Raw genomic sequence first — 55,539 nt, 5'->3', positions numbered from 1 at the left:
ACCGCCTCGCTGACGAGGTGGTCGGCCGCGCCCGAGAGTTGGATTTGCCGCTCCGCCGCGTAGGCGAGCCAGGCGCCCAGGTGGCCGCGGCTCGGGAGCAGGAAGGCCGTGTGGAAGAGGCCCGCCCGCTGCGGGCTCCAGGGCTGGGCAGCGGGATCGTGCCGGAGTTCCAGCAGGACGGTGGCCCCGACCCCGAGGCGCACCGTATCGGATTTCCGCGAGATGGTCGCAAGGCCGAGCGTATCGCGATAGAACCGGGCGAGGCCATCGAGGTCTCGCACGACCAGGGCGACGCTACCGACGCGGTAGGGGGCGGTGTCCAGCAGTGAAACCGGGACGTTCGGCGAGGTCCCACCCTCTTGCTCAGTCCCGGGCGCACTTCCTGCCAAGCGTTCGCTTTCGTGGGTCATGCTAGTGCTCCGGAGCTATGGAATCGGTCAGCCGCGGTTAGCGGGCGCGGGCTGGATCGTGGCCGCGAGGTCGATGTCGACCCCGACGTCGAGACCGACCCACTGGCCCGATGCCCACGGGCCCTGGCCGACACCGAAATCGGTTCGGACGAGGCCGACATGGCCGGTGGCCCGCGCCTGATCCTTGTCGAGCGTGAGATGGAAGGGCAGCGTGAGCGGCCGGCTGGTGCCCCGGATCGTCAGGTTCCCGACCGCCTCGTAGTCGCCGTGCCCCTTATCGATGAAGCGGGTCGCCTCGAAGCGTGCTTGGTTTGCGCCCTTCACGTCGAACCAGTCCTTCTGCGGAAGGGCCTCGTCACGCTGGACGTCGCCCGTCCTGGCGCTGGCGAGGTCGATCAACACGACGGCGTGCCCGGCCTCGGGCTTGGCCGGGTCGAAGTCGATCTTGGCCTGGAAGCGCTCGAAGCGCCCGGTGAACGGCGCCCCGACCTGAACGCCCGAGAACTTGATGGTGCTCTTGGCCGGGTCGACCGCCCATTCGGCGGCGGTCGCGGGAACCGCGGCGGCCGACAGGGCGAGCGCGAGGCAGAGGAGTCGCGTGTTCATGAGTTCGATTCCAGGAATCCGGACCGCGCCGAAGGTGCATGGGCTGGCAGCATGCGGCGCAGGACGTCGTCGTGGATGATGAAGTGGTGGCGCAGAGCGGCTGCCACGTGGAGGATGAGCAGCGCCGTCAGCAGCCACACCCCGTAGGCATGCATCAGCTTGAGGACGCCCTCCGCCGCCGCCGGGTTCGGGACGAACGCGGCAAGGGGAAGGTGCGGCCAGGGCACGAGGCCGTAGAGCACCGTCGGGATGTTGAACGGCGACAGCGACACCACCGCCCAGCCGGTCAGAGGCAGCCCGACGAGGAGCAGGTACAGCAGGCCGTGCGCCGTCGAGGCCGCGACGCGCTCCCGCGCCGGCATCCTGGCCGGGTGAGGCGGCGGCCGGTGGGTCAGGCGCCAGAGGACCCGCAAGACCGTCAGGCCCAGCACCGTGATGCCGACCGACTTGTGCCACTGGTAGAGCTGGAACTGGCGCATCGGCGCCAGTCCCGCATGCGCTATGATCAGGCCCATGCCGATCAGGGCGAGCACGCCGAGCGCGCTCGCCCAATGCAGCAGGATGGCCACGGCGGAGTACCGCCGCGCGGACACACCGGTTGCCATGGCCGTCCTCCAAGCCGTCGGTCAGTCCTGACGCTCGAAGGCGCCCGCGATGGTGAGGTGCAGTTCGTCGCCGATCAGCGGCACGTAGGTCTTCACACCGAACTCTGAGCGCTTGAGCGTGCCGGTGGCCTCGAAGCCGACCGTGTACTTCTTGTTGAGGGGATTGGCGCCGGCGCCGACCAGGGTGACGTCGAGGATCACCGGCTTGGTCACCCCGTGGAGCGTCAGGTCACCCGTGACCTTCGCGTGGTCCTTGCCGACCGGCGCGACCTTGGTCGAGACGAAGGTCATGGTCGGGTACTTGCCGGCGTCGAGCCACTGGTCGCCCTTGAGCTCGTCGGTGAGCTTGGCGCTGGTGGTCGTCACCGAGGCGACCGGGATCTTCACCGACAGCTTCGAGGCGGCGGGGTTCTTCGAGTCGAGGGCGAGGCTGCCCGACACGTCCGAGAAGCCGCCGGCATAGTTCGAGAAGCCCATGTGCGACACGCGCCAGCCGACCTGGGTATGGCCGGGGTCGACCGCGTAGGTGCCGGCCTGGATCTGGGCCGGGTCGCGGGTGACCGGCGACTGGGCCAGGACCGGGGTGGCGACGAGGGCCAGGACGAGGCCTGGGATGAGGATGGACTTCACGGGTGTCTCCGGGACTGAAACGGGCGACCCGACCCACCTGGGGAAGGGCCGCGAGAGCCGAGGACGCTGGGATACCCACGTTGGCGGCCGAGGTTGAGCCTGCTATTCGGAACCACATGGTTGCGAAAACGGAAACCTTTGGCGGCGGATTGGACGACCTGCGTGCCTTCTGCGCGGTTGTCGACCTGGGCACCGTGACGGCGGCCGCGGCGAGCCAGGGCGAGACCAAGGGCAGCCTCAGCCGACGCATCTCGCGCCTGGAGGCTGCGCTCGGCGCCACCCTGATGGCCCGCCATCCCCGCGCGGTGTCGCCGACCGCGGAGGGCTTAGCCTTCTATGCCAAGGTGCAGGAGAGCCTCGCGCTCCTCGACGAGGCGGCCGAGACCGCGCGTGACGCCCGCACCGTTCCTGCAGGCCACCTCCGGGTGACGACCTCGGTCGATTTCGGCATCGAGTTGATGCCGGGGATCGTCGCGAGCTTCCGCCGGGCCTACCCGCAGATCACGGTCGATATGATCAACACGGACGCGCGGCTCGACCTTGCGGCCAACCGGATCGACCTCGCCCTGCGCCTGGGCGATACGGAGGAGACCGGTTACAGGGCCGCGCTGATCCTGCGTCTCTGGATCGGGCTCTACGCGGCACCGGACTACCTCGTGCGGCGTCCGGCGCCGACGAGCCTCGCGGCCCTGGCAGAGCACGACCTGATCCTCTCGCGCGAAAGGCCCGGAGCGCTGGGCATCATGCTCAGCGACGGCCAGGGCCGGACGGAACAGGTCGCGCTCAGCCCTGCCGTCCGGGCGAGCGACTTCGCCGCGGTGCTTCGGCTGACGCTGGCCGGGACAGGCATCGGCCATCTGCCGAGCGCCGTGGCGGCCGGCTCCGTCGCGAACGGGGCGCTCGTACGGGTGCTGACACCTTGGGCGACGGCGGGCGGGGCGCTCCGGGCCGTGAGCCTCGCCGGCCGGGAATTGCCGGCACGGGTGCGCGTCTTTCGCGAGCACGTTCGCTCCGAGATGATGAAGCGCTTCGCCGTCGAGCCGGACCAAGCCGAAGGCACCTGATGCGAGCGGTTCCCGGGGTCGTTCCTCGGACGCTGAGGAGCATCGGCTCAGGGTGGAGGCTGTGCGGAACGGCGCGATGACGGCGGCGTGTTCTCACATCCTGGGTCTATGACCCAACTCCGCCGCCACGAGGGGTTTGTCCCGATCCCGGGCGGCGGGGGTTTGCTGATCAACCCTTGAGTGCTGCCTCGATCACGGATGAGGTCGAGGTGGTCGGCCGACCGATAAGCGCACTGAGTTGGCGGCCATCATCGAAGAGGGCGCCCTTCTCGGCGCCAGCATCCGAGTCGGCCAAAAGGCCGGCAAAGGCGTCGGGTAGCCCTGCGCCGATCAAGGCGGCCTTGAATTCCGCCTCGGGCAGGTTCCGGTAGGCAAGCGCCTTGCCCGAGGCTTGGGATATGAGCTTGGCGAAGTCGGATAGGCTATAGGCTTCGTCGCCTGCCAATTCGTAGATACGCCCGCCCTGGTCGGTCTCGGCGGTCAGCACGATGCTTGCGGCCGCCGCGTAGTCGGCCCGCGCCGCGGAGGCGATCTGCCCTTCCCCCGCGCTGCCGAGGAAGACGCCGTGTGCGAGCGCGGGAGGGATCGGGGCCGCATAGTTCTCGGTGTACCAGCCGTTGCGCAGCAGGACATGGGGCACCCCCGACGCCGCCAGCATCGCCTCGGTGGCGCGGTGTTCCTCCGCGAGGGCCAGGGGAGACGTGTCGGCATGGAGGAGGCTGGTGTAGGCGATCAGGCGGACACCGGCAGCCTTGGCGGCGGCGATGACGTTCTGGTGCTGGACCACGCGTTGACCGACCTCGCTGGAGGAGATCAGCAACAGCCGCTCGATGCCCTCGAAGGCCGTGGCGAGCGTGTCGGGCCTGGCATAGTCGGCCGTGCGGACCTCGACGCCGAGCCCAGCCAGCTTCCTGGCCCCTTCGCTTCCGGCATCGCGGACACCAGCGATCACCTGTGCGGCGGGCACGGTCCGGAGCAGATCCTGAATGACGAGGAGCCCAAGTTGGCCGGTGGCCCCTGTTACGAACAGACGGGTGTGCGAGGAGAGCGTCATAGGGAAAAATCCTAAGCGGTTCGTTTTCCGCACAAGGTCTATAAATGAGACCTGAATTGCCTGTAAGGAGGCAGGTTGTGGGAGCCTGGTGACTTGGAAGGAACCGCCTGCATGAGCGACGCGAACGGGCTGGCCAGCAAGTTCGATAGCTGGCAGCGCATGAGACTCGATCCGGCCCGCTGCCCGGTCCGGGACGTGCTCGATCACCTCGGCGACAAATGGACGACCTTGATCGTGATCGCACTGGCCGGCGGTCCTCGGCGGTTCGGCGAGCTGAACCGGTCCATCCCGGATATTTCGAAGCGAATGTTGACGCAGTGTCTGCGTGCTCTGGAGCGCGATGGGCTCATCACCCGCCATGTATTCCCAACGAGCCCGCCGAGCGTTGAATATCGGTTGGCGGACCTGGGTCGTTCTCTTCTAGGCCCCCTGGAAATTTTGATCGAATGGGCTGAAGCTAACCATCAAACCGTAGTCGATGCTCGCCTTCATTTCGATGGTGCTGCTCTAAGTACCTAGGAGTAGACGGTCCTAGCGTCCGAAAGGGTTGGGAGCGGGCGCCTTGACGATGTCCGCTCCGATGCTTCTGTCGCTCGGAAGCAGACAGGCAGAAATCCCCCCTCCCCAGTCATCCTGACGGGCCTATCGGTGAGACCGATGCTGGCCGAAAGCGGAACGACCGCTCCGGAGGAGGTTGACCAGAAAAGCGGACGGCCTCCTACCGACCCAACCCGGCCGCCCGGACCGCCTTGTGCGCATCTCCGAAGCGGCCGTTCGTCAGCCGTGCGCCACCTTTGGTCCGGTGTGGAAAGCGACTTGGCCGATTTAACAGGCAGCCAGAAAGAAGCAGCCGGCAGTCGGTCGCGGCATCGACTGGAAGGGTGCACATGCTCCGAAGCCGAGTTGGAACTCCGCTCTCCCGAACATGCCGCATCAGATAAGTCGATCACTGCTGAGAAAGCCCGCCGCGGCAGCTGCAGGGCGGGCTCTCGTGGTGCGATACGGGATCCCGCCTGTCTTCAGCGGGTGGTTCCCGAACCCGTCGACCCTGGGACAGCGGCTTGGTTAGCCTTGATGGCCCACAACTCGGTCGGCAAGCTGATAGGGGCGCCGGGCTTGTAATCCGCCGAGTCCTGAATGTGGGACGTCGTCACGTAGATCGTGCCATCGGGCCCTTCGCTGAACGTATCCGGCCACCGGAGCCTGTCGTCCTGAACCAGCGTGGTCAGGCCACCGTCCGGCTTGGTCAGGTCGCGGACCTTCACTGCGTTGTCCTGCGGTGAGGTGACATACATCCGCCCGTCCTTGCGAGAGATCAGTAGCCCGTCAGCCGGCCCGTTCTCGCCGACCGTGGCGATCTTCCCGCTCAGGGTTCTGTCGCTCAGCGACTCGGGCACGAATGATGCCGTGGCCCAACCTGTCAGTGCTTCAGTCGGGAGGCTGTAGAGGGTCTTACCCTTGATGGCCTGCCAGTAGAGTGTCTTGCCATCAGGGGAGAGTGCAATGCCGTCGGCGGAGAACTCGACGCCGCGCCCATCGGGGCGACGGAGTGGCTTGCCGTCGTACTGTATGGTCACGCTCTTATCCGGCATCGTCGAGGGGTGGCCGGACAACACGCGCTTGGCTGAACCGCTGTCGAGATCGACCACGATCAGCGCCCCCTCAGCCCCGGAGTCCGTCAGGTAGGCGGTCTTGCCATCGGGCGAGATGCGTACGTCGTTGATGTAGGAGGCCTGCATCACCGTGCTGGTATCGAACGGGATTGTCTTCACGACCTGATTGGTCTTCAGGTCGATACCCACGAGCTTGGCTCCGTCCTTGATCACATGCGCCATCGCCGGTGCGGCGGCGTCGACCACCCAAAGGCGATCCTGCCCATCGGCGACGACGCTCTGAACGCAGACGAAGTGTGTTTTGGGATCGACCTCGTCCTTCCTGGCATTGCGCCAGCTGTTCCAGTCATCGTTCGGGTAAGCGACCGGCTTGCCATCCTTCAACTCGGCAACCGAGACCGGAGCGTCCTCACTCCAACGCGGGAAGTTAACGAACATACGCCCGTCTCGGCTTACAGTGATCCCTGTGACCTGATGCGCGAAGCTCGCGATCTGGGTGAGATTGCCATCGGCTGGAGCGCGGCTCTGGGCTAGGGCGGGACCCACTAGCGCTGCGGTACTGGCCATCAGGGCTAGGGCCAGACCGAAATGGGCGCTCGCTGAAAGTTTCATACTGGGCACTCTCTGAGAGGTATGCCAGCCAACTCCTCAGCACGATCTTGGCTCCCCGGCACAGGTAAGCGCTCGCACCGGGCAAACATCAGGCGTATGCCCGGTGCCGGGGTTGCGCATCTTCGCCGAGAACGGCTGTCGCCTCGCCCTCTTTTTCCGGATCGCCGTAAGCGCTCGGTGAGCGGCCGCCTGGTCAGGCGGCGTGCGCGGCTGGCTGGGCTTGCGTCCAGTTCCAGGGCAGCAGATCGGTCAGCCGCTTGACCGGATGATCGGCGATGCGTGTGAGCACGTCACGCAAATAGGCCTCGGGATCGAGCCGGTTCAGCTTGGACGTCTCGATCAGGCTGTAGAAGGCGGCCGCGCGTTCGGCCCCGAGGTCGGAGCCGGCGAACAGGTAATTCTTGCGCCCGACCGCGACGCCGCGCAGTGCCCGCTCGGCCGCGTTGTTGTCGAGCGCGATGCGCCCGTCGTCGAAGGCGCGGGCGAGCGCCGGCCAGCGCGCCAGCATGTAGCGCAGCGCCTTGGCCAGTTCGGACCGACTCGGCAACTGGGTGAGGCACAGTTGCGCCCACACCTTCAGCGCCGCCGCCAGCGGCTTCGCGCGGGCCTGTCGTTCACGGGTGCGGGCGTCGGGCGGCTTGCCGTGCAGCTCACGCTCGATCCCGTAGAGCGCGCCGATCCGCGCCAGCGCCTCCGCGGCCAGCGCCGAGCCGGTCGCGGCGTGCACGTCGAAGATCTTGCGCCGCACATGAGCCCAACAGGCCGCTTCGGTGAGAGCACCACCTGGGCGGGCTTCCTCGTAGAGCGCGTTGAAGCCGGCATAGCCGTCGGCCACCAGCACGCCGGAGAAGCCCGCCAGATGCGCGAGCGGGCGCTCGCCCCGGCGGTCGGGCGAGGCGAAGAACACGGCCGCCGGCGGACGGGCGCCGCCGTGGGGGCGCTCGTCGCACACGTAGGTCCAGAGCCGGCCGGTCCGGGTCTTGCCGGTGCCCGGCGCCAGCACCGGGATCGGCGTGTCGTCGCCGTGCAGGACGGCCGAGCCGGCGATCACCTCCCGGCGCAGCAGGTCGACCAGCGGCCTCAGGGTAGCCGCGGTGGCACCGAGCCAGCCCGAGAGCGTCGAGGTGGCCAAATCCACGCCGTCGCGGGCGTAGATCTCGGCCTGGCGGTAGAGCGGCAGGTGATCGTCGAACTTCGCCACCGCGATGTGGGCGAGCAGTCCGGGTCCGGCCCGTCCGCGGGGAACGGCGTGGTGGGGGGCGGGTGCCTGCACCACCTGCTCGCAGGCGCGGCAGGCGAACGCCTCGCGCACGTGGCGCACGACCTTGAGCCGGCCCGGCACATAGTCGAGGCTCTCGATCACGTCCTCGCCGATCTGGCGCAAGGCCCCGCCGCAGGCCGGGCAGGTGCAGGGACCGGCATGGACCACGCTCTCGCGCGGCAGATGCTCGGGCAAGGCCCGCCGGGCCGGCCTGAGGCGCGCGGCCTCCACCGCTTCGGCCACGACCGGCGCGGCACCCGAGCTCTCGGCCGCGTCGGCTTCCAGCGCCTCAATGGCCAGTTCGAGCTGCTCGACCCGCTCTCCGAGCTTCTCGGAGGAGATGCCGAACCGCGCCCGCTTCAGCCGGGCGAGTTCGAAGCGCAGCTTCTCGATCAGGGTGTCGGCCTGGACCGCCTCGCGCGCCATGCCGACGATCAGACGCTTGAGCGCGTCGACGTCGTCGGGCAGCAGGGCAGGATCGAGAGCCACCCCAACAGCTTAAGCCTTGCCGAGGGGGCTCGCTACAGCCTCGGTCCCGGACACGACCGGCTCGGTAGTCTTCCGCCTCAGCCCGCAATCCTCGGCCGGTCGGTGCGCAGCGGCGTGCGCCAGTCGATGCCCTCCAGCAGCATGGCGAGTTGGGCCGGCGTCAGCGCCGCCGCGGCCCCGGCGGTGGCCGGCCAGACGAAGCGGCCCTTCTCCAGGCGCTTGGCGAACAGGCACAGGCCCTGGCCGTCCCACCACAGCACCGTGATCAGGTGCCCCTGCCGCTCACGGAACACGAAGGCCTGCCCCGAGAACGGATCGCGGGCCAGATGGTCCTGCACGAGCGCGGCCAGACCGTCGAAGCCCTTGCGCATGTCGGTGTGTCCGGTGGCCAGCCAGACGCGCGAGCTGGACGGGACCGGGATCATCGGTGGAGCAGCGCCGCGATCACGCCCTGCAGCAGCGCCAGGTCCGCACCCGCCTCGGCCCGCAGCCGATGGCCGCCTGACCAAGACCCTGCCGCGCGTCTCGACCGAGATGGCGCTCCAGATCCTGGCCTGCAATCTGACGCGGGTCCTCAACATCATGGGAAGCCGCAAGCTCTTGGCGGCGATCCCTGCCTGAGCGAGAGCCTCGGATCGCTCACTGAGGGACCGAAAGACAGTCCAGAGGCGCCTTCACAAAAACGGATCGTCGCTCGACCACAAAAGCTCGCTTCAAGCGATGGAAGGCCCATTCTCGCACGACCGGGACGTCACCTGACCGCAGATGCCCATTCTCCGAGTTTTGACACGGCCTGGACCCAACCCAGCCGTCTATACTCCTTTGATCGCCTCCCGAGAGCAGCCGGACAGCTGCACGAAAGCCGCGTTGCTTCTTCGGCCCACCTGCGAAAAGCTGATGTTGGATGCAATGGGTGGTCGATCCAATCCGAGCTCTTTCGCGCGAAGCGCCCCGGCCACGTACCGCATTCGTACAGAGCTCTGAGAGCGGCTTCAGCCGAACCTGCGGGGCTCCATCGCCGGTGTGGGACGTCGCTCGCCCGCAATGCCGCAACTACCAAGTCGGCGCGCCGAGGCGACCTCGGCAGCCTTCATTTCCAGGTGCCTCAAACACGCGCAACGAAGCAGCGAAGCGAAGTTTCTCGCCTCGCCGTGCAGGGCCAGAACCTCGTCGTAGAGCACTGTCACAAGGCGTGGGAGCGTCATGCCCTGGGACGCGGCGATGTCCTCAAGCACGCCCCAGAACATCACCTCGATCCTGATCGAAGTTGAATGTCCTCCCAGCCGAATGGAACGCGTCTCCCCCTCGTAGTTGGCGGACGGCATTCCCGAATACAAATTGCACATGTCCACCACCCCAACCAAGGCCATCGCCCGGCGAGACTCACCCGTGCCCACGCCGTCACCGGGAAGCATAGTGCAGGGTGCCGGAGGATCCGCTCGTGCCCGCGGAGGTCCTAACGCGGTCCCGGCGGCCTCGAAGGTGCAGGATCCCCGGCATAGTGTCGCACGATCCCACCACTTGGCCCTTGTCCGTACTCAAGCTGAGGATGGATGCCTGGACGGGCAAGAGTCAACGGGCCCTGCCACGACTGTCCGCCAGGACGCCCCTACCTGACGGGCCTGGACGGAACGGGAGCCCACCGGTCCACGCATCGCAGTAGCATGATACTACCAACCCATGCTGGAGCAGGTCTAATCTTTCCTCAACATCGGCGAGCCGGAACGAATGGCATCGCCCAGGGGGGGACATGAGCGACGTTCCGAAGCTTATCCATTCTATGGTACGCGTCAGCGACGAGGCGCGGTCGGTCGAGTTTTACCGAAAGGCGTTCGAACTTGGCATCGCGGACAGGCTCGACTTCGAGACGTTCACGCTGATCTACCTCTCCAACGCCGCCTCCGGATTCGAGCTGGAGTTGACGGTCAACAAGGGCCACGAGGGCGCCTACGACCTCGGCAACGGTTACGGTCATCTCGCCGTGTCGGTCGACGACCTAAGAGCCGCGCACTACCGGATGGCCGAGGCCGGGCTCGCCCCGGGGGACATCAAGTCCCTGGTCCATTCTGGCGGAACGGCGCGTTTCTTCTTCATCCAAGACCCGGACGGCTACAGGATCGAGGTGCTCCAGCGCGGGTGGCGTTTCGCCTGACCGTCGACGGACGCCCAGCCGGCTGGCGCGGTACCGGCAGACATAAGAACGGACAAGGGAGGAATGGGATGAGAACGCTGGAGACGGGCGGACGCCTTTCCCGTCGCGGCTTCCTGGGGGCCGCCGGATCGACACTTCTGACAATCGCGGTCATGCCGGACGGCAGCGTGACCGGACGGGCCTGGGCGCAGATGCCGAAGGCGACGAAGCCAGAGACCTTCGCCTCCCTCGTGCAGATGTCGCGGGACTGCTACCCGCACGACCGGGTCGCCGACAAGTATTACGCCGCCGCGGTCCAGATCCTGGACGACGCGGCACGGGCCGCTCCGGCAGAACTGACGCTCCTCGAAGACGGCATGGCCTCGCTCAACCGAGCGGCCGTGGAAATGCACCGTGTGCCTTACGCCAAGGTCCCGCGGGAAGCCGACCGGGCCGCCCTGCTCAAGGCCATTGAGCCGACCCCCTTCTTTCAGAAGGTCCGGGCCAACCTCATCGTTGGCCTCTACAATCAGAAAGAGCTGTGGCCGATCTTCGGTTACGAGGGCGCGTCCTTCGACAAGGGCGGCTACCTGGAGCGCGGCTTTAACGACATCGACTGGCTCTGACGGCGGCTTGGCGCCCAAGCGGCGCCGCCAACCAGAACGCGACCCGCATTCGCCGCCCGCCCCGACCCTCCCGCGCTAAGACGGGACTGGGGCCGACGCCCGGCAGGAGGAAACCATGTCTGCACCCTACGACCTCAACGACGGATCGGTCTTCGTCATCGTCGGTTCCGGCGCCGGCGGCGGCACGCTCGGGACCCAGCTCGCCCTCAAAGGCATCGACACCGTCATCCTCGAAGCTGGTGACCGCCACGAGACCTTCGACTTCGTGAATGACGAGTGGGACTCGTTCGCCCAACTCGCCTGGAAGGACAAGCGGCACGCCACCGGTCCGTGGGCGATCTCCAAGACCTTCCCCAACCTGCCGGCTTGGATCGTCAAAGCCGTTGGCGGCTCGACCGTGCACTGGGCGGGCGCCTCGCTGCGCTTCCAGGAGCACGAGTTCAAGACGCTCACGCACTACGGTGCGGTGAAGGGGGCCAATTTGCTCGACTGGCCCGTCGACCTCGCGGAGATGGAGCCGTGGTACGCCATGGCCGAGAACCGCATGGGCGTGACACGCACCAATGGCATCCCCGGACTGCCCGGCAACAACAACTTCAAGGTGCTTGAGGCCGGTGCCCGGAAGATCGGCTACAAGGAAGTCCACACCGGCCGAATGGCCATTAACTCCGAGCCGCGCGACGACCGCGCCTCGTGCATGCAGATTGGCTTCTGCTTCCAAGGCTGTAAGTCGGGAGCGAAATGGTCGACCCTCATCGCCGAGATCCCGAAGGGCGAGGCTACGGGCCGGCTTGAGGTCCGTCCGGGCTGCCAGGTGCTCAGGATTGAGCACGACGCGGGCGGCAAGGTTTCCGGGGTCGTCTACGCGGACAAGAACGGCGTCGAGCACCGGCAGAAGGCACGCGCCGTGGCGGTAGCGGGCAACTCCATCGAGAGCCCGCGCCTGCTTCTGAACTCCCACTCCTCGCAATTCCCGGACGGCTTGGCGAATTCCTCGGGACAGGTGGGGCGGAACTACATGCGCCACACGACCGGGTCGGTCTACGGAATCTTTGAGAAGCCGGTGCACATGTACCGCGGCACCGTCATGGCCGGGATCGTCCGCGACGAAGCGCGGCACGACCCGAGCCGCGGCTTCGTCGGCGGCTACGAATTCGAGACCATCTCGCTCGGGCTGCCGTTCTTGGCGGCGTTCCTTGACCCGCAGAAGTGGGGCCGCGACTTCGCGAGCGCGCTCGACAATTACCAGAACACCGCCGGCCTCTGGATCGTCGGCGAGGACATGCCTTGCGCCGACAACCGCATCACGCTGTCGGACGACAAGGACGCCTACGGGATGCCGGTCTCGTCCGTCTACTTCGCCGACCATCCTAACGACGAGGCGATGCGCGAGCATGCCTACAAGCAGGGCAGCGCCATCTACGAGGCCGTCGGCGCGGTCCGGACCATCCGTACGCCCCCGTACCCGTCCACGCACAACCTCGGGACGAACCGCATGAGCGAGAAGCCCCGGGACGGCGTGGTAAACCGCTTCGGCCAGGCTCACGATGTGGAAAACCTGTTCGTATCGGACGGCTCGCAGTTTACCACTGGCGCCGCCGAGAACCCGACCCTGACCATCGTCGCCCTCGCCTTGCGCCAGGCGGACCATATCGCCCGGCGGATGAGCCGCGGGGAGATCTGAGCCGCGGAGCGACCCCACGCCTCCCCCGGGGGGCACGGGCGTGCTACCGCTGAGGCGAACCTGACCGGATCAAGCAGTCACCATCGCACCCGTCGAACGCTCCAGCGTCCGGCGGGACAGGGAGAGGCATGCGGCCGTCCCGAGAACGTGGACACGATCCGAGATCGCCGCGGCAGGTATCGGCGCCACGCAGCCGGTCGGTCCACGGCCGTCCGGGACTAGCCGGCCGGGAACGCCCGCGGAGACGTGCGCCAGGTCGAACCCGAGAATTCAGCGAAGAAACCACCATAATGGGGGAAACAATGAAAGCTGCTCGCAAGGCGGTGACGATGGCGGCTGCCCTGTGCTGCGCGACCCAGGCGTTCGCCGGCTCAGTATCCCAGCCGGGATAGACGATAGGCCTGGCGGTCGGGACGCCCGTCCCCGATGGCGTCTACTTCTTCAACACGTTCGATTTCGGACGCCGCAGTGGCGCCGGCGGATCGACCGACGTCGGGGTCAACATCCCCGCCTTGCTCTGGGCGACGCCCGTGCGCATCCTCGGGGGGCATCTAGGTCTTCTGGTATCCTTGCCGAACCTATGGGTGTCCGGTCCCACCGGCAGGACCCAGGGCGGTCTCGCCGACCCGTGGCTCGCTGCCATCACCGCCTGGGACGTGGGCGGTGGCCTTGGGGTATCATACCTCGCGTCCGTCTATCTTCCGTCCGGGACGAACCTCGACGCGCAGACGACGACCTTCAACCAGCGCTTCGGCGTCAGCTACACGGCGGACGGCTACAACCTCAGCGCAAACCTGTACCACGGCGTTATCGTCGGCCCGCTACGGAACAACGGCGCAATCTATCCCGACTACCTGAACCTCGACCTGACCGCGACGAAGAAGTTCGGGAAGTGGGAGCTCGGACCCGTGGCTTTCAGTTCGACCGACCTTCCGACCCACTTCCTCGGCTACCGGCCGCAGCGGCAGGTCGCCGTCGGCGGCCTGGTAGGCTATGACTTCGGCAAGTTCACCCTGCAGGCCTATATCACCCGCGACGTCGGGCAGCAGAACTACGGCGGCCGGGACACGCGCGGCTGGTTCCGGGTGATAGCTCCGCTCTATACGGACGAGCCCGCACCGCCGCCGGCGCCGATCCGGGCGCGCTACTGACCGCGACCCAGGAGCGGCATCGACGTCCGTCGGAATGGAAGTCGGCCGAGCGACGACCCGCGCCCGCTCGCCGCAACGACGTCGACAAGGTTATGACAAGGGAAAACCGATGGGTGTGACAGCCACGTCGCCGGCATCGTCGCGCGCGGATCAGCGGCGACACCGTCCTGCGCTTGATCCGTCGTCGCGGGACCGTACCGTCTCCGCCGCCGCGGGTGGTGGGCATCGACGATTGGGCGTAGCGACGCGGCCGGTCCTACGGCACCATCGTGTGCGACTTGGAGCGGCGGCGCGTCATCGACCTGTTGCCCGGCCGCTCTGCGGCACCGGTGCGGGATTGGCTCGCTGCCCATCCGAGCGTGACTGTCGTCAGCCGTGACCGCTCGGGGCCCTATGCCGAGGCTGCGCGTACGGGAGCGCCGACGGCGACGCAGGTCGCGGATTGCTGGCACCTGCTCGTCAACGCATTCGAGGCGCTGCGCGGCGTGGTCGAACGACACCAGCCCCAGATCCGGAGCGTGGCCCACCGCGCCGAGAAGGATCCCTCGGCCTCCCCTGGCCTGAGGGAGACCGCAGCCAAGCCGGAGGTGACGAGCCGACGACGTGATCGCTGTGAGGCGGCCCTGTGCCTCCACGGCGAAGGTCTGCCGACCAAGGAGATCGCTCGCCGTCTCGGCGCGTCCCGCAACGCCGTGCGCCGCTGGGTGCGGGCAGGCCGGTTCGTGCCCTATCGTCGCGCACCGGGTTCGAGCCGGCTCGACCGCCATCTCCCCTTCGTTGAGGCCCGCTGGCAGGAAGGCCAGCACAGCGCCACCGCGCTTTACCGGGAGTTGCACGCACACGGCTTCACGGGTGGCTACGATATCGTCCGGCGCTGGGCTGCGCGTCGGAAGCGAGGGGCACCGGCTCGACCACCGTCCACTCGGATCCCCTCGACGCGCCGCATCACCCGATGGCTCACTGGCGACCTGGCTGCGCTGTCGCCGGAGGATCGCGCCTTCACCGAAGCGCTCTGCAGCGCCGCGCCGAAGCAGAGCCAAGCAGCCGAGGTTATCCGCGCCTTCGCCGATCTTTTGCGCCAAAACGATCCCACCGGACTGACGCCCTGGCTGGACGCTGCAGCCGCGACCGATCTCGGCGGCTTCATCACAGGGCTCCGGCGGGACGAGCCAGCCGTGCGCGCCGCCATCGTCGAACCCTGGAGCAACGGTCCTGTCGAGGGGCAGGTCAACCGCCTGAAACTGATCAAGCGCAGCATGTACGGCAGAGCCGGATTCGATCTCCTACGCCAGCGCGTCCTCCATGCCGCGTGAACTGAGACCGGCAAAGCTTGATCGGACAACAGACCCGCAGCACCGAAAGTGCGGATGAACCAAAGTTGCACGCCGAAACACAGCGATGCTTGACCGTCATGGTCGCCCGCGCCCATCGGCAGGGGCGCCTGAGCCGGCATGCGGCAACAGCGCGAGGGACGCCTCGGCGATGCGCTCAAGCTCCGCCCGCGCGGCACCGTCCCGCGCCTGGACCGACAGGCCCTGCAGCAGCGTGTTGAAGGTCGAGGCCAGCGTCGCGACGTCGGTCCCGAGCGGCAGGTCGCCGGCGTCGAGGGCCCGCTCGAAGCGCTTACGGAAGTTGGTTCGGCTGACCTCCCGCAACGCCCTCAAGGCGTCGTGGACGTCCTGTGCCTCGGGCGAGACGTTCGCCGTGCCCAGGACGACCATGCAGCCGCAGGGCGCATCGAGGGAGGTCAACACGGCGGCCGCCTCGGTCATGAACCTCCCCACCGCGACGCGAAGGTTCGGCTCCTCGTCGAGGAGCCTCCAGGGGGCCGCCCAATAGGTGGTCTTGTAATGCTCGACCGCCTCCATGAAGAGGGAGGCCTTGTTGCCGAAGGCCGCATAGAGGCTCGGCGGATTGATCCCCATGACGGAGCAGAGCTCGCCCATGGTCGCCGGCTCGTAGCCACGCTTCCAGAACACCTCCAGTGCGCTATGCAGCACCTGGGCCCGGTCGAAGGTGCGCGGCCGTCCCTTGCTCCTGTGCGGCGTGATCGCGGTCATCGCATCCTCGGTGTGCTGGCGCACATGAGCCTTCGGACGGGCACGCTGCGGGTTGACGCCGTGTAACGCCCGTTACAGATATAGCTTCAGTAACGTCTGTTACAATAATCGATTCCGAGACGATGTCAGCGTCGTGACCACCGGTCCGGCGCAACAGAGACCTTTGCCCGATGGCCAAGCTTTTCGAGCCCGTGACCCTGCGCGACGTGAACCTGCGCAACCGCCTCGCCGTCCCGCCCATGTGCCAGTACCAGGCCGAAGACGGGTTCGTGACGACCTACCATACCGTGCACTACGGCAAGCTCGCACTCGGCGGCTTCGGACTCGTCATCGTCGAGGCGACCGCCGTCTCGCCGGAGGCGCGCATCACCCACGGTGACGTGGGCCTTTGGCGGGACGAGCAGGTCGAGGGGCTCGCCGGCATCGCGGCCTTCATGAAGACGCAGGGTGCGGTACCCGGCATCCAGCTCGCCCACGCGGGTCCGAAGGCTAGCATGCAGCGCCCCTACCACGGCGACGGTCCCCTTAACGAGGCCGACATCGCCCGCGGCGACCGGCCCTGGGCCATCGTGTCCGCAAGCGCCCAGGCCGTCGACCAGGGCTGGCTGGTCCCGGAGGCGCTCGACGCCGCCGGCGTCAATAAGGTGAAGGCGGACTTCGCCGCCGCCGCCCGGCGCGCCCTGAAGGCCGGCTTCGAGATCGTGGAGCTGCATTGCGCCCACGGCTACCTGCTGAATTCCTTCCTCTCGCCGCTGACCAACCACCGCACGGACGCCTACGGCGGAAGCCGCGAGAACCGCTTCCGGCTGCCACTTGAGATCGCCCGGGAGCTGCGTGCGATCTGGCCGGCCGACAAGCCGCTATTCGTGCGGGTCTCGGCGGTCGACGGCCTGAAGACCGGCGTGACGATCGAGGACACGGTCGTTTTCGCCGAGGCCCTGAAGGCGGTCGGCGTCGACGTGGTCGACGTCTCCTCGGGCGGCGTCGGCGTCACCTACGAGCACCCAAGCGGCTACGGCCACCAGGTGCCCTACGCCGAGCGGGTCAGGCGTGACACCGGCCTCAAGACCATGGCGGTCGGCCTGATCGTCGACCCGTTCCAGGCCGAGCAGGTCGTGGCCGAGGGGCACGCCGACCTCGTCGCCATCGGCCGCGAGGCGCTGCGCAACCCGAACTTCGCGCTCGACGCCGAGCAGGCGCTCGGGGCCGCCCCGCAGGATGCGCCGTACGAGAGCTGGGTGCCCCAACTCGGCTGGTGGCTGAACGGGCGCGAACGGAAGCTCCGCCGGCTCGGCGCCTGGTCGAACGGCGAGGACGTGGCGGCTTGAGCCTTCGGGCGGGGACGCACCGTGAGGGCTGCCCCCGCCTCAGGACCCGCGTTCACGGCTGAACCAGGACGTCGTGAAGTCGAGGAACGAGCGGAGCTTCGGCGTGATGCGGCGGTCTGGCGCGTACAGGACGTGGAGGGGGCGCTCTGACCGCCATTCTGGCAGGATGCGGACCAGCCGGCCGGAGGTGAGGTCGTCCGCGAGGAGTTACTCGGCATGATGGATCACGCCCATCCCGGCCAAGGCCGCCTGCCGCAGGGCTTGGCCGCTGTTGGCGGAGAACCGCGAGCCGATGGGCACGACGACCTCGCCCTCGCCGCCGTGGAACGTCCAGCGCTCCTCCAGCGCCGAGCCCGAGAAGCCGAGGCAGGCATGCCGGGCGAGGTCGCTCGGGTGACGCGGCCGGCCGTGCCGCTCCAGGTAGGAGGGCGACGCGCAGGGGATCAGGTTGAGGGGGCGCAGGCCCCGCGCGATCAGGCTGTTATCGTGCAGCGGGCCGGCGCGGAACACACAATCATTGCCCTCGTCCGCGAGGTCGACGACGCGGTCGCTCAAGGTGAGGCGAACCGTTACCTCGGGGTTCTCGGCCATGTACTCGGGAAGCAGCGGCGAAAGGCTGTAGGTGGCGAACGAGACCGGCGCGTTGATCCGCAACTCGCCCCGCGGCCTCATCCGGCTGTCGGCCGCGATGGCCTCGGCCGCCTCCAGTTCCGCGAGCACGATGCGCGTCCGTTCGAGGAAGTCGCGCCCGGCGTCGGTCAGGCTCTGCCTGCGGGTCGTCCTGTTCAGCAGGCGCACGCCCAGGTGCTACTCCATTTGCCGGATGTGCTTGCCGACCATCGCCGCGGAGATGTCGGCGGCGTCCGCGGCCGCCGCGAACGAGCCGAGGTCGGCGACCTTGGCGAACACCTCCATGCTGGCGAGACGGTCCATATTCCTGACCATTGGTTGCGAGTGTCGCTATCAAACCACGATTTATCACGGATAGGACGAGTTCCATACCTCCCGTTGAGGCCGGCGGCGCCGGCTCGTGAATGAGGAGAGCAGTCATGACCGTCGCAGTCATCGGAACCGGGCACATGGGTGCCAGCATCGCCCGGCTGATCGCCTCGAAGGGCGAGCGGGTCGTCATCGAGTCGCGCGACCCGGCCAAGGCGGCGAAGCTCGCCGAGGAGATCGGGGCGGGCGCCGAGGGCGGCGGCATCGCCGCGGCCGCCAAGCTCGCTGACGTGGTGAACTTCGCGGTGAACTACCCGCAGGCGGGCGAGGCGGTCCGTGAGGTCGGCGGCTTCGCCGGCAAGGTGCTCATCGACATCTCGAACCCCATCACGGAGAACTACAAGGACCTGCGCGTCGGGCACACCACCTCGGCCCCCGAGGAACTCCAGAAGCTCGCGCCCGAGGCGAAGGTGGTGAAGGCGTTCAACACGATCTTCGCGCAATTGCTGCCGGCCGAGGCGCGCGAGGGCCGCGACCCGGTGCAGGTCTTCGTCGCGGGCGACGACGAGGCCGCCAAGAAGACGGTGTCCGACCTCGTGGCCAAGGGCGGGTTCCAGCCCGTCGAGTCGGGTCCCATGAGCAACGCCTGGTTCCTTGAGCCGCTGGGCGAGATCAACATCCACTTCGGCTTCTTCCTGGGCTGAGGCACCAGCGCCGCTCCTGCCTGGATCAAGGCCGCCTGAAGGCTCCCGTCCAGACGTCCTCCCGCCGGGCATCCCCGGCGGGAGGTTTCCGCGCCCTTCCCGGGGCGTACACCATCGAGGAGAACGACCATGAGCCGCATCGTACGCTTCCACGAGACCGGCGGTCCCGAGGTCCTCAAGGTCGAGGACGTCGCGGTCCCCGCGCCCAAGGCCGGCGAGGTCCAGATCCGGGTGAAGGCCATGGGCCTGAACCGGGCCGAGGTCATGTTCCGCACCGGCCAGTACGTCACCCAGCCGACCTTCCCGGCCATCCTCGGCTACGAGGCCGCCGGCACCGTCGAGGCCGTCGGGCCCGACGTCGCCGGCTTCGCGGTCGGCGATCCGGTCAGCGTCGTGCCCTGCTTCATGCTCGGCGACTACGGCCTGCACGGCGAGCTCGTGAACGCCCCGGCCTTCGGCGTGGTGAAGCACCCGGAGAACCTGTCCTGGGAGGAAGCCGCGGCCACCTGGATGATGTTCGTGACCGCCTACGGGGCGCTCGTCGACATCGCCGACGTACAGGCCGGTCAGACCGTGCTGATCCGCGCCGCCTCCAGCAGCGTGGGCTTGGCCGCCATCCAGATCGTCAACGCGCTGGGCGCCGTCCCGGTCGCCTTGACCCGTCGTAGCGCCAAGCGCGACGAACTCCTGAAGCACGGGGCGGCCCACGTCATCGCCACCGAGGAGCAGGACCTCGTCGCCGAGGTGAACCGCATCACCGAGGGCAAGGGGGCCAACGTCGCCTTCGACCCTGTCGGCGGCCCGGAGGTTGCCAAGATCCTCGACGCGCTCGGCTACCTCGGCATCTTCTTCCAGTACGGCGCCCTCGACACGACGCCGTTGGCGGTGCCGGTCATGCCGCTGCTCGGCAAGGACCTGACGGTGCGCGGCTACCAGCTCTTCGAGATCACCAAGGACCCGGCGCGCTTGGAGAGGGCCAAGGACTACATCGTGAAGGGGCTTGCCTCGGGCGCGCTGAAGCCGGTGGTCGCCAAGACCTTCACGCTCGACCAGATCGTCGAGGCGCACCGCTTCATGGAGAGCAACGAGCAGGTCGGCAAGATCGTCGTCACCGCCTAAGCGGGAGGCGCCGAGGGGCAGGCCCGGCGGGATGCGCATGGGCCGCCCCGCGTCCGCTTCATAGGTCGACCGGACGCGAGCGGATACGGAAGACATCGGCGACTTCGCCCCGGTCCCAGGGTCCAGGGTAAACACCGACCATGCTCCCGACCGGCCTCCCGAGTTTCCTGGAGCGCGACCCGCCGCGCCTGCGGTTCGGCCTCGCCACGGTGGCCGCGGCGTGGCTCGCTATCGTCCTTGCGGCTGCGCTCGACCTGCCGAACGGGCACTGGGCCGGCGTGACCGTGCTCACGGTCTCGCAGCCGACCCGAGGGCTGCTCTTCGAGAAGTGCCTCTGGCGCCTCGTCGGCACGACCGCGGGCGCGCTGGTCGGCATCGGCCTGCTCGCTGCCTTCGCGACCCACCCGGCGGCGGCGCTCGTCGGCTTGACGGCTTGGCTTGCGTGCTGCGCGGGCATGTCCGCCCTCGTCCGGCACTTCCGCAGCTACGGGGCGGTGCTGGCCGGCTATACCTGTGCCATCGTCGCCCTGATCGACTTCGACCATCCGGCCTCGGTCCAGCACATCGCCTTCGGCCGCATCGCCTGCACCGTCATCGGCGTTCTCGCGGCCACCGCCGTCACCGGCCTGCTGATGCCGCCCTCGGGTCGGCGCTCGCTCCTCGACCGCGCACGGCAGTCGGGCGCCGAGCTTCTGGAGCGCTGCTCAGGTCTGCTCACGGGTTCCCTAGGCGCAGCGGACCAGGGCGCGCTGCTGGCCGTCGTAGCCCGGCTCGGCGACCTCGACGCGGAAACCGACGAAGTCCTTGACGGCGCTCCGGGCGCCCGCTGGCGCAAGCGACGCCTGCGCAACCTCCTGGCCTCGCTCCTCCTCGTGGCCTCGCGTACCCGGGCGCTCGCGCGGTCCGACGATCCGGTACAGGCGCAGGCGCCGCCGGAACTGAAAGCCCTCTTGGATCAAGCCGCCCTCCGATTCCGGTATAAGGACTCTCCCGGGTCGACCCCTCTCGCGTCCGCCGATGGCCGACCAGCCGTGGCCGGCCCCCTCGCCGACACCCGAGCCGCCCTGACCGCGGCCCTCGCGGATCTCCAGGACCTTGAGCGGGCGCCGGTCGTGGGGAATGGACCCGCCCGCCTCGAAACGCCCTTGGATTGGCAGGGGGCGGTGCGTGCCGCAACCCGGACGGCACTGTGCGTCTTGCCCATGGGCCTCGCGTGGCTCGTGACCGGCTGGGCCGCCGGCTCGCTCATGCTGCTGGGCACCTGCGTGTTCGTGACCTTGCTTTCGGCGAACGAGCTCGGGGCCGCGATGATCCGACGGATCGTGCTCGGCGTGCTTGCGGGCATCGGCCTCGCCCTGGCGTTCCGCGCGTTCGTGCTGCCGCACCCGGCCGGTCTGACGGTTCTCCTCCTCGCCCTCGTGCCGGTCCTCTGCGTCACGGCGGCCGGGCTCACCTTCAGGCTGACGGCGGTGAGCACCGTCGAGTTCAACAACTTCTTCCTCATGATGAGCCAGCCGACGCATCTGACGCCCCTCGGCCCGCCTCTGGCGCATCAGGGCCTCGGCATGCTTGTCGGCATCGGGGTAGCCGCCCTGGCACTCCATCTCGTCATGCCGCTGGACATCGAGCGAAGGAAGCGGCGCTTGCGCCAGGCGCTCGCGGGCGACTTGGCCGAACTCGCCGGAGGCGCATCGGGCAAGCGGAGCGCGAATTGGGAAGCACGTACCCTTTCGCGAGGCCTGCGACTGCTCGCCGGACGGGGACGGCGTGACCGGACCGCGGACGCGGAGGACGTCCTCAACATGCTCGAACGTGGGCGGACACTACGTGCTCCGTCGGACGCGTTCGAGGGGCGCGACCCCTCTGTTCGAAGCGTCGCCTAGTTACCCATATCGAGATGCCGTGAGCCGGAATCGACCCAAGCCGTGCCGGTCGACGCGCTGCGCCACCGTGGCTTAGGTCGCAATCTGACGCCTCATGCTCCGGCTGCGGCGAGCTTGTGCCGCCGTCCGAGCCGGTGCCTATCCGCAAGCGCCACCATGGCCTCGTTGGCGGCCCTTTGCCCGCTGTCGTGGGCGCCGTGCGCCGTTGTGAAGTCGAAAGGGTGCGTCGCCTCGCCGGCGAAGAAGAGGCAGTCCTCGAAAGGCCGGGCCAAACGTGCCCGCGCATCGGATCGGCCGGGCAATGCGCAGCTATACGCGCCGCCGATGGCCTGCATCCGGCTCCACGACGTCGCCGCCAGCGGCCGGATGGCCGCCGACACGTCGCTGCCGAACAGGGCGACCAACTGAGCTGACACGTACGCGAAGCCGGCGGCCGGGCCCTCCTCCTCCAGAATGCGAGCACCGTCACCCCCGAGGAACGCCTCGATTATCGGCCAGCCGTTGGGTCGGATCGAGTAGGAGGCAGACCTCGGGTCGCGCAGGTTGCCGTAGGCATGTGCGGCCGGCTCGAATGCGGCATCGCGCCCGATCTCCAAGAAGACCTTCTCGTTCCGCCCGAGCGGCAGTGAGGCGGCCGCCTCGCGCCAGGGGTCGACCCCGGCGGGAAGGCGAATGGCGTCGCCGGCCAGGACCCCGGTCGAGACCGTGAGGATGGCGGCTCGGGCGCGAACGGTGCCGGCCCGCGTCGAGACGGCGACGCCGTCGGCCGTCAGGTCGATCCGCTCGACGGGAGTGGCCAGGCGCAGCGCCGCCGCAGGCGGCAGGCTGGCCGCGACCAGGGTGCCGTAGCCGAGCGGCAGGTTCCAGTTCCGACCCGTGGAGGCATCGTCGTAGGCCATGTAGTCGGTGGCGGAGATGCGTTCGGGCGCGACCCCGCTCATGAAGCCGGCGATGGCCCGCACGTAGGCGTTCCACTCACCCCCGGGCTCCAGGGCATCGCTCGCCTGGTCGCTGCCCTGCGCAACCGCCCGGAGCCGCTCCTCCCATTCGCCGAACGCCTTCCGGGCCGCCGCCTCCTCGTCCTCGTCCCAGGCGATGCCGGGATGCGCCTTCCCCCACGGCGGATCGCTTCGGTCGACCGGGAAGCCGGACGCCTCGGCGATGCTGACCCAGGCGTTGCGGTCGCCCGAATGGAGCCACTCGCAGCCGAGGTCGAGCGGATACCCGGCGAGATCCTGCGTGAAGGCGCGGCCGCCAAGGCGCGCTGACGCCTCAAGCAGCAGCACCGCTTTGCCGTTGGCCGTAAGCCGGCGCGCCGCGCCGATCCCGGCAGCGCCTCCCCCCACGATGATGACGTCGTACTCGTTGTGCATGCACCGAAGGTGAGATCGGGCATCGCGCGGGACAAGCGGCAGGGCCTGCGGGGGCGGCCATCGTTGGAAGCAGGCAGGCGCTCGGCCGGCCCTTCAGCCAGTCGACGATCCCGGCTTCAGCCGGCTTTGCGGGCATACCGCCCCTCGTCCCGCGATACGAAATACCGGCCGTGAAAGACGCGTACGTCCATCTTCTTAAACGTACCCGGCGTGAGGGGCTCCTTGTGCAGGGTGGCGCCGCGTAGCGTCACGGCCCGGAGCTCCGGCAGGATCTCGGTCGGCGTCAGGAGGCCCCGCTCGACGAGGAGGTCGGCTATCTCCTGCATGACGCGGTCCCAGAATTCCTGGGCGCGGAAGCGGTCGAACTGGTTCTCGACCTTCCGGAGGCGAGCCTGGACGCGGGCGGCTTCGGTCTCAGGATCATGTAGCCTCCCGGCTCGACAATTCCGCGCAGCGACCGCTTTAGGTCGCGGACTCATTAAGCTCGCAGCCAGACCCGCAGGGCTGCAAGCTTGACGCTGGCTAGGAAGTTGTCGGGATTTTTGTCGTAGCGCGTGGCGACGGCCCGGAAGTGCTTGATTTGTTGAAGAAGCGCTCGACCAAGTTGCGATACTTGTACAAGAACGGGCTGAAGGCCAGCACCTGCTTGCGGTTGGGCATCGGCTTCACGTTCGCCCATGCACCCTGCTCGGCCATCCGGGCCCGCAACCCGTCGCTGTCGTAGGCTCGGTCACCCAGCAGGATCTGCCCTGCACCCAACCCGTCCAGCATGTCGGCCGCCGCGCGCCCATCATGCGCTTGGCCAGCCGTGATCTTGAGGGCCACAGGCCTGCCCTCAGCATCCACCAATGCGTGGATCTTGCTTGTCAGGCCGCCGCGCGAGCGACCCATGCCACCGGATCCGCCCTGTTTTTTTTGGCGCAGGCGGCGTGCTGGTGCACCCGCACGCTGGTGGCGTCGATCATCTGCAGGTCGCCCTCGTAAGCCTCTGACACCGCGTCCAGAAGTCCATCCCAGATGCCGCGCTTGCGCAAGCGCCGGAAGCGGTTGCCACAGGTCGTATGCGGGCCATAGCGCGCCGGGATGTCGGCCCGGGGCGCACCCGTGCGCAGCCGCCAGAAGATGCCGTTGAGCACCCGCCGGTCGTCCACCCGCTCCTTGCCGCGCACGTCCGTCGGCAAAAGCGGCTCGATCACCGCCCACTCTGCATCCGTCAGGTCAAACCGCGCCATTCAGAACCCTACGTTCCAGAGGGCTAACGACGTCACGCCCCACGCGTGCCAGCCGTTATGAGTTCGCGACCTAGAGCGAAGAGCGGCCATTTGAGCGGTTGTCGTAGAAGGTCCGGAATTGGCGCGTAGCCGACCAGTCGGCGTGCTAACTCCTGACCCATAGCGGCCCGTTTACACCGCGGCCTTTATCGTCCGCTTCGACGCAGGAAGCGGACGTCGCAGAAGTCATAGCAGTCCTCACGGGCCCGCTAGTTAGGCGAATGCAGCGCGTGCAGTGAACCCTGCGATCAAGATCACCAACATCTCCGCCTTTCTGCGGCTGACCGTGCCTACTGACAGCCGAATGATGATAGCCGACCCAGTGTTGCGCTGCGGACCACCAAAGTTCCGCACTTGTAAAACCTAGAGTTGACGTGGCCGCCATCCCACGACGGCGGCCACGTTCGTTCTGGAGGGGCGAATCAGATCGTCTCCTGCCGGAGCAGCAACCCCGACGGACGCGCGACGAGGTTCCCATGTGTCTTACGTCGATGCGGTTGGCAGCGTGGCCTTGGCTAGGCCGGCGCTTTCTCCACCCGGTACCGTAGCCACACCATTCCGCCTTCGAGCGTCTCGGTGGACATGTGCCGGAGGGCCTGGCCAGCACCCGGCCGCTCGTCAGGGCCGCCCCGGTACTCGAAAATGCTCTGTACGCCTGCGAGGCCATCCACGGTAGGCTGGATGAGCACGCTGATCTCGTCGATGAGGCCCGCCTTCAGGAAGGCGCCGTTGATGCTGGCGCCCCCCTCCAGCAGCAAGGTCCCCACGCCGAACACCTCGCCTAGCGCGTCCATGGCCTTGGCGAGGTTCCATCCGTCCGGGCCGGCGAACACGTAGGACACGCCATCCTCCCGCAACTCCGCCAGGTAGGCGTCAGACGCCCCTTCCGAGAGGACGGCCACGGCGTGGTCGCCGTGCAGGTGGTCCTGCCCGTAATGGACCTTGCCGTGCGGGTCGATGGCGACAGCGAGGTCGCGGTCCCGGCGCTAGCCTACGAACGGCTCGCGCGAAGAGACCCCGGGGCTGGTCACCGTCCGCGCCTTCCCTTTCGAGATCTCCTGCATGGTCACGCGCCCGCACATCCAGCCTTGGGCGCTGAGCTTGGGCGAGACTGTCCGTCGTCAGATGATTTGAGACGACTTGAGGCGCTCAGGAGCGGAGGCTCTGGTCCTTCTGGGTTTAGAGGCTAGGCAGCCTGCGCGTGGTAGCGCAAGCGGCGATCAATGAGGGTCTGGCGCTTGATCCGCGCCCGCTCCTGCAGGATGGCCTCGCCGCGGCCGAAGTAGACGTCGGCGGGAGTGAGGTTGCCCAGGCTCTCGTGAGCCCGAGCGTGGTTGTAATGCTCGACGAAGGTGGCAACCCGCGCCTCCAGTTCGCCGGGCAGGTAGGCGTGTTCGAGCAGGATGCGGTTCTTGAGCGTCTGTTGCCAGCGCTCGATCTTGCCCTGCGTTTGAGGATGGCGGGGCGCGCCGCGGATATGGGTCATGCCCCGGCTGCCGAGCCAGTCGGCCAGATCACCCGCGACGTAGCTCGGCCCGTTGTCGGAGAGCAGCCGCGGCCGATGCGCCACCTGCACATGATCGAGCCCGGCCGCCGCCAGCGCGAGGTCGAGTGTGGCGGTGACGTCGCCGACCTGCATCGTCGCGCACAGCTTCCACGCCACGATGTAGCGCGAGAAGTCATCAAGCACCGTCGACAGGTAGTACCAGCCCCAGCCTACCACCTTCAGGTAGGTGAAGTCCGTCTGCCAAAGCTGGTTTGGCGCGGTGGTCTTGTCGCGGAACTCGTTGGCGGCTTTGATCACGATGTAGGCCGGGCTGGTGATCAGGTCCTGAGCTTTGAGCAGGCGGTAGACGGTCGCCTCCGAGACGAAGTAGCGCCGCTCGTCGGTGAAGCGTACCGCCAGCTCGCGCGGGCTGAGCTCCGGCTGCTCCAGCGCGAGGGCGACGATCTGCTCGCGAACCTCGGCGGGCAACCGATTCCAGACCCGGCTGGGTCGGGACGGGCGATCCGCCAATGCCTCGAGGCCGCCACGCTGGAAAGCGTCGTACCACCGGTAGAACGTCGCCCGGGTGACGCCGAGCTTGTCTAGGGTGGCGCGCACCGGCAGATGGGATTGCTCGACCAGCCGGATGATTTCCAGCTTCTCAGAGGCCGGGTACCTCATGCCTCGTCGCCCCCAGCCCCGGTCATACTTTTTTTCAGCAGGCGGTTTTCCAGGACGAGATCGGCCACGACCTCCTTCAGCGCACCCGCCTCGCGACGCAGGTCCTGGACCTCGTCGGCGGTCGCGGCACGGGCCGTGTCGCCGGCCAGTCGCTTCTTGCCGGCTTCCAGGAACTTTTTCGACCAGCCGTAGTACATCGAGCTGGCGATGCCCTCGCGCCGACACAGCTCGGTGATGCTGTCCTCGCCGCGCAGGCCATCCAGCACGATGCGGATCTTCTCCTCGGCCGAGAACTGCCGGCGCGTGGCGCGGCGGATGTCCTTGATCACGGCTTCTGCCGGCTTCCGCGCCGGCCCGGACGTCTGTTTCATCTTCGCTCCTGGGGGCTACGATGAACCAGCCATCCTCCGTTCGTGAAGACCCTCGATCTGTCTCAGGAGCGCTGACGGCGGACAACGCGCGTAAGCGAACGGGTTGGGTCGATAGGAGCTTGTCCGCTATTTCAGCAGCCTCGCCTCGAAGCAGACCGGCAGCTTTCGGCCAGCGTCGGTCTCACCGGTAGGCCCGTCGAGATGACTGGGGTGAATGGTTTGTTGCCTGTCCGCTTCTCGATGCCGGATGCATCAGAACGGACATTGCCGCGTGGATCTCTCACGACCGCGGTTGTTTCGCGCATATTTGTCGGCGGTGGGCGACAACTCCCTGGTCGCTGGAAATATCGTTCCGGGCAGGGGGCACGCCCACGAAGAAGTGGGACCAAGATTTCTGGCATCAGTCTTGACGGAACGATGGCCTGGAGGAGTTCTGTGAAACAGGCGGACGTAGCAATGAAGGAGAACGCCCTACGCCCCATCCGGCAATCTTCAAGTCCGGCTCCGCGGCCCTCGTTCCCACGCATGACGCGCCCGCGTGTGGCCGGCTTCGCCAGGTACGAGGGCGAGGCCCTACCCGATGAGCAAGATGAAGCCAGGGCAGCCGCGAAGCCCGAGTAAATGGTCAGGTCGCCCCGCCGCCTCTGGCCCCACCGCGATGATAGACGCTGAGGAAGATTCGCACCGCCTCCCGGACGTGGCGTTCAACCTGCGCGGGGCTGGAGTCGTCCAAGTGCGGGATGAAGAGGCGAACCGGCAGAATCTTCCCCATGATCAGCCCGATAAACATGTTCGCGGCGAGCTCCGGGTCATCCCCGATGAAGTCGCCGCGGGCCCGGGCATCCGTCAGGTACGAGGTCAGCTTAGTGAGTGTCCGGCCAGGCGCCATCGCGTAGAACGCCTCGCCGAGTGCGGGATTGCGGGGAACCTCGCCGACGATGATGCACGCCAGCGTCGACACTTCCGGCATGATTATCGCCCCGTAAAGACTCATACCGACGGATTCCAGGACAACCGGGAGCGGCCCCGTGCTTTCGAGGTCGGTCTCGATCCGCTGGTGAAGTTCCTGGGTGCGATTGCCCACCACCTCGATGAACATCTCGTCCTTGGAACCGAAGTGGCGATACACCGTCTCGGTTGAGGCACCTGCCTCGACCGCCACCATCCGCATCGTCGTCTCGGCGAAGCCATGCTTGAGGAAGACGCGCTCGGCGACGGCCGCGATTCCGCTGCGCCGCTCCTCGCCACGCGGAACACGAACCCGTGATCGCTTGCCCGAACCGGGTGTTTCGCTTGACATCGAGACCAACTTCCAGAAAAGAAACGAAACGTTCGGTTCGTTAGCTCCGCGCTACCATGGCGTAAACGTCCGCGCCGTCTCGCCGGTTGCCGCGCGAGGGTAAAGGGTGACTTCCCGACATGCGCGCAGACGACTTGGACGAGCCGTACGGACCGTCAAGAGGACCTTCGGATCGACGGGACGTGCTCGACGTAGGCTCGATGGAACGCGGCCGGTCCCGATACGACGACAGCCGTCCCGGGGATGCTGATGCAGGGCGGCGCCGTTCGGAAAGCCACTCCCCCTCCGACGAGGACCGGTCCCGCCGACGTCGGGATGATGGTTCCAAGCAGGGATACGAGGACGGAGGGTATGTTCGTCGGGGTCGGGACGACGGGGACCGACACAGCCGCCGTTCCGCTGCCGAACGCGACCGCGACGAGGCGGAGCGGCAGGACAACCGCGAAGGCTACGGGTCGCGCAACGCCGATAAGGGCGACGACCAGAACAAGGCGAATGGGCAGGACGACCGGGAAGACTCTGGGTCGGATAAGGATGATGACGAGGACAACAAGCGCGCCCGGAAGAAACGCCGGCCGCTCGTCATCGGGATCGCCGCGGTGGTCCTGCTGCTATTGGCCGGCGGCGGCCTGTACTACTGGCTCTCGACGCGCGGGAAGATCAGCACCGACGACGCCTACACCGACGGCAACATCGTCAACGTCGCCCCGCAGGTCGCCGGACAGGTCATCGCCCTGGACGTCACGGACAACCAGTTCGTGCGCAGGGGCGATCCGCTGTTCCGCATAGACCCGCGGCAATTCAAGTTCAGCCGCGAGCAGGCCCAGGGACAACTCGACGCCAGCAACGCGCAGGTCGCCAACCAGAAGCTCGGCGTCGAGATCGCGCGGAAGAACTTTCCCGCCGCGCTCCAACTCGCACAGGCTAATCTCGATTCGGCCAAGGCCAACCTCGCCCTGCAGCAGGCGAACTACGACCGCCAGAGGAGCCTGCCCAAGCTCGCCACGACGCAGCAGGACGTCGACACGACCGCGGCGAACTACCAGCAGGCCAAGGCGCAGGTCGAGCAGGCGCAGGCGCGTCTCGTCCAGGCCATGCCGGTGCAACAGAACATCGGCCAGTCCGAGCAGCAGGTCGACCAGCTCAAGGGTCAAGCCGAACAGGCAAGGGCGCAGGTCGAGCAGGCCGACCTGAACATCGAGTGGAGCACTGTGCGCGCGCCTCAGGACGGCTGGGTCACGAAGCGCAACGTCAACGCCGGGGATTACCTCACCGCCGGCCAGCAGGTGATGTCGCTGGTCACCACCGACGTCTGGGTCACGGCCAACTACAAGGAGACCGAGCTCGACGGCATGCGACCCGGGCAACGGGTCAAGATCACCATCGACGCCTACCCCGACCTCGACCTGCAAGGCCACGTGGACTCGATCCAGCGAGGCTCGGGCTCGAAGTTCTCCGCCTTCCCAGCCGAGAACGCCACCGGCAACTTCATCAAGATCGTGCAGCGGGTACCAGTAAAGATCGTAATCGACTCTGGTCTGAAGAAAGACGAGCCGCTGCCGCTCGGCGTCAGCGTCGTACCGACGGTGATGCTCAAATGAGCGACGCCTCGAATGGCCGGAAGCCCGCCCACAATCCCTGGCTCGTGGCCATCGCAGTGACGCTCGCGGCGTTCATGGAGGTGCTCGACACCACCATCGTCAACGTGGCGTTGCCCTACATCGCCGGGTCGCTCGCCGCCTCGAACGACGAGGCGACATACACGCTCACCGCCTACCTCGTCGCCAACGGCATCGTGCTCACCATCGCGGGCTGGCTATCCGACACCATCGGGCGAAAGCGCTACTTCCTGATCTGCATCGGGATGTTCACGGCGTCGTCGTTCCTGTGCGGCATCTCGCAGAGCCTCGGGCAGATCATCGTGTTCCGGCTGATGCAGGGCTTCTTCGGCGGCGGCCTGCAGCCGAGCCAGCAGGCCATCATCCTCGACACCTTCCCGCCAGCCAAGCGCGGGGCGGCCTTCGGCGTCACGGCAGTTGCGACCGTCGTCGCCCCCGTCCTCGGGCCGACGCTGGGGGGCTACCTCGTCGAGCATTCAACCTGGCGCTGGATCTTCTTCATCAACGTGCCCGTCGGGATCTTCACCTTCTTCGTCAACGCCTACCTCGTCCAGGACCAGCCCGACGAGAAGAAGAAACGAGCCCGCGGCCTCGATTACGTCGGCTTATCGCTGATCGTCATCGGCATCGGCTGCATGCAGGTCATGATCGACCGCGGCGAGGTCAACGGCTGGTTCAGCTCCTCCTTCATCCAGATCATGGCCGTCATCGCCTTCGTGGCGACCTTCGGCGCGATCTGCTGGCTCCTGACCGCCGACGAACCGGTCGTCGACCTTGACGTGTTCAAGGACAAGAACTTCGCCATCGGCTGCCTGCTCATCGGAGCCGTCGGGGCGCTGCTCTACGGCGGCTCGGTCCTGACCCCAAATTTCGCGCAACAGGTGCTGGGTTACACCGCGCTCGACTCCGGCTTCATCCTGTCGCCGGGCGGCGTCGCGGTCATCGTCCTGATCCCCGTCGTCGGCTTTGCGACGAAGTTCGTCCAGACCCGCTACATCATCATGTTGGGGTTCGCCTTCACCGGCGCCGCGATGTTCTATTCGAGCTTCCTCGCCCCAAACATCGACTTCTGGACGCTAGTCCTGATGCGCACGCTGCAGACGGCGCCGCTCGCCTTCCTGTTCGTGCCGATCTCTACGGTGGCCTACCTTACCCTGCCGGACAAGTACCGCAGCGACGGGTCGGCCTTGTTCTCGATGTTCCGCAACGTCTTCGGCTCGGTCGGGATCTCTATCTCGACGGCTGCGGTCACGGAGAGGTCGCAGGCGGACCAAGCCCACCTCTCGTCGTTCATGACCCCCCTGCGCCACGGCTACAACCTGCTGATCCAGGAAAGCGAGCACACGCTCCGGTCCCTCGGGCGGGCGGCGTCGTTGGTGCATCAGCAGGCCGTCGCGCACACCTACCAGACCTTCACGAAGCAGGCCCAGGTGCTCGCTTACGGCAACGTGTACCAGTACGCGGCGGTCCTGGCGTTCCTCGTCGTACCCCTGTGCCTGCTGATTTCGGCCAAGACCGCGCAAGGCGAAGGCGGCGGGGGACATTGAGATGACGCCCCGCCGATACCCTGGACGACGCGCCCGCGTGGCGGCCGCGGCCGGCCTGCTCGGCCTTGCCGGATGCACGATCGGGCCCGACTTCGCCCCGCCCGTGACGCGGCTCGCCGACGCGGGCGACTATCTCGACACCGGCCTCGCCGCCCCGACGCCGCGGCGGCTCCTGGCGCGCACCACCGACGCAGAGCCCGACGTGGCGTGGTGGCAGGCCTTCCGCGATCCGGTGCTGTCGCAACTCGAAGACCGGCTGGCGGCTCAGAACCTCGACGTCCAGACGGCCACCGCACGCCTTTTCCAGAGCCGGTCCCAGCTCAACACCGCCGCCGCCGCAGGCCTGCCGACGCTGAACGGGAAGGGCAACGCCTACCGGCAACAGTTCAGCAAGAACGGCACCATAGGTCTACTGTCGAACTCGCTCGGCGGCCTGACGGGTGGAAGCGGTGGCGCCGCTTCCAGCGGCAACCTGACGGCGCCCCTCACCAACGGCTTCGAGAGCTACACCCTCGGCTTCGACGCCTCCTGGGAACTCGATCTCTGGGGCAAGGTCCGCCGCTCGGTCGAGTCCGCGGAGGCCCAGGCGGACGCCTCGGCGGAAGCGAGGCGCGACGCGCTGATCTCCAGCCAGGCCGAGCTCGCACGGGCCTACGTGCAGCTTCGGGGCACTCAGGAACTCATCCGGATCAACCTCGCCAACGTCCGGGTCAACGAGCAAATCCTCGACGTTGTCCGGGTGCGTCAGCAGAAGGGGTTGGTCACCGGCCTGGACACGTCCAGCGCCGCCCAGCAGGTCGAGGCGATCAAGGCGCAACTGCCGCAACTCCAACAGCAGGAGATCCAACAGATCAATGCGGTCTCCCTGCTGCTCGGCGAACCGCCCCTGGCGCTCTCGCAAGAGCTCGTCGCCGGCCCATCCATCCCGCCCGTGCCGCCGCGCGTGCCCATCGGCGTGCCGTCGAGCCTGGTCATGCGCCGGCCCGACATCCGCAGGGCCGAGGCCAACCTGCATTCGGCCGTGGCCGAGATCGGTGTCGCGGAAGCGCAGTTCTTTCCGAGCGTCACGCTCACCGGAAGCCCGACCGTGAACTCGGTCGACCCGGGCCAGCTCTTCCGGGGCTCGTCGCTCCAATACATGAACATCGGCCCTTCGGTCTCGATTCCGCTGTTCGAGGGCGGGCGGCTCAAGTCGAACCTCGTGCTCCAGCGCGCCCGGCAACAGGAAGCGGCCATCGCCTACCAGAAGGCGGTGCTCCAGGGCTGGCACGACGTCGTCAACGCTCTCGCTGCCCTGCGCGGTGACGAGGGCCGCCGCGCGCGTCTAGCGAGGCAGGTGGCCGATGCCCGCCAAGCGCTCGCTCTTTCGCGTGCGCGATACGTCCAGGGCGTCGAGATATTTACGACCGTTCTCCAGGCGTCGCAGACGGTGCTTCACGCTGAGACCAGCTTGTCCCAGGCGACGGCCGCGATCTCGACCGACTTCGTCGCGCTGTCGAAGGCCCTCGGCGGTGGCTGGGAGACTACCTTCCCGGGTGGTCGGACGCCGCCCTTGTCCCTGGCGAAGGTGGGCATCCCCCTCTCGGACGTCGTGCACGACGGAGCCCTCGGACGATGAGGGACCGAGGAGCGAGAAAAAGCGGACGGCATGTGAGGGACGGCCCTGGGCCACCCGGACAATGCTGTCGACGTCACGCCTGAGGGGGCGCGACCATACAAGGTAGACTCATCATGTTCATCCGGATCGCCACCTCGATCTTCCTCGCCGCGGGCTTCACAACCCCGTGCTTGGCCCAGCCGGGAACCGCACCCGCTCGCCCCACCCTTTTGGTTCACGGCAACTATTGTGGCCCGGGCAATAACGCCCCTCTGGCTCCGGTCGACGCCCTGGACGCTGCGTGCGCCCGGCACGACGCCTGCACCCCAAATGAGGGTCTCCCGTCCAAGGCCTGCAATCTTCGCCTGCAAGCCGACGCGGAGCGGATCGCAAATGACCCCCGCCAGTCGGCCGAACTTCGGATGGTGGCGGGGATCGTCGCCTCCGGTGCCGCGATGATGCCCTCGGCCGCGCCGGGGCTGACAACCCGTCGAGCCGTCACGGGCGGAAGCGAGGACTGACCGGGCACGCCGATACTTCGGGATCGCGTCTTCGTTCCTCGAAGGTGCGGTTCATCGACCGGCCTGTGTGTGCCTCGGCAGCGTCGGGATGGCGCTGCAACACAAGCTCTGTCACACGCTCGGCGGTACCTTCAATCTGCCCCACGCCGAGACCCATACGGTCGTGCTGCCGCACGCCACGGCCTACAACGGCCGTCACGCGGCGCCGGCCCTGGGTCGGGTTGCGCGTGCGCTTGGGGCGGCGGACGCCGCCACCGGCCTGTTCGACCTTGCCCGGCAACTTGGCGCCCCGACCTCGCTCCGGGAGCTGAGAATGCCGGAGGAAGGACGCGACCGCGCCGCCGACCTCGCCGCGTCGAACCCTTACCGGAATCCGATGCCTATCCAGCGCGATGCCGTCCGCTCGCTTTTGGACGATGCATTCCGCGGAAGCCGGCCCGACGCGGCCGCCTGAACCGAGCCGGAAGAAGCCTTGATCCGACGCCGCCTCGTCGCCCCGGAAGGCGGATCGCAGACAAGAGAAGCCTGACATGCGCGATTTCGACGAGTTCAACATCACGCAGGCGGTGGTCGACCGCTTCGGTGACACCCCCGATCCGAGGCTGAAGGCCGTGATGACGAGCCTCGTCTGGCACGTGCACGACTTCATCCGCGATGTCGACCTGAGCTTCGACGAGTGGCGCTCCGGGGTCGACGTTCTCACGCGCACCGGCCACCCCTGCCACGACACCCGGCAGGAATTCATCCTGCTCTCCGCCACGCTCGGCGTGTCGATACTCGTCGACGCCATCAACCACCGGATGCCCGAGGGCGCGACCGAGACGACAGTGCTTGGCCCGTTCTACGTGGAGGAGGCCCCGATATCCGAGCTCGGCGCGGACATTTCCGGCGGCCTGGACGGCGAGCCCCTGTTCGTGAGCGGTTGGGTCCGATCCGCCGACGGCGCGCCGCTCGCGGGTGCCACGGTCGATGTCTGGCACGCGGACGAGGACGGGCATTACGACATCCAGCAACTCGACGCGCTCGGCGGCCTCGCGGGACGGGCCCAATTCAAGACGGACGCTGAGGGCCGCTTCCACTTCTGGTCGATCACGCCGACGCCGTACCCGATCCCGGAAGACGGCCCCGTCGGCGAGATGCTGAAGGCCACCGCCCGGCACCCGAACCGGCCGGCGCACGTCCACTTCATGATCGCGGCCCCAGGGCAAGAGACGCTCATCACCCACGTCTTCGCCGACGGGAGCCCCTGGCTCGATTCCGATGCCGTCTTCGGCGTCAAGAACTCCCTCGTCGTCCCGTTCGTCCCCTGCCCGGCGGGGGAGGCTCCCGACGGTCGGCGCATGGGGCGCACCTACAACCGGCTCGCCTACGATTTCGGCTTGAAGCCTCAGCGGCCGGCCGCCTGACCCCGCGGTCCCCGGCTGGAAAACAGAAACCGAGAAACCTGGAGAGGAACGCTATGATCGAGACAGACGTGCTTATCATGGGCTCCGGCCCAGCCGGCTCGGCCGCGGCCCTCGCCCTGTCGACCTCTGGCATCCGCAACATCCTGGTCACTAAGTACCGGTGGCTCGCCGACACGCCCCGCGCGCACATCAGCAACCAGCGGACGATGGAAGTCCTGCGCGACCTCGGCGTCGAGGAGGAGGTCGCTGCGCGGGGCGCCCCACAGGAGCTCATGGGCAACACCCATGGCCTCCCATGGCGCTCCCATGGGCCATTCCATAGGCTTCACCAAGGTGGACACATGGGTGGGCATGGGGAAGGGCGATGGGCCGGGCATGCCCCATGGCGGCGTGCGTCATGCCTACCCGGGACACCTTGGGGCCATGGGCTTCCCCATGGGGCCCATGCCCTCGCTGTCATGGCAGACGATGGGCAGCCATGGGCCGGCCCATGGGCGTGTCATGGGGCGCGATGGGAAGTGGATGGAGACGACGAGCGTCGGGCGCCATGACGCGATGGCGGCCGGGAGGGCGTCGATGCTGGCTATGGCGAGGGCGGGCGGCATGGCCCCGCTAGCGGGCCGTCGCCCCCTGCAACGGACAACCCCCGCGTTAGGGTTAGGCCGCGACGCTGGTCCCGGTGCCGGCCTGCGCGAGCTCCCAGGTGAGGCGCTCGATGTCGTTCGCTAGATCCGCACGGAGCGACACCGTCCCCTCGTACGAACGGAGCCCGCGGGCGATGGTGTGGGGAACGCAGGCGGCGATGACGAGGGCATCGGCCCCGTGCGCCCGGAGGGCCTGACCAGCCCATACGAGCGAACCGCGGAGGGCACCATCGAGCTCGGTGTCGGCCTGAGCGACCATCCCGCCCCAGGCCCTGAGAACGCGGCGCAGGCCCTCCATGACGTCCTCGACCGTGCCAGCGCCGGGCACCATGGGGCGCTGCTCCATGCCCCTGACGTCCTCGCGCGACAGGCCGAGGAACGCGAGCAGCATATCGTTGGCGGCCACCTGGATGACGTTGATCTTCCAGTTCTTGGACACTTCCGTCGCCAGCCAGGCCGGTAGCTCGGTGCGCTCGGTATGGCGCGGGACGAACGTCGGTTTCGGCGGGTGGCTCGTGGTCTTGGTGGCGAGATTCATCTTGTAGCTCGTGGCGGAAACGGCGGCGCGGTCGGGGCGGCGTCGCTCCGGCGGCAGAGTGGCGGTAGTGGGGCGGCGCCCGGGACGCTTGGAGGCGATGTGGACTAGCATGGCCGCCTCCCAAGCCTCGGGCGTCGGGGCGGTAGCGAGGGCGGCGCCGATGCGGCGAACGCGCTCGCGACCCGGCGCCGATTCCGCACGGTCGAGGCGGGCCGCGTAGGCACCGGAGGTCGCGAAGGCCTGCCAAGCCGCGCCGAGGCCGTCCTGGCGCGCCGTATTCACCACGCCGCGGACGGTCTCGACGGCGGCGGCGGCCTCCCTGGATGGCGCCGAGATGACGCCCGCAAACGCCCCACAGATTCGGTCCTCGACCTTCTCCGCCCACGCCTCCGTGTCCCGGTGGCAGAGCTCGCCCATGGCCGCCGAGACGGCGAGGAAGTCGTCGACGGCCTCGGGCAGGCCGGCGCGGGTCAGGACGCGGGCGAGGTCCTCGTCGCCGGCGTGGGAGGCGGCGAGCCGGCACAGGGCTTGCGCGTCCTGGCCCTCCGGCGTGCCCCAGTCCCCCTGCCGGCGGGCGAGCAGGCCGCCGGGAATCGGACGCACCTTACCGGTCCGGACGAGCTCGGCGGCGAACGCGTCGAGCCCGTCGGGGAGACGGCGGCCGCGGCCCACGAGCGTGTGCTCGCCGAGGACGACGACGTGCAGGTCGATGGGCGCCGCGGTGATCTCGACGGCGGCCTCCCTGATGCGCTGGCGGTGCTTCCGCCGGGTTGCGGCGTTCGAGGTGGCCGGCCAGAGCTTCTCCGCCAGGGCGTCCGTGCGCACGACCGTCAGGCGGTTCTGCGGGATGCCCGAGGTCTCCAGGACCTCCACGAGGTCGCGCGCGGTGCCGGACAGGGCGTCGATGCGGGCCTGCCGCTCCGGGCGGCCGTGCATCCGCTGGTACGCCCCGCGGATGGCGGAGCGCTTTATGCCAAGGCCGCGTAGGGCCTCGGTGATGGCGTCGATGGACAAGCGCCGCGGGGCGCGACCTTCATGCTCCGCGACCCGCTGCTCCCACTCGACGATCATGTGGACCTCGAAGTCGGCCTCCTGCCGGCCGCGGTGGGTCGCCCCGGGCTTCTGCGTGCCCTCCTGACTGACCGCCTTCATGCGGCCGTACCAGGCGACCCAGCGCTCGATCAGGCCGGCGTGTCCGTCGTCGTCATGGGCCTGTCCCGGGACCGACCGGTATGCCGAGACGAGTTCCACGACCGCTGCCCGCAGCGCGGCGGCGTCGACCGGGGCGCGCGTGGCCCGGCGGTGCGCGACCGTCCAAGCCCGCACCTCGGGCTCGACCGCTCGGAACAGCCCCTCGTTAGACGCGGTCCGCGCCCCGGGGCTGACGGTCATGCCCATGCAGTACCGGGCGACGCGGGGCAGGACGTCCGCCAGCATGTCCTCGTCGACGCCCGTGGAGCCGCTCGCGACGTAGGCCTCCGCCGCGGCCGCGAGGTAGGCCTCGATCTCGGCGGCGTCGAGCGGGGCGCCGGTCTCGCGCACGCGCTGGACCGTGAAGCGCCGCGCGGCGCTGCTGATGTGCTCGAAAAGGGCGGGGTTGGCGGACAAGGGCTCGACCCGAAGCGATTTTTCTGTCGAGTATTGTTACGTCTCCGTCGGCATAGATCCAGGCCCGTCAGAGGAAATATGGGCCCTCGACCCATCTTTTTTTGTCACGCCTGTATGCTTCCATCGGGGCGTGTCCGGGTCAGGGCTTGATACCTTCCCCCGGTGTCCGGGCTTGCACCGTCCCGACCTCGCTAGTCCCAGGACCGGTCATTTCTTCCGTCGAGCTCAGTTACGATGCCGTCCGCATCCGGGGCCCGCACTACAGAGGGGAAACTTCTGTCACGCCCTGTGGGGATGACTGTCACGCTGCAGCGCCAGGACCGCCCATCTCTTCTGGCCGAACGTCTACCCAAGAGTCACGGGGTCGAACGATCCAGCTGCATAAGCTGTTCAGGGTGGTCTGGCGTGAGTTCGGTGGGGCGCCGCGCCCCACGACGAAGCTGACCGGAAAGGGCGTGGCATTCTGCGCCCGCGAGCTCGGCGCCCGCCCGCCGGGGCCGCTGTCGCAAGCTCTCCTGCCGGGTCTCTGACCCAGCACACCTAATCCGTAGCGAACACCACCTCGCTACATTGAAGGGCCGGCTCCCACCTCAGGGCCGGCCCTTTCTGTTGGGGTACCCGCTGGGGATGACGCCCGGCGGACGGATCAGCCGGCCTTCCCACCGGACCACCGCTCCCCCATGCTGTGCGCAGGGGTGACAACATGTGGGTGGCAGTACGGCAGAGATTTCGGGCCTTCAACGAGGACCTGAACCTCACGCGCGAGCAGCTCGACAACGGCATCGGCAAAGCGGTCCGCGTGACCCAGGCCCTGGAGCGCGCCTACAACGGTCGCGTTGCGGACCGGCCGCCGCTGCTCATCGTTGGCTCCTGGGGCAAGGGGACCCAGGTCCGCTCAAGCGCTGACATCGACATTATGGTTCAGTTCGCCTCGGCGGTCCTCCAACGCTTCGAGGCTCGGACCGGAAACCGCCAGTCGCAGCTACTCCAAGAGGTGAAGGCCTTCCTCTTGAATACCTACCCGCAGACAGACATGCGAGGTGACGGGCAGGTGGTGATGGTCCAATTCAATACCATCACTGTCGAAGTCGTCCCTGTCTTCGACCTTCCCGGCGGGCAGTACCTCATGCCTGACACCAATGACGGGGGACGATGGAAGACCGTCGATCCGGCTGCGCAGATTGCCATGATCGAGGACATCGATACCCGGACGAATGGCAACACTCGCATCCTAACGAAGATGATCAAGACGTGGAAGCGTGAGAAAAATGTCCCGCTTAAGTCATATGTCATCGAGCTCCTGGTTGCGGAGTTCATGAGTACCTATAAGTACGCGCAACAGGACCACTACTACTACGACTGGTTCGTGCGTGATTTCCTCAAGGCGCTCGTTTCGAAGGCAGGAACGGGCCTGTTGATTCCGGGTACCGGGGAATGGGTTTGGCTGGGTGACGAATGGCTCTCCAGAGCGAGGACTGCGCTGGCTGCTGCTGAGACAGCATGCGAGTGGGAGCGGCTCGATTACGACGTCACGGCGGGGCAGGAATGGCAGACGATATTCGGAACACGCATACCGATCTACGTGCTGTGACGGTCCAACGGCGGGTCGAAGTCGCGAAGGAGGCGATGCGTCAGTCCGAATCGTGCCTGTGGACGTCAACCTCACTCTACATCTGGCTCCGACAGGTTCGCAGGCAGCGACAGTTCTTTATCGCCGCACCCATCGTTCTTGGCGCGCTCGCGAGCTTCACTGTACTTCAGGATGTCGTGCCGGCCTGGGTGGTCGCCACACTCTCGCTCGGGGCTAGCTTGTTTCCGGCCCTCTCAGACGGTCTCAACATCCAGACGAGCGTCAACGAGATCGCCCGGCTGGCAGCGGAATTCAAAGCACTTCAAGACCGCTTTCGCCGGGTAGCCAACATCACCGGGTTGGGGACTGCTGAAGAGGCCGAGGCTGCCTTGGCCGAGCTAATGGACAGGATGGACGTCGTTCGGAGCGCATCCGTGACACCACCCGAAAAGTATTTCGAGAAAGCCAGATTGAAAATCGAAGGCGGCCATTACGACTTCCAGGTGGACCTGAAGGCCATAGAAGCCGCTACATAGGCCTACTTTCAATCTCCCGTGCTTAGGTCGCCCATCCCCCTGCGCGGGCATTCGGATGCCGTAAATTCGCTGGGCAGGCGCAGCGCCTCGGGCCGCTTCATGGACTGCGTGACGACGAAGCTGCCGCCGCCACCGCCTGGCCACGACCACTGCCCCCCGAAGCCCGGGGAGGGGCCCCTGTTGGATGTGCCCCGCCCGACGACGCGGGAGAGCACCCGACCGGTGAGGGCATCCTGCAGCCCGCAGGTGACAGTCACGCGCCAGCCGCCGGGTGGCGCCGGGTCGGCGTCGACGTAGCCGTAGCGCTCGCGGCCGGGGCCCGCCGGAACGGTCAGGGCGAATCGCCAGCCGCTGTCCGGCTGCGGCCAGAGCTCCCCGGCGCCGGCCGGGACGGATGCGACGAGCAGGGCGATGGCGGCGAGGTTACGCACGGGGGAAACTCCGGAGGATGAGGGACGGCCCAGCACGAGCCGTCCGGGAGGAACAGGGCGACGGCGGCCGCGCTGATCGGGCTGCCGTCGTCGAGGAGGAAATCGGGGGGCCACGTAGGGGTTGAACCGGACCCTGACCGCGCCGGCTGGGACGGGCCCGTATTCGGCCAGGATGCCCCGGGCATGAGCCACGACCTCGCGCTGCGAGCGCCGCCTAACGCGGGCAACGCCGGCGGCGCTGACGACGAACTGCACGTCCCGGAGCGCGAGGTCGGGCAGGTACCCGACGACACGTTTGCGCTCCCGGATCGACTACGCCCGCCGCCTCAAATGCCAGTGGACGTCGGGCACGGGACGGACGGCAGCGGCGACATGCACACCGCCATGGCCTCGGCCTCTAGCGAGAGGTGCAGCGCCTGTTCCGGGGAGAGGCAACCGAGCGCCGCGAGGTCGATGACGCGCTGGACGCGGAGGCCCATCGCGGCGGCGGCGAGGCCGCACGCCCGGCGCGAGGCCAAGATCATGCGGATGCGGCCGAGGACGATTTGAGGGGTATCGCGCATGGCCACCCCCTCACATCCGGGTCGCCAGGGCTTCACGCCCGGCGACGACGGCCTCGACGAGGCGACGCACGAGGCGGACCGACCCACCTCTCTGGAAGTGCTCCTCGATCAGGCCGGCTTCCTCCCCGTCGAGGTCGGGCATCCAGCGCTCGTCCAGGCCACGCTCGGCGCGAATCTCCGCCACGATGCCCTTGAGCAGCACCGGCAGGTCCTCACGCCGCGGAGCGGGCATCGCGTAAATGCGGAACCGGTCGCACAAAGCCGGGTGCGACCGCCGCAGCGCGACGATGCCGTTGGCGGTGGCGATGTACGACACGCCGCTCAGGTCGACCTGCGCCTCGACGTATGTATCGAAGAAGCGCTTCGAGTCGTCCGTCAGCAGCGGAAGGATGCCGTCCAAAAGGCTTCCGTTGGTGGTGCCCGTCCCGGCCTTGTCGAGCTCGTCGAGGACGATGCAGGCGCTGGCCAGGCCAAGGCGCTTAAGAAGCTGGAGCGGTACGGAGGCGCGCCCGGTCGACCACTGCCTGCTCGTGGACAAGAACGTCGAATCTGACACGCCACTGCACGAGTAGACCTGAAGGCCGAGGCCGAGGACCTCCGCTAGCCGGCGGGCCAGCCTCGTCTTGCCGCTGCCGGGCGCGCCGACGAGGAGTAGCGGGCGCAGGTACACATGCGGCCGCCCGACGAGATCGCGCAGGACCGCGTCGATGATGCCCTCGGCGTAGGGGAACTCGCTCACGAGGATCTCCCTTGCGGCCGAGAGGTCGCCCACGCTGACGAGCGGCCAGCGCTTGCCTGCGAACGGTGCAAACTCGCCGCGGGGGGTCGACGCGACGTTGGCGGTGACCTTCACGTCTCCATCCCGGGCGGCGCCCGGCAGGTGGGCGACGGACGCGAGGATGACGAGGCCGGGGCCCTCGGGCACCTCGGGGGGCGCCGCAAGCTCGGGCTCCGGGGCGTCCTTCACGGCGCGAGCCGTAGCCATCATCTCGCGAAGGGATGGCTGAGCCTTCCGTTCCGCGATGGCCTCCTGCACGGTCTCCCGAATGCGCCCTCGGGCTAGCAAGGCCGCCTCTTCGATGCAGGCTTCCCCCGTCTCCCGCCATGGGCCGATGACATCGAGGAGCCGCGTCCCCGGGAACGTACGGCAACTGGCGGCGCCATCCTCAAGGCCACACCCGAAGGCCGCCCCATAGAGTTCGAGCATCCCCTCGCTCGCCTTAGCGTGGCGTGCGTATCGCCACAGCAACTCGCGCAGCAGCCGCTGAGCATTGAAGTCACCCAGCATCGCCAGCAGGACGGTCAACCTGTCGCGCAGGTTATCGAGGGGGTCCTCGTGCCCGTAGCTCCAATCGAGTTCGATGTCGTGCGCGGGCCGGGCGTCTAGGAGGCGGCCTAGCTCGGTCCAGGCGCACAGCAGACTGGCCTGGAATGCCCGGCATTCGACCCGGGTGACCGGGCGCTTGTCGTCGAACATGCGGTTCGTCGCGGTCCACAGGCCGCGCAGGAACTCGACCATGGCCCACGACCCGCCCACGTTCGCGTGGAGGGCGCGCACGTCGTCGACGAGCAGGTTGGGGAACACGAAGCCGAGGTACGCGCGGAGGTCTCTATGGACACTGTCGCCGTAGGGAGCGGCGCCGCAGAGCAGTTCACGAACGGTCGGGGGAACGCCAAACGCGGGGGCGCTGTCGGTCATCACGGGTATCCTTCACCGCGCACCCGATCGGAAATCGGGCACAAGTAGGCTCCAGTTTTAACTGGGGGTTCGTGAAGGTTTGGTTAGCGCGTCCCGGACGGCAAACGCTTCATGTCGCGGGCCCTCGCGACAAGCGCCAGGGCATCCTCCAGCCCTTGACGGGCAAGGACGGCGAGCTTGGCGCGGGGTTGCTCGTCGGTCGTGTCGAGGACCTCGGCCGCGGCGAGGAGCAGGTAGCCCAACGCCCGCGGGCCCGGGTGCCCTGCACCGTAACCGATTATGGAGAGTGCCCAGCTGGGCAGGCCGTTCCTCGCGATGCGGTCCCCGACGACGCTCCGCCTGTTGAGGCCGAGGACGCGCGAGAGGCTGCCCAGGTAATCTGACCCCCACAACGCGCTCGCGGCCTCTTCGACGGCGGCGGCCAGCGCCTCGCCGATCTCCTCCTGCGCGATGGGGCGTCCACCGGCGAAGGCGTCGCGGCCCCTGACGGTCAGGGGCTGCCCGTCGACGAGGCCGACGGCGTCAGGGTGATCCGGGACGGGGCGGAGGACAACGCGCATGCACCCGCCATAACGCGCCCCCCGGAAACATAGAAGGCCCCGGACGATGCCGGGGTCTTGTCTGCCCTCCCGCAAGCGGGAGGTGGTAACAGCGTTGCGCTTCGATACGCGCTTGAGCGGGGTTTGCCCTCCCGCAAGCGGGAGGAAAGGAGCCCGAGACCACGGCGCTGAGCTTGGTAGGTCCGCCCTCCCGCGGACGGGAGGACACCGCTACTTAGCGGTCGGTAAACAATTGGGGACGCCTCTCGCCCCGTCAAGTCGAACCGGTCTTCTCGAATCGGCGTTTCCACATAGAATCGGACCACGTGCCCATGGAGAGGGCGCGGCTGCCGGTGACGGGGTGCACTTCCGTCATGCCGGGTCCAGAAGCTGCAGATCGGGGCGGAGAAAGCCTTCTTCGCCTCCCTCGGTCTGGCGTACCCGGTTGCGCTTGACGGGGGCGCTGCGGCGACCACCGGGGGCCGCCTCACCGATGCGTACGGCAACCGCTTCTTCGAGGTGGGAGATCTCGTCACCCGCGACGGGACCGACATCCACCGGGTCGTCGACCACAACGGCTCGGACGGATACCCGCCGGACGGCTTTACCGTGGTCTACGTCAAGGCCCCAGCGAGCGGCTGGTGCAAGGTCGGAGACGAGGAGTTCAACACCTGCCGCCGGTGCGAGTGGGTCGATGACGTCATCGAAGGGACGGTGTCGACATGACCCGCCCGCTCACCACCTTCGGCTGGACCGCCCGGGACCTGGCGAGGGCGGCCCGGATTCGCGCGGAGCGGGGCGAGGCGGACGAAATTGCTCGGCACCGGGAGGACCTGCGGAACGCAGCCGCCCTAGCGAGGGAGGTTTGGGCTTCCCGTGGGATCACGGTCCACCCCGGCTTCGCCGCTCGCCTCCGTGCCGCGCAGGAACCCCCATGCGAGGGGTGAGCCGGCAGCCGGCCGGGATGGTCCGCGTCGCAGCGCCGAGGTTCCCCGCCGGGATGCGGGAGGCCGTCGTTTGGAACCAGGGCGTCCGGAGCTACGACGACCTGCAGCGGGCCTACGCGAAGCGGGGACGAGCGCTCAGCGGTGAGGAGGGTTCCACGTCGCGAAAGCCTCGCGCATCCTGTCAGAGACGTACGTGGACGGCCTTCCGCCACGCTTGGCAGGGATGACTGCGACGTGAGGCTCGATGCCCGCCTTCTCATAGAGACGGATGGATGCACGTGTCGCCGAGAAGATGAGCCCAAATTTTTCGAAGTGATGGCTATAAGCCGCCTTGAATAAATTTCCGCAGAACTCCTTCGCCTCCTCGGTATAAGCGACCCTATCGCTCATGCCTGTCGCCTTTACATAGAGACGACGAGCCTTTTCGGCATAGTCGATGCCACTTCTGTTTTCGAATGCCAGTTCAAGTGCTGTATTCCAGTACCACTTGTCGGAGTAATAACTGTCCACCCTGGTAAGGTGCATTGAGTCAAGGTGATTCACCACCCACTCGTCCCTGAGATGACCGTCGTCTCCTAGGGACCAATCGCTCACACCTGCGCTGACGTTCGCGAGATGGTTGTGTAAACGGCTTTCACAGTCTCCACGAATGGCATCCTCAATGTTCTGACGGTATACTGCCAGAGCATCCGGGCCGATATTGTTGGCGATGTACTCTCCGACAAGCGGCCTACCCGACATCTCACGAACTCCACAGATGACGCTCGGGAACCGCCCAAGCTGATATGGAGCCATCCTGCCGGATGCGGATTTGACATTGGCAAACCGGATCGCCGAATCCGTTGGTTATCAAGTAACAACTTATAAAGATGAGCCGCGGCCCTTCGAGTGGGAGTGGTCTTCGTGAAACAAACCACTTGCATTTTATGGATGATGGAAAGCTTCAATGCACCGAGGACGATAACGATCTTCGACGCTTCGGTTTCAGGTAACCTTTGCCGTCCAGGCTTCGACCATCGCAGCGACGGCGGCAAGGAGTGACGATGCCAACGATTTCGAAGCCGTGGCGACGGTTCTCGTTTGTCCACCCGGAAGCCGCCAAGCTCGGACTGAAGCCGCGCTTCAAGTATTTCGAGCGCCTCATTACGAGGGAGCCCGAGGTCTTGGTTTACAATCATCTATGGCAGCGCGCCGACATCACGGCTGACGCTAGAGAGATTCTTCTGAAGCAGCCTTTCAAGGCTAAGTTAATCCGCGCCCCCGACACCCGCGAAACGCTCGGGTTCTGCATCATCTTCGACAAGTTCGATGCAGAGTTTCGAGAGCGCTATGACAAGACACCTCTGATCGTGGCCCCGAAAAGCGTGCGAGACGACTGGCGGTGTCAGGGCAAGATGCGTTTCACGCAGCGGTTCCTTAGCTGCGAGGGCACCAAAGTCCGGGTCTCCCCCCATGGCCTAATCTCGGCGGACAGTTGGCTGCCCGAGCGCGCGATGTGGTACGCGGCGTATGATGAGCGGTATCCGTACGACCCGGTGCCGAGGAAGAAGAAGCCCAAGCCAGCGCCTTCCGAGCCGGTGTTGGAGGAGATGCTGCCGGAGGATGCCGAGGCGCTCCTGGACCTCGACCTCGACCTATAGGGGGCAGCCTCGTACCGAGCGCAGGGCCGCGTCGTCGGTCGCGCGATGAGAAGCTCCCGGCGGTACGCGAGGCAGACGTCGGCCACGCCGGATACGCCCGTGTAGCGCGTCGCCGGCGCCGGGCCCTCGATGCTGCGAACACGCTATCTTGGTCCACAGCCTAACCGGAGATCGTCAGCTTGCGCCCCCGCGCGGGAGCTACGCGGTCACCCTTGCTCAGGATGTGCTGCGCGCCGTCGAGGCCCTTCTTATTGGGCCCAGCCCAGACAAGGTAATACAGGTGACCGCCCTGGGTGTTGCGGATGAGGCGCCCCGGCGAGACATGCCCGAACGCTTCCTTGAGCCGGCCACGGTACCACTCCAATAGCTGGATTCCGGAATCAGCGAGCTTGAGGGTCTCGGCCCCGAACAGACCGTCGCGCTCCTCGTAGGCATGGATGCGCCAATCTGGGCTCCCGAAGAAGCTGTCCAGCGTCGCCTGCCAGTTCTCTCGGATGTCACCGCTGCGCACGAGGAACCGCTGAATGGCCATGCCCAGCGGGAAGTTTACGAACACCTCGATGGCGCCGGTTCGCGCCAGCGCTTCCAACGTCGACCATGGGATGTGCATCCCAAACGGGTCTACGAAGACGACCGCCCGGTGATGCTTCCAGTTGATGCCGCTGTCGAGGATGGCTTGAAGCTCGGTGGCCGCGTCGCCTTTCTTCACGACGATGCGACGAGTGCCGCCGTACTCGTCCGCCAGCGCATGCAACTCGGCGACGCGCTCCGGGTTGCGCTCGATGAAGACGTAGCGCGAAAACGGGTTCTCGATGTCGAGCGCCACGCGAGGTGAGCCTTTGAGGTACTCGACCGCCTCGGCGTCCGCGGCCGGCTCGGTGTTGAACAGACTGACCTCCGGCGCAGCCTTCGGCTTGGTCCGAACCTTGGCCCGGCCGGGGCCGGCGAACGCGTCGACGAAGATGGTGCCCCGGCACCACCAACCCTGGTTTTTGAGCACTTTGGTATAGAACCCAAGGTACTCGCTCAGTGCGTCCAGCTTCTCCTTTGCCCAAGGGCCGACACCTTCCTTGGGCTTCTTCGTCATCCGGCGGCAACCTTAGAGCGACGTGGAGTGGCAGGAAACTCGCTCCACTCCCGTCCGTCCAGGCTGCGGCCGCCGGATTTTGGACGGAATCCACCCCATTGCTTGAAGAAGAAGGCCACACCGGCCACGACGCATTGGTCCCTGACCTCCCGGACCCACTCCGGGTCCATCGGTCTGGCGCGGGGGCCACTCTCGCCACCGACGATGACCCAGTCGATGCCTTCTAGGTCGAGCCGACCGACGGGCCCGATCAGGGGCTCGATAGAGAGAAACCGGATGCCGGCCGGAGCTTGGCGAAGGTGGCGGATGCGCGAGGCTCTCGCCCCGTCCTCGACCGACATTCCGCACCAGATATGCGCTGGGCCTCGGCTCGCGCCGTACCGGCGACGGAGGAAATCCCGCATGAGGGGGGAGCGCTTCGTCAGGACCTGGAACGTGTGCCAATTCGCCCGCTCCATCGTGTCGAAAACGCGAGCGACGAATTCCTCGGGCACCTCTTTGTGGAACAGGTCCGACATGGAGTTCACGAAGATCATTCGCGGCTCACGCCACGCCAGCGGCTGCTCCAAGCGCGCCGGGCGCAGGGTCAGGTCGAACCCGGTCTCGAACGGGTGACCCGGCACGCCACGGAACCGTTCTGAAAACCGCTCGGCATAGCAGTTGTCGCAGCCGGGGCTGATCTTGGTGCAGCCCGTCACCGGGTTCCAAGTCGCGTCGGTCCACTCGATGGCGGTCACGTCGGCCATGCGCGAACACCTACCATTCGACAGGATGTCGGACGACCCCATCGAATGCCGCGCCCCCAACTTCAGGCGCGCCCGGCATCAGCAACGAGGGCCAAAATCCGCTCGCGGCTGGTATCAGGCTGGTATCAGAGGGGGTGGCTGGTATTGCCCTCAGCGGCTAAGTCGCTGCGGCCGCGAGGGAAAGGATGGAGCGGGTACCGGGAATCGAACCCGGGTATTCAGCTTGGAAGGCTGAATTGTCAACTCCAGTGGTATCCGGTCCGCCCAGGGTTTCGGTAACCAACCGCCTCAATATACAAAGGAAACGGCCGCTTCAGAGTTAACCGAGGGGTTGCGGAGGCGATTCGCGTCGGGTGGTATCCGGGTGGTATCCAGCCGGAGGGACCGATGGCCGTAGATGGTGGCAGGGGCTCGTACGCCCGGGAGCGCGTGCCGCTCACCGCCGGGCACGTGACGAAGGCCCGCGCGCTGATCCGGAAGGGCGAGGTCCCGGGGCGCGGCCTCGACCTCGTCGACACCGAGTGCACCGGCCTCGTGCTGCGCGTGACACGGAACAGCGCCACTTGGCTGCGGAAGTCGAAGGCCGGCACGGTGCGCATCGGCGACGCCGCGGTGATCACGCTCACCCAGGCCCGGGACCAGGCCGAGCGCATCCGTCTAGCGGTGCCGGGCCTCCACCAGCCGAAGGTTGAGACCAAGCTGTTCGAAGAGGTCCTGCGCCGGACCGGCAGCGAGGAGGAGGCGCTGGACGCCGCGTGGCCCGAAGAGGAGCCGGAGACCCAGACCGCTGAGGCGCGCCGCCGGGACGGGCCCTGGGTGCTCGGCGACCTGATCGACTCGTTCCTCGCCTGGAAGCTTCCGAAGCTGAAGGCGGGTCGCTGGCGCGCCAGCTACGAGGGCTATCTCCGACACCCTGAGCTAGCCGGCCTGTCGATGGTGACGGTTGCCGCCCTGGACCTGGAGATGATGCTCGGCGTCCGGCAGCGGCTGCTTGAGGACGGCACCACGAAGCGCTCGGCAGCCAAGCGCGTCATCGGCCAGTTCCGCGACGCGATGGCGTGGGGCTGGAAGGAACAGCCCCTCCGGTGCCGGCTCGTTCGCATGGAGTACCCTTGGTGGGACCGGCTGACCGTCGACTACTCCTCCGGGACAAGGACCCACGTGCCGACGGTGGACGAACTCGCCAGGACCCTGGTGGTCGCAGAGCGGCACCGCTCCCTCGGCCAGACCGAGCACGCCACCGGCGCCGGCCTGCTTGGGGCTTTGTGGGCCGTCGTTTTGACGGGTCAGCGCACCGGGGCCCTGGTGACCACCGAAGTCGGCTCGTGCGTCCCGCAATTCAGCAACAGCTTGCCCGGCTGGACCGCCGTCGGCTGGCCGGGAACGGTGATGAAGTCAAAGCTGCCGCACGGCCTTCCTGTTCCTCCGGATGCCTGGGCGATCATTGAACGCTACCGGCAGGAAGACGCGTGGGGCCGGGAGAAGCCTTCACCCTGGATGTTCCCGTCCCGTCGCAACGAGGGGCACATCTCCTACCTGGCGCTCAATCAACTGCTCGCCCGGCTGCAGGGCCTGCGCGAGGGCAAGCCCGACCCAAGCAAGGCCGACCTGTTCGCCCTGTACGGCATCCGGCGCTGGACCCCGCATGACGTCCGTCGGGGGCTCGCCACGTTTCTCGGCGAGCGTCGCCTGGGCGGGGCCGCGGCGGCCATCCTGGACCACGTCGACGGGAAGTCAGACGAGCGCGAGCGGACCGCCGCGGTCACCCGCCTCCACTACGACCGGGCCCAGCGCGTGGAGCTCAAGGCCGAGGGGATGACCCTGTGGTGCGAGGCGATCCTCGCCGCCTATGAGCGGGAGCGCGAGGCCGTCGCCCGCGTGCCCTTGCCGCCGCCGCGGCCGCGGCCCGTTAGGAAGCCGCCGACCAAGCGGAAGAAGGCCGTCCCCGCTTAGCCCGCCGGTCCCGGCCGAGCGCCCTGGCTAGGTCCGCCGGGCGCTCGGCCCTCACGAATCCCCTCCCACCGCGCGAGGCCCCCATGAGGTCCTCGGCGAGCGCCCGGGCGATGGCGTCGCGCTCCTCCGCGGCCGCCTCGGCGATCCATTGATAGCTGTCCATGTCGCTCCTCCGATGAGAACGAAATAGGAACAAACGGGCGGCGTTCAACCGGGCGGGAACGTCCACCGGGTACGCATGCTGGGGGACGTTCCCGCCCCGCCTTCACTCTTCCTTCACCACGGTCCAGGGTTGCCCCGCCGCCCCGGTTGACCCTGCTCCGCGAGCTGCGATCCTGCTGATTCGACCCGCCCGAGAGGCCACCGTGAAACGCCGAATAGCCACCCCCCGCCAGCATCGAGAGACCCACCCGGGGGCGTGACGCCGCGCGCGCAGCCCCCCGCCACGGAGGCTGCCCATCATGAAGACCCAGAACCGCCAGACCTTCTCGTCGCACCGAGTGTGGTTCACGGCCGACACGCATTTCGGCCACCGGGGCATCCTCGCGATGGAGGGCCGCCCCTGGGACGACATCGCCCGTCACGACGACGACCTCGTCTATGCCTGGAACAGCACGGTCCGCCCCGGGGACGATGTGTTCCACCTCGGCGACTTCGCCATGAACAGCAGCGCCGAGCGGTGCCAGGAGATCTTCGCCCGGCTGCGGGGTAACGCCCACCTCATCGTGGGCAACCACGACAAGCCCCGCCAACTAGACCTCGGCTGGGCGAGCCCGCCGGAGATGCTCCGGACGGTCCACGTCGACGGCACCAGGCTGGTGCTCTGCCACTACGGCCTCCGGACATGGAGCGGTTCCTGGCGCGGGGCGCTCCACCTCTACGGGCACTCCCACGGGAAGCTGCCGGGGACGAGCCGCAGCCTCGACGTCGGCGTCGACTGCTGGGACTTCAGGCCGGTGGGCCTCGCCGAGATCCGCGAGCGCCTCGCGGCGACGCCCACGCCGCCCGAGGAGCAACGCCCCGACGACGCGGAATGAGAAAAGGGCCCCGGGATGACCGGGGCCCTTCCTGTTAGAGGGTCAGCGCGTCCGCCGCCGCGGCGGCCTCGTCGGCCTGGTGGTGGAGGTCCTGGGCGCGTTGCCAGAGGAGCCCCACGAGAGCGGGGCGGACCCACGGCGGGATGTCCCTCTGCCCGAGGGACCAGCGGGACACGGTGCGCTGGTCGATCTCCTCGCGGGGGCCGTCCGGATGGAGCGGCCCGAGCGCCCGGGCGAGCGGCCGCCGCCAGTCGTCGCCGGCGAGCGCCCGGCCGGCGCGTGCGAGGAGTTCGGGGCTCACAGGGACGGGCCGGCGGCCGGGGCCTCAGCCTCGACGGCCTTCCGGGTCCGGCTTTTCGGCGGGGTCCAGCCCGGGGGCATGACGCGGGGCCCGCGCTCCCCTGCGGCCACGGCGGCGTCCCGGTGGCGGTCCCATTCCCGGGACTGTCCCATCCGGACGCCGCGCGCGTGGATGTCCGCCAGCATGTAGATCATCCGGGGGGTCATCGCCGCGTCGAGTTTCTCGACCATGCGGTCTATGTCGACCCGGATGAGGCGGAGGGAGCCCAGACGCTCCTCGACCCGGTAATCCGGTCCGACGTGGCGGTTGACCGCCGCGATGTCGAGGGCGGGGCGATTGACCTGGACGAGGGCCTGCCCGCGGGCCTCTAGGATGGCGGCGACCTGTTCGGCGATCCGGTCGGTGATGGGGGTGCTTGAGGACATGATGTGCCGGTTTCCCTTGCTCCGCGGGCGGCAGCGCCATCCCGCATGAGAGCAGTCTATCCCCGCACAAGCATGGCACCAGGCCCCTAGGCGGAAATCGCGCGCGATTCGGCGAACAGGCGCACTTCGGCCTCGGTGAGCCGCCCGTGGAGGGCGACGAGCTCGGCGTGGCGGGGGTGCCAGTCGTCCCTGAGATAGGCTCGCAGCCGGGCGGCCGCGCCCCCGCATCGGGCGCCCCTCCTGCCGAGCGCTTCGGCGCGCTCGTGGTGCTTCGGCTCCCGCCCTTCGATCAGCACCGGCCCCGCTTCGAGGGGGTTCCTCGCGATGACGGCGTCGAGGTCCGCCACGAGCGACGCCGCCCGATCCTCGCGGCGCGCCGCGGCGAGGACGGACGGATCGGCGATGTCGGCCAGGGCGGCCGCCTCGGTGGCGAGGACCTCCGCGAGGGGGGCGTCCTCGACCGGGACGGGGGCGACCGGCTCCGGGAGGACGGCGGCGACTTCCTTGACGACGGCGCAGGCGCCTCGGGCGACCGGGGGCAGCCTAGGAGGCAGGCGGAGAACGGGGCGATGCTCAGCCACGGGACGCCTCCATCTCCCAGCCACGGACGTGACCACCCCGCGGCTGCCCGCGGCGGCTCGGTGAGGGAATGCCGAGGCGGCGCGCCTGATTGCGGACCATGTAGTCCTTGACCCGGTAGCGCGCGGCCAACTCTGCGAAGCTCTGGCAGGTGAGCATCTCCCGTCGCAGGGTCTCGTCGTCGGGTAAGCCGGCGCGGACTTGCATCCGGCACTCGACGCCCAGGCGGTCCGCCTCTTCCTTGAGGGATTCGGTCCGGACGCCGAGCCGGCGGGCCAACGCCTCCGCCCCGCGGCCTTTTCGGGCCTCCCGGAGCAGCGCCTTCAGGGCCGTGTCGGAGGGCAGCTTCTCGAAGCCGTACCTGAACTGCGTCCGCACGCCGAGCCGTTCGGCATGGGTCCGAACGCACGTGATGGACAGGTGAAGCTGTTCGGCGGCGTCGCGGAAGCTCGACGCTCCCTCGATCACGCGGCGGAGCGTGCCGTCGTCTGGAACCTTGCTTTGCCAGGTCATGCTTCCTCCTTCGGCGCGGGAGCGGGGGTCTCATCGCAGACGCCAGTGGCGGCCCCGACCATCGCCAGGACGGCGAAAAGGGTCACGAACGCGCTGCATGCGATGGAGCCGACCCTGACGGCCTGGAACAGGTCCCAACCGTGGTTCGAGGCGACCGCGGCGATCAGGACGATGGCCCCGGCGGAGGTGGCGACCCGCCCAGGGCCGCCGCAGGTGATGGTGAGGAGGGCGCGCATCAGGTGGTGGCTCCCTTGACCGGCGTGGCGATCAGACGGGCGAGTTGGGCCAGGAACTCCTTCCGCTCGCCAGCCTCGTCGAGGACGACGACCCGACCGAGCGTCGGCTTCACTTCGGCCCGTTCGAGTTCCGCGATGGCGTCACCGCCTTGGGGCGTCACGGTATCCTTGGTGATGAAGCCGGCGTGGACGGCGGCGAGCCAGGCCTTCCAGTCCCATTCGGTGACTGGGCTCCAGTTCCCCGTCCGGACCGCCTCGCTGATCGCGGCGAGGTCGCCCCGGGGTTACGCATGATCACGAAGCCGGCGTCCTCCAGGTCGGAGATGACGCTTCTGGCGGTACCGATGGACGACCGCAGCGCGTCCGCGATGTCGGCTTCGTCGATCCTGGGTGTGCTCTTGTCCTGGCGCACGGTGCGCTCTCCTGTTCTGGGATGCTCGAATGATGGGGGCGCCACTGACCGCCTGGCGCGCGACGGGGTGACCGATCAGGCCGCGGCCTGGACCTCGGCGGGGGAGACGGACGCGCCCGGGCCCGAGTAGGCCGGGTGGCGGATCTCGGACGGGAGCCAGCCTGTGGGCAGGACGGAGCCGACCGCGATCTCGACGAGCTCGCTCTTCTTTCGGTCCTTGACCCGCCGGGCGATGTCCTCGCCGAGCACGTCACCGATGGTCTGCAGGATCGCGGACTTCGGGATGGCCTTGAAGAAGGCCTCGCCGTCGAACGCCTCCCCCAGGGCCGATGTCATGGCGTCCGCGTCGATTGCACCCATCAGCGCCAAGGCGGCCGGCCGGTCCGCGGGGGCGCTGTGGTCGTAGTGCCGGAGCGACACGGCGCGCCCGGCCACCGCGGCCGCCACGTCGAGGAGCTCGTCGACCGTCTTCGTCAGCAGCCCGGCGAGGACCTGGTCGTACCGGCCTTCTTGGTGGAGTTGGGCCTGCGCGCCGCCGAGGCCGCCCAGCGTCACGTGGACCGGGCCGGCCCCGCGGCTCTCGCTGAGCGTCCCCGCCAGCAGGATCGCCAGCGCCGCCCGCGGCGAGGACGGGAGCGCCGCCTGCACCGCCACTGTGGCCTGTTCGGCGAGGCGGTCGATCAGCGCCGAGGACAGGCCCTTCTCCTCCGGCTCGGGCTCGGCCGCCGGCGCGTCGGACGGCACCTTCGCCGGGGTGTCCTGGGGCCGGACGACGTACTCGTCCACGCTGATCTTGCCGTCTCGCCCGAGCGTCACGACGAGCCCGGACCGGGCGCGGTCCTCCAAGTCCAGCGGCATCCGGGCGGCGGCCTTGATCGCGGCGGCCTCGTCGTTTGTGGCGTGGAACTGCTCGTCCGTGACGCCGTCGCCCTCCTCGCTGTCGAGGAAGGCGACGAGTTCGTCGAACCGTGCCTGCTCCGCGTCCGTCAGCGGCCTGGAGCGGGGCGCCAGGCGCGGCCAAGTATACAGCCACGCCGGCGGCAGGTCGCTGGCCTTCGCGACCCATTCCCAGCCATCCCGGCGCCGGCGCTCGCACTCGGCTTCGAGGCGTTCGTCCGCCAGCCGCCTGAGGAGCGCCGGGTCGGATACCGCGTCCCGGGAGCCGAACAGGTCCTCGACGACGTGGCCCCCGGCGCTCTTGTAGGCCTTCGCGCCGACGTAGGCGAGCAAGTGGGCGACGTCGTCGACCAAGCCGAGGTACTCCCGGACACGCCAGGTGTTCCCGTCGGCCAGCACCATCGCGAGCGCCCTGTCCTGGTCGACGTGCGAGGCCAGCGTGAATGACTTGACGTCATCGGTGCGGACCTTGCCGATGCGCCAGGCGTCGAGCACCGCCGGCGAGACGCCGCCGAGCGCGAGCAGCCTCCGGACCGTCGCGACGGGCTGCGCGAACTTGGCGGCGATGGCCTTCTCGGTGAGGCCGTTCCGCCGGAGCTCGGCGAAGGCTTGCATCTGGTCGGCCTCGTGCATCGGGGCCTGCAAGACGTTCGCGGCGAGGCCCGCCTCCCGGGCCGTCCCGGCGTCCCGCACGATCACGGGCACCTCGGCGTCCGCCGGGAGCTTCCCCTCGGAGAGCAGGGATTCGAGCGCGGCCAGGCGCCTGTTCCCGTCGACGACGTAGTGGAAGCCCGCGTCCCCGGGGACGACGACGAGGGGCTGGAGCACCCCGAGGCTCAGGATGGATGCCGCGAGGGCTTCGAGGCCCGCATCGCGACCGACCTGGCGGACGTTGACGACGCCGGCCGGCGCGTCGGGGTGGTGGCCATGGCGGAGACTGGACAACTGGATCTGGCGCATCTGGGCGCTCCTTCTGGGTTGGTGACACTCGGTGACGCCACTGCCGCCTGGCGCGCGACGGGGATCTCAGGGCCGGGGCGGCAGGCGCGGCCGAGGCGGGGGGACGGTGACGCACGGCCGGCCAAGGGGCGGCAGGGGCGAGCCTGATCGCGTCGGGGCCGGGGGCGCGTCGCGGTCGAGGTCCGCCACGATGGCGGCGTGGGCCTCGGCGACGGTCGCGGTGGTGGGCGGCCGGTCGGCTTCCACGAGGGCATCGGCGAGGACGTGGATCGCCTCCCGCGAGGCCATGAGGAGCGAGCGCTCGACTTTGCCGACGGCGTCCTGCAGCGCCTTGCTCTTGGGGCCTGCAGCGAAACCGGCGTGCCCCTTCACCGCCGCGAGGGCCTCGGCGAGGCGGGCGCGGGTCTCGCGGGCGTCGAGCTCCACGAGGCCATCCCCGAATGCCGTGCGCATCAGGCCTTCCCTCCGTGGACGGTGGCGCGGGACACGCGGCGCATGGCCTCGAACCGCTCGACGTCGCGGGCGACCTGGCGCGAG

The 55,539-nt window shown here is 68.0% G+C and carries 56 protein-coding genes and 5 pseudogenes (2 of these 61 cut by a window edge); 25 read left to right on the top strand and 36 right to left on the bottom strand.

Annotation, left to right across the window (positions count from 1 at the left end; genetic code table 11):
• The 4 genes in view from A3862_RS05010 to A3862_RS04995 are tightly spaced (at most 27 nt apart) and all read right to left on the bottom strand, a layout consistent with a single transcriptional unit that may run on beyond the window.
• On the bottom strand, positions 1-410 hold the start of the coding sequence (locus A3862_RS05010) for a VOC family protein (RefSeq protein WP_003606898.1). It extends 520 nt beyond the left edge of the window; 410 of the gene's 930 nt are visible here — the first part of the coding sequence; its start codon is at positions 408-410; its stop codon lies beyond the left edge, outside the window.
• Between the two features lie 27 nt (positions 411-437).
• Positions 438-1,016, bottom strand: a complete 579-nt coding sequence (locus A3862_RS05005; protein ID WP_111473365.1) for a YceI family protein — start codon at positions 1,014-1,016, stop codon at positions 438-440.
• Positions 1,013-1,621, bottom strand: a complete 609-nt coding sequence (locus A3862_RS05000) for a cytochrome b (protein ID WP_111473364.1) — start codon at positions 1,619-1,621, stop codon at positions 1,013-1,015. The genes A3862_RS05005 and A3862_RS05000 overlap by 4 nt, the downstream gene beginning before the upstream one ends.
• A gap of 21 nt (positions 1,622-1,642) precedes the next feature.
• Entirely contained in the window at positions 1,643-2,251 is a 609-nt protein-coding gene (locus A3862_RS04995) for a YceI family protein (RefSeq protein ID WP_111473363.1), read from the bottom strand.
• 116 nt (positions 2,252-2,367) lie between these two features.
• On the opposite strand from A3862_RS04995, the gene A3862_RS04990 reads away from it, so the two are divergent.
• A complete protein-coding gene (locus tag A3862_RS04990; RefSeq protein WP_111473362.1) occupies positions 2,368-3,315 on the top strand; it encodes a LysR family transcriptional regulator in 948 nt (315 codons plus the stop codon).
• 169 nt (positions 3,316-3,484) lie between these two features.
• Here A3862_RS04990 and A3862_RS04985 read toward each other — a convergent pair whose 3' ends face one another.
• Positions 3,485-4,369: an SDR family oxidoreductase gene (locus A3862_RS04985; RefSeq protein ID WP_111473361.1), complete on the bottom strand. Its 885-nt coding sequence runs from the start codon at positions 4,367-4,369 to the stop codon at positions 3,485-3,487.
• A 111-nt stretch (positions 4,370-4,480) separates the two neighbouring features.
• On the opposite strand from A3862_RS04985, the gene A3862_RS04980 reads away from it, so the two are divergent.
• Positions 4,481-4,888: a winged helix-turn-helix transcriptional regulator gene (locus A3862_RS04980; protein ID WP_111473360.1), complete on the top strand. Its 408-nt coding sequence runs from the start codon at positions 4,481-4,483 to the stop codon at positions 4,886-4,888.
• Between the two features lie 500 nt (positions 4,889-5,388).
• Here the strand turns inward: A3862_RS04980 and A3862_RS04975 are convergent, their stop codons facing one another.
• From A3862_RS04975 to tnpB, 3 genes are all read right to left on the bottom strand, one after another.
• Positions 5,389-6,594: an L-dopachrome tautomerase-related protein gene (locus A3862_RS04975; protein ID WP_111473359.1), complete on the bottom strand. Its 1,206-nt coding sequence runs from the start codon at positions 6,592-6,594 to the stop codon at positions 5,389-5,391.
• A 193-nt stretch (positions 6,595-6,787) separates the two neighbouring features.
• Positions 6,788-8,281, bottom strand: coding sequence for an IS66 family transposase (tnpC, locus tag A3862_RS04970; protein ID WP_442919060.1), 1,494 nt, complete (start codon positions 8,279-8,281; stop codon positions 6,788-6,790).
• A gap of 140 nt (positions 8,282-8,421) precedes the next feature.
• A complete protein-coding gene (gene tnpB, locus A3862_RS04965; protein WP_442919051.1) occupies positions 8,422-8,715 on the bottom strand; it encodes an IS66 family insertion sequence element accessory protein TnpB in 294 nt (97 codons plus the stop codon).
• Positions 8,716-8,728: 13 nt separating this feature from the next.
• Between tnpB and A3862_RS31395 the strand changes: the two genes are divergently transcribed.
• Positions 8,729-8,965 carry a hypothetical protein gene (locus A3862_RS31395; RefSeq protein ID WP_133471209.1) on the top strand — a complete coding sequence of 79 codons (237 nt, stop codon included), beginning with the start codon at positions 8,729-8,731 and terminating at the stop codon, positions 8,963-8,965.
• A 371-nt stretch (positions 8,966-9,336) separates the two neighbouring features.
• On the opposite strand, the gene A3862_RS04960 is transcribed toward A3862_RS31395, so the two are convergent.
• Entirely contained in the window at positions 9,337-9,741 is a 405-nt protein-coding gene (locus tag A3862_RS04960; RefSeq protein WP_236961767.1) for a ribbon-helix-helix domain-containing protein, read from the bottom strand.
• 353 nt (positions 9,742-10,094) lie between these two features.
• Between A3862_RS04960 and A3862_RS04955 the strand changes: the two genes are divergently transcribed.
• From A3862_RS04955 to A3862_RS04935, 5 genes and pseudogenes are all read left to right on the top strand, one after another.
• Positions 10,095-10,496, top strand: a complete 402-nt coding sequence (locus A3862_RS04955) for a VOC family protein (protein ID WP_111473356.1) — start codon at positions 10,095-10,097, stop codon at positions 10,494-10,496.
• Between the two features lie 68 nt (positions 10,497-10,564).
• Positions 10,565-11,101 carry a gluconate 2-dehydrogenase subunit 3 family protein gene (locus A3862_RS04950; RefSeq protein WP_111473355.1) on the top strand — a complete coding sequence of 179 codons (537 nt, stop codon included), beginning with the start codon at positions 10,565-10,567 and terminating at the stop codon, positions 11,099-11,101.
• 115 nt (positions 11,102-11,216) lie between these two features.
• Positions 11,217-12,785 carry a GMC family oxidoreductase gene (locus tag A3862_RS04945; protein ID WP_111473354.1) on the top strand — a complete coding sequence of 523 codons (1,569 nt, stop codon included), beginning with the start codon at positions 11,217-11,219 and terminating at the stop codon, positions 12,783-12,785.
• Positions 12,786-13,297: 512 nt separating this feature from the next.
• Positions 13,298-13,936, top strand: a complete 639-nt coding sequence (locus A3862_RS04940; RefSeq protein ID WP_236961762.1) for a transporter — start codon at positions 13,298-13,300, stop codon at positions 13,934-13,936.
• A gap of 149 nt (positions 13,937-14,085) precedes the next feature.
• Positions 14,086-15,249: pseudogene (locus tag A3862_RS04935) on the top strand (ISL3 family transposase); the annotation flags it as partial.
• Positions 15,250-15,345: 96 nt separating this feature from the next.
• Here A3862_RS04935 and A3862_RS04930 read toward each other — a convergent pair.
• Positions 15,346-15,996, bottom strand: coding sequence for a TetR/AcrR family transcriptional regulator (locus tag A3862_RS04930; RefSeq protein WP_111474304.1), 651 nt, complete (start codon positions 15,994-15,996; stop codon positions 15,346-15,348).
• 170 nt (positions 15,997-16,166) lie between these two features.
• On the opposite strand from A3862_RS04930, the gene A3862_RS04925 reads away from it, so the two are divergent.
• Positions 16,167-17,324 (top strand): NADH:flavin oxidoreductase/NADH oxidase, encoded by a 1,158-nt coding sequence (locus tag A3862_RS04925; protein ID WP_111473353.1) that lies wholly within the window; start codon positions 16,167-16,169, stop codon positions 17,322-17,324.
• A 39-nt stretch (positions 17,325-17,363) separates the two neighbouring features.
• Here A3862_RS04925 and A3862_RS04920 read toward each other — a convergent pair.
• Together A3862_RS04920 and A3862_RS32495 are read right to left on the bottom strand one after the other, a co-directional pair.
• Positions 17,364-17,996, bottom strand: a pseudogene (locus A3862_RS04920) (LysR substrate-binding domain-containing protein).
• 135 nt (positions 17,997-18,131) lie between these two features.
• Entirely contained in the window at positions 18,132-18,257 is a 126-nt protein-coding gene (locus A3862_RS32495; RefSeq protein ID WP_335645392.1) for a LysR family transcriptional regulator, read from the bottom strand.
• A gap of 116 nt (positions 18,258-18,373) precedes the next feature.
• Between A3862_RS32495 and A3862_RS04915 the strand changes: the two genes are divergently transcribed.
• The 3 genes from A3862_RS04915 (at position 18,374) to A3862_RS04905 (ending at position 21,969) form a co-directional block, all read left to right on the top strand.
• Complete coding sequence (locus tag A3862_RS04915) at positions 18,374-18,967, top strand: NADPH-dependent F420 reductase (RefSeq protein ID WP_111473352.1); 594 nt, start codon at positions 18,374-18,376, stop codon at positions 18,965-18,967.
• A gap of 129 nt (positions 18,968-19,096) precedes the next feature.
• Positions 19,097-20,086 (top strand): zinc-dependent alcohol dehydrogenase family protein, encoded by a 990-nt coding sequence (locus tag A3862_RS04910; protein ID WP_111473351.1) that lies wholly within the window; start codon positions 19,097-19,099, stop codon positions 20,084-20,086.
• Positions 20,087-20,226: 140 nt separating this feature from the next.
• A complete protein-coding gene (locus A3862_RS04905; RefSeq protein WP_111473350.1) occupies positions 20,227-21,969 on the top strand; it encodes an FUSC family protein in 1,743 nt (580 codons plus the stop codon).
• Positions 21,970-22,061: 92 nt separating this feature from the next.
• On the opposite strand, the gene A3862_RS04900 is transcribed toward A3862_RS04905, so the two are convergent.
• The 6 genes and pseudogenes from A3862_RS04900 to A3862_RS04875 all read right to left on the bottom strand — a co-directional run bounded on the left by A3862_RS04900 (position 22,062) and on the right by A3862_RS04875 (position 28,451).
• Positions 22,062-23,342 (bottom strand): flavin monoamine oxidase family protein, encoded by a 1,281-nt coding sequence (locus A3862_RS04900; RefSeq protein ID WP_111473349.1) that lies wholly within the window; start codon positions 23,340-23,342, stop codon positions 22,062-22,064.
• A 116-nt stretch (positions 23,343-23,458) separates the two neighbouring features.
• Positions 23,459-23,668 (bottom strand): hypothetical protein, encoded by a 210-nt coding sequence (locus A3862_RS04895; protein WP_111473348.1) that lies wholly within the window; start codon positions 23,666-23,668, stop codon positions 23,459-23,461.
• Between the two features lie 152 nt (positions 23,669-23,820).
• A pseudogene (locus A3862_RS04890) lies at positions 23,821-24,574 on the bottom strand (IS5 family transposase).
• A gap of 554 nt (positions 24,575-25,128) precedes the next feature.
• Positions 25,129-25,455: a dihydrofolate reductase family protein gene (locus A3862_RS31950; RefSeq protein ID WP_236961760.1), complete on the bottom strand. Its 327-nt coding sequence runs from the start codon at positions 25,453-25,455 to the stop codon at positions 25,129-25,131.
• Between the two features lie 344 nt (positions 25,456-25,799).
• Positions 25,800-27,151 (bottom strand): IS3 family transposase gene (locus A3862_RS04880; RefSeq protein ID WP_236961758.1). Its coding sequence is split into 2 segments (ribosomal slippage): positions 25,800-26,813 and positions 26,816-27,151, totalling 1,350 coding nucleotides; the frame shifts between segments, so codons are not numbered across the junction.
• Positions 27,152-27,776: 625 nt separating this feature from the next.
• Positions 27,777-28,451 (bottom strand): TetR/AcrR family transcriptional regulator, encoded by a 675-nt coding sequence (locus A3862_RS04875; protein ID WP_111473346.1) that lies wholly within the window; start codon positions 28,449-28,451, stop codon positions 27,777-27,779.
• 182 nt (positions 28,452-28,633) lie between these two features.
• On the opposite strand from A3862_RS04875, the gene A3862_RS04870 reads away from it, so the two are divergent.
• From A3862_RS04870 to A3862_RS32575, 7 genes and pseudogenes are all read left to right on the top strand, one after another.
• Entirely contained in the window at positions 28,634-30,052 is a 1,419-nt protein-coding gene (locus A3862_RS04870; RefSeq protein WP_236961756.1) for an HlyD family secretion protein, read from the top strand.
• Positions 30,049-31,617 carry a DHA2 family efflux MFS transporter permease subunit gene (locus A3862_RS04865; RefSeq protein ID WP_111473345.1) on the top strand — a complete coding sequence of 523 codons (1,569 nt, stop codon included), beginning with the start codon at positions 30,049-30,051 and terminating at the stop codon, positions 31,615-31,617. Before A3862_RS04870 ends, A3862_RS04865 begins: the two co-directional genes overlap by 4 nt.
• A gap of 1 nt (position 31,618) precedes the next feature.
• Positions 31,619-33,235, top strand: a complete 1,617-nt coding sequence (locus tag A3862_RS04860) for an efflux transporter outer membrane subunit (RefSeq protein WP_111473344.1) — start codon at positions 31,619-31,621, stop codon at positions 33,233-33,235.
• Positions 33,236-33,348: 113 nt separating this feature from the next.
• Entirely contained in the window at positions 33,349-33,735 is a 387-nt protein-coding gene (locus A3862_RS04855; RefSeq protein ID WP_111473343.1) for a hypothetical protein, read from the top strand.
• An 88-nt stretch (positions 33,736-33,823) separates the two neighbouring features.
• On the top strand, positions 33,824-34,189 hold the full coding sequence (locus A3862_RS04850) for an iron-containing alcohol dehydrogenase (RefSeq protein WP_111474302.1): 366 nt from the start codon (positions 33,824-33,826) through the stop codon (positions 34,187-34,189).
• Between the two features lie 76 nt (positions 34,190-34,265).
• The gene (locus tag A3862_RS04845; RefSeq protein WP_111473342.1) at positions 34,266-35,141 is read left to right on the top strand and encodes an intradiol ring-cleavage dioxygenase; all 876 of its coding nucleotides are present in this window, start codon (positions 34,266-34,268) and stop codon (positions 35,139-35,141) included.
• 53 nt (positions 35,142-35,194) lie between these two features.
• Positions 35,195-35,419: pseudogene (locus tag A3862_RS32575) on the top strand (FAD-dependent monooxygenase); the annotation flags it as partial.
• A gap of 379 nt (positions 35,420-35,798) precedes the next feature.
• Here A3862_RS32575 and A3862_RS04835 read toward each other — a convergent pair.
• A complete protein-coding gene (locus A3862_RS04835) occupies positions 35,799-37,931 on the bottom strand; it encodes a hypothetical protein (RefSeq protein ID WP_111473340.1) in 2,133 nt (710 codons plus the stop codon).
• A 703-nt stretch (positions 37,932-38,634) separates the two neighbouring features.
• Here A3862_RS04835 and A3862_RS04830 point away from each other — a divergent pair.
• Both A3862_RS04830 and A3862_RS04825 read left to right on the top strand, forming a co-directional pair.
• Positions 38,635-39,522 carry an SMODS domain-containing nucleotidyltransferase gene (locus A3862_RS04830; RefSeq protein ID WP_111473339.1) on the top strand — a complete coding sequence of 296 codons (888 nt, stop codon included), beginning with the start codon at positions 38,635-38,637 and terminating at the stop codon, positions 39,520-39,522.
• Positions 39,477-40,037, top strand: coding sequence for a hypothetical protein (locus A3862_RS04825; RefSeq protein WP_124262934.1), 561 nt, complete (start codon positions 39,477-39,479; stop codon positions 40,035-40,037). Before A3862_RS04830 ends, A3862_RS04825 begins: the two co-directional genes overlap by 46 nt.
• An 8-nt stretch (positions 40,038-40,045) precedes the next feature.
• On the opposite strand, the gene A3862_RS04820 is transcribed toward A3862_RS04825, so the two are convergent.
• The 5 genes and pseudogenes from A3862_RS04820 to A3862_RS04805 form a co-directional block, all read right to left on the bottom strand.
• On the bottom strand, positions 40,046-40,468 hold the full coding sequence (locus tag A3862_RS04820; RefSeq protein ID WP_111473337.1) for a hypothetical protein: 423 nt from the start codon (positions 40,466-40,468) through the stop codon (positions 40,046-40,048).
• A 156-nt stretch (positions 40,469-40,624) separates the two neighbouring features.
• Positions 40,625-40,723, bottom strand: a pseudogene (locus A3862_RS32570) (hypothetical protein); the annotation flags it as partial.
• 71 nt (positions 40,724-40,794) lie between these two features.
• Positions 40,795-41,031, bottom strand: coding sequence for a hypothetical protein (locus A3862_RS04815; RefSeq protein ID WP_111474301.1), 237 nt, complete (start codon positions 41,029-41,031; stop codon positions 40,795-40,797).
• A 10-nt stretch (positions 41,032-41,041) separates the two neighbouring features.
• Positions 41,042-42,730 carry an AAA family ATPase gene (locus tag A3862_RS04810; protein WP_111473336.1) on the bottom strand — a complete coding sequence of 563 codons (1,689 nt, stop codon included), beginning with the start codon at positions 42,728-42,730 and terminating at the stop codon, positions 41,042-41,044.
• 83 nt (positions 42,731-42,813) lie between these two features.
• Positions 42,814-43,290, bottom strand: a complete 477-nt coding sequence (locus A3862_RS04805; protein ID WP_111473335.1) for a hypothetical protein — start codon at positions 43,288-43,290, stop codon at positions 42,814-42,816.
• Between the two features lie 498 nt (positions 43,291-43,788).
• Between A3862_RS04805 and A3862_RS04800 the strand changes: the two genes are divergently transcribed.
• Positions 43,789-43,995 (top strand): hypothetical protein, encoded by a 207-nt coding sequence (locus tag A3862_RS04800; RefSeq protein ID WP_111473334.1) that lies wholly within the window; start codon positions 43,789-43,791, stop codon positions 43,993-43,995.
• Positions 43,996-44,351: 356 nt separating this feature from the next.
• Here the strand turns inward: A3862_RS04800 and A3862_RS31010 are convergent, their stop codons facing one another.
• Positions 44,352-44,957 (bottom strand): hypothetical protein, encoded by a 606-nt coding sequence (locus A3862_RS31010; protein WP_124262933.1) that lies wholly within the window; start codon positions 44,955-44,957, stop codon positions 44,352-44,354.
• A 302-nt stretch (positions 44,958-45,259) separates the two neighbouring features.
• Here A3862_RS31010 and A3862_RS04790 point away from each other — a divergent pair, with 302 nt between their 5' ends.
• Entirely contained in the window at positions 45,260-45,856 is a 597-nt protein-coding gene (locus A3862_RS04790; RefSeq protein WP_111473332.1) for a hypothetical protein, read from the top strand.
• Positions 45,857-46,016: 160 nt separating this feature from the next.
• On the opposite strand, the gene A3862_RS04785 is transcribed toward A3862_RS04790, so the two are convergent.
• Both A3862_RS04785 and A3862_RS04780 read right to left on the bottom strand, forming a co-directional pair.
• Positions 46,017-46,943, bottom strand: a complete 927-nt coding sequence (locus A3862_RS04785) for a three-Cys-motif partner protein TcmP (protein ID WP_111473331.1) — start codon at positions 46,941-46,943, stop codon at positions 46,017-46,019.
• Positions 46,940-47,689 carry a DUF5131 family protein gene (locus A3862_RS04780; protein WP_111473330.1) on the bottom strand — a complete coding sequence of 250 codons (750 nt, stop codon included), beginning with the start codon at positions 47,687-47,689 and terminating at the stop codon, positions 46,940-46,942. The genes A3862_RS04785 and A3862_RS04780 overlap by 4 nt, the downstream gene beginning before the upstream one ends.
• A 387-nt stretch (positions 47,690-48,076) precedes the next feature.
• Between A3862_RS04780 and A3862_RS04775 the strand changes: the two genes are divergently transcribed.
• Complete coding sequence (locus A3862_RS04775; protein ID WP_111473329.1) at positions 48,077-49,642, top strand: integrase arm-type DNA-binding domain-containing protein; 1,566 nt, start codon at positions 48,077-48,079, stop codon at positions 49,640-49,642.
• A gap of 461 nt (positions 49,643-50,103) precedes the next feature.
• Positions 50,104-50,679 (top strand): metallophosphoesterase, encoded by a 576-nt coding sequence (locus A3862_RS04765; protein WP_111473327.1) that lies wholly within the window; start codon positions 50,104-50,106, stop codon positions 50,677-50,679.
• A gap of 34 nt (positions 50,680-50,713) precedes the next feature.
• On the opposite strand, the gene A3862_RS04760 is transcribed toward A3862_RS04765, so the two are convergent.
• From A3862_RS04760 to A3862_RS04720, 9 genes are all read right to left on the bottom strand, one after another.
• Positions 50,714-50,980 carry a hypothetical protein gene (locus tag A3862_RS04760; RefSeq protein ID WP_111473326.1) on the bottom strand — a complete coding sequence of 89 codons (267 nt, stop codon included), beginning with the start codon at positions 50,978-50,980 and terminating at the stop codon, positions 50,714-50,716.
• Positions 50,977-51,405, bottom strand: a complete 429-nt coding sequence (locus A3862_RS04755) for a hypothetical protein (RefSeq protein WP_111473325.1) — start codon at positions 51,403-51,405, stop codon at positions 50,977-50,979. Before A3862_RS04755 ends, A3862_RS04760 begins: the two co-directional genes overlap by 4 nt.
• A gap of 86 nt (positions 51,406-51,491) precedes the next feature.
• On the bottom strand, positions 51,492-51,986 hold the full coding sequence (locus A3862_RS04750) for a hypothetical protein (protein ID WP_111473324.1): 495 nt from the start codon (positions 51,984-51,986) through the stop codon (positions 51,492-51,494).
• The gene (locus A3862_RS04745; RefSeq protein WP_111473323.1) at positions 51,979-52,497 is read right to left on the bottom strand and encodes a hypothetical protein; all 519 of its coding nucleotides are present in this window, start codon (positions 52,495-52,497) and stop codon (positions 51,979-51,981) included. Before A3862_RS04745 ends, A3862_RS04750 begins: the two co-directional genes overlap by 8 nt.
• The gene (locus A3862_RS04740; RefSeq protein ID WP_111473322.1) at positions 52,494-52,733 is read right to left on the bottom strand and encodes a hypothetical protein; all 240 of its coding nucleotides are present in this window, start codon (positions 52,731-52,733) and stop codon (positions 52,494-52,496) included. Before A3862_RS04740 ends, A3862_RS04745 begins: the two co-directional genes overlap by 4 nt.
• Positions 52,733-52,894, bottom strand: a complete 162-nt coding sequence (locus A3862_RS31390; protein WP_164706340.1) for a hypothetical protein — start codon at positions 52,892-52,894, stop codon at positions 52,733-52,735. The genes A3862_RS04740 and A3862_RS31390 overlap by 1 nt, the downstream gene beginning before the upstream one ends.
• 326 nt (positions 52,895-53,220) lie before the next feature.
• Positions 53,221-55,002: a ParB N-terminal domain-containing protein gene (locus A3862_RS04730; protein ID WP_111473320.1), complete on the bottom strand. Its 1,782-nt coding sequence runs from the start codon at positions 55,000-55,002 to the stop codon at positions 53,221-53,223.
• Between the two features lie 66 nt (positions 55,003-55,068).
• The gene (locus A3862_RS04725; RefSeq protein WP_111473319.1) at positions 55,069-55,455 is read right to left on the bottom strand and encodes a hypothetical protein; all 387 of its coding nucleotides are present in this window, start codon (positions 55,453-55,455) and stop codon (positions 55,069-55,071) included.
• Positions 55,455-55,539, bottom strand: partial view of a hypothetical protein gene (locus A3862_RS04720; protein WP_111473318.1) — the 3' portion only. Its footprint extends 101 nt past the window's final position; 85 of the gene's 186 nt are visible here — the last part of the coding sequence; its start codon lies off the right edge, out of view; its stop codon occupies positions 55,455-55,457. The genes A3862_RS04725 and A3862_RS04720 overlap by 1 nt, the downstream gene beginning before the upstream one ends.

It is taken from the genome of Methylobacterium sp. XJLW (genome assembly GCF_003254375.1).
Lineage (GTDB): Bacteria > Pseudomonadota > Alphaproteobacteria > Rhizobiales > Beijerinckiaceae > Methylobacterium > Methylobacterium fujisawaense.
The sequence above is the reverse complement of the archived record's forward strand: the minus strand, read 5'-3'. Positions and strand labels throughout refer to the sequence as shown.

Bases quoted from the DNA above. Each gene is read 5' to 3' on its own strand.
- A3862_RS04980 (WP_111473360.1), top strand. From the start codon at position 4,481: ATGAGCGACGCGAACGGGCTGGCCAGCAAGTTCGATAGCTGGCAGCGC.
- A3862_RS04830 (WP_111473339.1), top strand. From the start codon at position 38,635: ATGTGGGTGGCAGTACGGCAGAGATTTCGGGCCTTCAACGAGGACCTG.
- A3862_RS04985 (WP_111473361.1), bottom strand. From the start codon at position 4,369: ATGACGCTCTCCTCGCACACCCGTCTGTTCGTAACAGGGGCCACCGGC.
- A3862_RS04895 (WP_111473348.1), bottom strand. From the start codon at position 23,668: ATGCAGGAGATAGCCGACCTCCTCGTCGAGCGGGGCCTCCTGACGCCG.
- A3862_RS04905 (WP_111473350.1), top strand. From the start codon at position 20,227: ATGCTCCCGACCGGCCTCCCGAGTTTCCTGGAGCGCGACCCGCCGCGC.
- A3862_RS04850 (WP_111474302.1), top strand. From the start codon at position 33,824: ATGGCGCTGCAACACAAGCTCTGTCACACGCTCGGCGGTACCTTCAAT.
- A3862_RS04930 (WP_111474304.1), bottom strand. From the start codon at position 15,996: ATGACCGCGATCACGCCGCACAGGAGCAAGGGACGGCCGCGCACCTTC.
- A3862_RS04950 (WP_111473355.1), top strand. From the start codon at position 10,565: ATGAGAACGCTGGAGACGGGCGGACGCCTTTCCCGTCGCGGCTTCCTG.
- A3862_RS04955 (WP_111473356.1), top strand. From the start codon at position 10,095: ATGAGCGACGTTCCGAAGCTTATCCATTCTATGGTACGCGTCAGCGAC.
- A3862_RS04780 (WP_111473330.1), bottom strand. From the start codon at position 47,689: ATGGCCGACGTGACCGCCATCGAGTGGACCGACGCGACTTGGAACCCG.
- A3862_RS04725 (WP_111473319.1), bottom strand. From the start codon at position 55,455: ATGCGCACGGCATTCGGGGATGGCCTCGTGGAGCTCGACGCCCGCGAG.
- A3862_RS04745 (WP_111473323.1), bottom strand. From the start codon at position 52,497: ATGACCTGGCAAAGCAAGGTTCCAGACGACGGCACGCTCCGCCGCGTG.
- A3862_RS04765 (WP_111473327.1), top strand. From the start codon at position 50,104: ATGAAGACCCAGAACCGCCAGACCTTCTCGTCGCACCGAGTGTGGTTC.
- A3862_RS04925 (WP_111473353.1), top strand. From the start codon at position 16,167: ATGGCCAAGCTTTTCGAGCCCGTGACCCTGCGCGACGTGAACCTGCGC.
- A3862_RS04755 (WP_111473325.1), bottom strand. From the start codon at position 51,405: ATGTCCTCAAGCACCCCCATCACCGACCGGATCGCCGAACAGGTCGCC.
- A3862_RS04785 (WP_111473331.1), bottom strand. From the start codon at position 46,943: ATGACGAAGAAGCCCAAGGAAGGTGTCGGCCCTTGGGCAAAGGAGAAG.
- tnpB (WP_442919051.1), bottom strand. From the start codon at position 8,715: ATGCGCAAGGGCTTCGACGGTCTGGCCGCGCTCGTGCAGGACCATCTG.
- A3862_RS04845 (WP_111473342.1), top strand. From the start codon at position 34,266: ATGCGCGATTTCGACGAGTTCAACATCACGCAGGCGGTGGTCGACCGC.
- A3862_RS05005 (WP_111473365.1), bottom strand. From the start codon at position 1,016: ATGAACACGCGACTCCTCTGCCTCGCGCTCGCCCTGTCGGCCGCCGCG.
- A3862_RS04990 (WP_111473362.1), top strand. From the start codon at position 2,368: ATGGTTGCGAAAACGGAAACCTTTGGCGGCGGATTGGACGACCTGCGT.
- A3862_RS04945 (WP_111473354.1), top strand. From the start codon at position 11,217: ATGTCTGCACCCTACGACCTCAACGACGGATCGGTCTTCGTCATCGTC.
- A3862_RS04865 (WP_111473345.1), top strand. From the start codon at position 30,049: ATGAGCGACGCCTCGAATGGCCGGAAGCCCGCCCACAATCCCTGGCTC.
- A3862_RS04805 (WP_111473335.1), bottom strand. From the start codon at position 43,290: ATGCGCGTTGTCCTCCGCCCCGTCCCGGATCACCCTGACGCCGTCGGC.
- A3862_RS04815 (WP_111474301.1), bottom strand. From the start codon at position 41,031: ATGCGCGATACCCCTCAAATCGTCCTCGGCCGCATCCGCATGATCTTG.
- A3862_RS04740 (WP_111473322.1), bottom strand. From the start codon at position 52,733: ATGCGCGCCCTCCTCACCATCACCTGCGGCGGCCCTGGGCGGGTCGCC.
- A3862_RS04860 (WP_111473344.1), top strand. From the start codon at position 31,619: ATGACGCCCCGCCGATACCCTGGACGACGCGCCCGCGTGGCGGCCGCG.
- A3862_RS04810 (WP_111473336.1), bottom strand. From the start codon at position 42,730: ATGACCGACAGCGCCCCCGCGTTTGGCGTTCCCCCGACCGTTCGTGAA.
- A3862_RS04730 (WP_111473320.1), bottom strand. From the start codon at position 55,002: ATGCGCCAGATCCAGTTGTCCAGTCTCCGCCATGGCCACCACCCCGAC.
- A3862_RS05000 (WP_111473364.1), bottom strand. From the start codon at position 1,621: ATGGCAACCGGTGTGTCCGCGCGGCGGTACTCCGCCGTGGCCATCCTG.
- A3862_RS04875 (WP_111473346.1), bottom strand. From the start codon at position 28,451: ATGTCAAGCGAAACACCCGGTTCGGGCAAGCGATCACGGGTTCGTGTT.
- tnpC (WP_442919060.1), bottom strand. From the start codon at position 8,281: ATGGCGCGCGAGGCGGTCCAGGCCGACACCCTGATCGAGAAGCTGCGC.
- A3862_RS04855 (WP_111473343.1), top strand. From the start codon at position 33,349: ATGTTCATCCGGATCGCCACCTCGATCTTCCTCGCCGCGGGCTTCACA.
- A3862_RS32495 (WP_335645392.1), bottom strand. From the start codon at position 18,257: ATGGACCGTCTCGCCAGCATGGAGGTGTTCGCCAAGGTCGCCGACCTC.
- A3862_RS04975 (WP_111473359.1), bottom strand. From the start codon at position 6,594: ATGAAACTTTCAGCGAGCGCCCATTTCGGTCTGGCCCTAGCCCTGATG.
- A3862_RS04900 (WP_111473349.1), bottom strand. From the start codon at position 23,342: ATGCACAACGAGTACGACGTCATCATCGTGGGGGGAGGCGCTGCCGGG.
- A3862_RS04825 (WP_124262934.1), top strand. From the start codon at position 39,477: ATGGCAGACGATATTCGGAACACGCATACCGATCTACGTGCTGTGACG.
- A3862_RS04910 (WP_111473351.1), top strand. From the start codon at position 19,097: ATGAGCCGCATCGTACGCTTCCACGAGACCGGCGGTCCCGAGGTCCTC.
- A3862_RS31010 (WP_124262933.1), bottom strand. From the start codon at position 44,957: ATGTCGGGTAGGCCGCTTGTCGGAGAGTACATCGCCAACAATATCGGC.
- A3862_RS04775 (WP_111473329.1), top strand. From the start codon at position 48,077: ATGGCCGTAGATGGTGGCAGGGGCTCGTACGCCCGGGAGCGCGTGCCG.
- A3862_RS04790 (WP_111473332.1), top strand. From the start codon at position 45,260: ATGCCAACGATTTCGAAGCCGTGGCGACGGTTCTCGTTTGTCCACCCG.
- A3862_RS04915 (WP_111473352.1), top strand. From the start codon at position 18,374: ATGACCGTCGCAGTCATCGGAACCGGGCACATGGGTGCCAGCATCGCC.